This is a genomic window from Arthrobacter sp. 01T425 (assembly GCF_056398725.1).
Genome location: NZ_JBFTPY010000001.1, coordinates 169,719 through 224,679, shown reverse-complemented (window position 1 = coordinate 224,679; position 54,961 = coordinate 169,719). Strand labels below are relative to the sequence as shown.

At 66.2% G+C, this 54,961-nt stretch carries 56 protein-coding genes and 1 riboswitch (2 of these 57 only partly in view); of the genes, 30 read left to right on the top strand and 26 right to left on the bottom strand.

Annotated elements, in window-relative coordinates; translation table 11 throughout:
• Positions 1-419, bottom strand: partial view of a lipoate--protein ligase family protein gene (locus AC1DNG_RS01105; protein ID WP_476886435.1) — the 5' portion only. It extends 328 nt beyond the left edge of the window; only the first 419 of its 747 coding nucleotides appear in the window; it begins with the start codon at positions 417-419; its stop codon lies off the left edge, out of view.
• Between the two features lie 16 nt (positions 420-435).
• On the opposite strand from AC1DNG_RS01105, the gene AC1DNG_RS01100 reads away from it, so the two are divergent.
• Entirely contained in the window at positions 436-825 is a 390-nt protein-coding gene (locus tag AC1DNG_RS01100) for a DUF2177 family protein (protein WP_223916770.1), read from the top strand.
• Here the strand turns inward: AC1DNG_RS01100 and AC1DNG_RS01095 are convergent.
• Entirely contained in the window at positions 822-1,625 is an 804-nt protein-coding gene (locus tag AC1DNG_RS01095; RefSeq protein WP_230010034.1) for a thioesterase family protein, read from the bottom strand. The genes AC1DNG_RS01100 and AC1DNG_RS01095 overlap by 4 nt on opposite strands.
• A gap of 195 nt (positions 1,626-1,820) precedes the next feature.
• On the opposite strand from AC1DNG_RS01095, the gene AC1DNG_RS01090 reads away from it, so the two are divergent.
• Positions 1,821-2,531, top strand: a complete 711-nt coding sequence (locus AC1DNG_RS01090; RefSeq protein WP_476850153.1) for an endonuclease/exonuclease/phosphatase family protein — start codon at positions 1,821-1,823, stop codon at positions 2,529-2,531.
• 61 nt (positions 2,532-2,592) lie between these two features.
• Here the strand turns inward: AC1DNG_RS01090 and AC1DNG_RS01085 are convergent, their stop codons facing one another.
• On the bottom strand, positions 2,593-3,708 hold the full coding sequence (locus AC1DNG_RS01085) for an alkaline phosphatase family protein (protein WP_476886434.1): 1,116 nt from the start codon (positions 3,706-3,708) through the stop codon (positions 2,593-2,595).
• A gap of 151 nt (positions 3,709-3,859) precedes the next feature.
• On the opposite strand from AC1DNG_RS01085, the gene AC1DNG_RS01080 reads away from it, so the two are divergent.
• Positions 3,860-4,900: an isopenicillin N synthase family dioxygenase gene (locus AC1DNG_RS01080; protein ID WP_476886433.1), complete on the top strand. Its 1,041-nt coding sequence runs from the start codon at positions 3,860-3,862 to the stop codon at positions 4,898-4,900.
• Between the two features lie 69 nt (positions 4,901-4,969).
• Here AC1DNG_RS01080 and AC1DNG_RS01075 read toward each other — a convergent pair whose 3' ends face one another.
• From AC1DNG_RS01075 to AC1DNG_RS01060, 4 genes are all read right to left on the bottom strand, one after another.
• Positions 4,970-5,437, bottom strand: a complete 468-nt coding sequence (locus AC1DNG_RS01075; protein WP_476886432.1) for an SRPBCC family protein — start codon at positions 5,435-5,437, stop codon at positions 4,970-4,972.
• A gap of 50 nt (positions 5,438-5,487) precedes the next feature.
• The gene (locus AC1DNG_RS01070; RefSeq protein WP_223916785.1) at positions 5,488-5,685 is read right to left on the bottom strand and encodes a YegP family protein; all 198 of its coding nucleotides are present in this window, start codon (positions 5,683-5,685) and stop codon (positions 5,488-5,490) included.
• Positions 5,686-5,812: 127 nt separating this feature from the next.
• Positions 5,813-7,480, bottom strand: coding sequence for a DUF5671 domain-containing protein (locus AC1DNG_RS01065; protein WP_476886431.1), 1,668 nt, complete (start codon positions 7,478-7,480; stop codon positions 5,813-5,815).
• Entirely contained in the window at positions 7,477-8,028 is a 552-nt protein-coding gene (locus tag AC1DNG_RS01060; protein WP_476858382.1) for an LpqB family beta-propeller domain-containing protein, read from the bottom strand. The genes AC1DNG_RS01065 and AC1DNG_RS01060 overlap by 4 nt, the downstream gene beginning before the upstream one ends.
• Before the next feature lie 103 nt (positions 8,029-8,131).
• On the opposite strand from AC1DNG_RS01060, the gene AC1DNG_RS01055 reads away from it, so the two are divergent.
• Complete coding sequence (locus AC1DNG_RS01055) at positions 8,132-9,586, top strand: DUF5129 domain-containing protein (protein WP_476886430.1); 1,455 nt, start codon at positions 8,132-8,134, stop codon at positions 9,584-9,586.
• Between the two features lie 15 nt (positions 9,587-9,601).
• On the opposite strand, the gene AC1DNG_RS01050 is transcribed toward AC1DNG_RS01055, so the two are convergent.
• Positions 9,602-9,796, bottom strand: coding sequence for a DUF1918 domain-containing protein (locus tag AC1DNG_RS01050; protein ID WP_476850038.1), 195 nt, complete (start codon positions 9,794-9,796; stop codon positions 9,602-9,604).
• Positions 9,797-10,092: 296 nt separating this feature from the next.
• Between AC1DNG_RS01050 and AC1DNG_RS01045 the strand changes: the two genes are divergently transcribed.
• Genes AC1DNG_RS01045 through AC1DNG_RS01035 form a run of 3 tightly spaced genes read left to right on the top strand, consistent with a single transcriptional unit; the run spans position 10,093 to position 16,899 of the window.
• A complete protein-coding gene (locus AC1DNG_RS01045; protein WP_476886429.1) occupies positions 10,093-13,293 on the top strand; it encodes an efflux RND transporter permease subunit in 3,201 nt (1,066 codons plus the stop codon).
• Positions 13,290-13,757 (top strand): hypothetical protein, encoded by a 468-nt coding sequence (locus AC1DNG_RS01040; protein WP_476871642.1) that lies wholly within the window; start codon positions 13,290-13,292, stop codon positions 13,755-13,757. The genes AC1DNG_RS01045 and AC1DNG_RS01040 overlap by 4 nt, the downstream gene beginning before the upstream one ends.
• A gap of 1 nt (position 13,758) precedes the next feature.
• Entirely contained in the window at positions 13,759-16,899 is a 3,141-nt protein-coding gene (locus AC1DNG_RS01035; protein ID WP_476886428.1) for an efflux RND transporter permease subunit, read from the top strand.
• Between the two features lie 27 nt (positions 16,900-16,926).
• On the opposite strand, the gene AC1DNG_RS01030 is transcribed toward AC1DNG_RS01035, so the two are convergent.
• A complete protein-coding gene (locus tag AC1DNG_RS01030) occupies positions 16,927-18,033 on the bottom strand; it encodes a serine hydrolase (protein ID WP_476886427.1) in 1,107 nt (368 codons plus the stop codon).
• Between the two features lie 147 nt (positions 18,034-18,180).
• Between AC1DNG_RS01030 and AC1DNG_RS01025 the strand changes: the two genes are divergently transcribed.
• The 5 genes from AC1DNG_RS01025 to AC1DNG_RS01005 all read left to right on the top strand — a co-directional run bounded on the left by AC1DNG_RS01025 (position 18,181) and on the right by AC1DNG_RS01005 (position 22,139).
• Positions 18,181-18,738 carry a dihydrofolate reductase family protein gene (locus AC1DNG_RS01025; protein ID WP_476886426.1) on the top strand — a complete coding sequence of 186 codons (558 nt, stop codon included), beginning with the start codon at positions 18,181-18,183 and terminating at the stop codon, positions 18,736-18,738.
• A 162-nt stretch (positions 18,739-18,900) separates the two neighbouring features.
• Complete coding sequence (locus tag AC1DNG_RS01020) at positions 18,901-19,710, top strand: phosphatase PAP2 family protein (protein ID WP_476858377.1); 810 nt, start codon at positions 18,901-18,903, stop codon at positions 19,708-19,710.
• A gap of 2 nt (positions 19,711-19,712) precedes the next feature.
• The gene (locus AC1DNG_RS01015; RefSeq protein ID WP_476886665.1) at positions 19,713-20,456 is read left to right on the top strand and encodes a DedA family protein; all 744 of its coding nucleotides are present in this window, start codon (positions 19,713-19,715) and stop codon (positions 20,454-20,456) included.
• A gap of 5 nt (positions 20,457-20,461) precedes the next feature.
• Entirely contained in the window at positions 20,462-21,139 is a 678-nt protein-coding gene (locus AC1DNG_RS01010; RefSeq protein ID WP_476886425.1) for a response regulator transcription factor, read from the top strand.
• A complete protein-coding gene (locus AC1DNG_RS01005; RefSeq protein ID WP_476886664.1) occupies positions 21,132-22,139 on the top strand; it encodes a sensor histidine kinase in 1,008 nt (335 codons plus the stop codon). The genes AC1DNG_RS01010 and AC1DNG_RS01005 overlap by 8 nt, the downstream gene beginning before the upstream one ends.
• Before the next feature lie 145 nt (positions 22,140-22,284).
• Here the strand turns inward: AC1DNG_RS01005 and AC1DNG_RS01000 are convergent, their stop codons facing one another.
• Positions 22,285-22,971 carry a hypothetical protein gene (locus AC1DNG_RS01000; protein WP_476850047.1) on the bottom strand — a complete coding sequence of 229 codons (687 nt, stop codon included), beginning with the start codon at positions 22,969-22,971 and terminating at the stop codon, positions 22,285-22,287.
• Positions 22,972-22,978: 7 nt separating this feature from the next.
• Positions 22,979-23,181: riboswitch (cyclic di-AMP (ydaO/yuaA leader) on the bottom strand.
• Between the two features lie 201 nt (positions 23,182-23,382).
• Between AC1DNG_RS01000 and AC1DNG_RS00995 the strand changes: the two genes are divergently transcribed.
• Entirely contained in the window at positions 23,383-23,631 is a 249-nt protein-coding gene (locus tag AC1DNG_RS00995; protein ID WP_223916806.1) for a hypothetical protein, read from the top strand.
• Positions 23,628-24,833 carry a cation:proton antiporter gene (locus AC1DNG_RS00990; RefSeq protein ID WP_476850048.1) on the top strand — a complete coding sequence of 402 codons (1,206 nt, stop codon included), beginning with the start codon at positions 23,628-23,630 and terminating at the stop codon, positions 24,831-24,833. Before AC1DNG_RS00995 ends, AC1DNG_RS00990 begins: the two co-directional genes overlap by 4 nt.
• 58 nt (positions 24,834-24,891) lie before the next feature.
• Here AC1DNG_RS00990 and AC1DNG_RS00985 read toward each other — a convergent pair whose 3' ends face one another.
• A complete protein-coding gene (locus AC1DNG_RS00985) occupies positions 24,892-25,596 on the bottom strand; it encodes a DNA alkylation repair protein (protein WP_230009211.1) in 705 nt (234 codons plus the stop codon).
• A 125-nt stretch (positions 25,597-25,721) separates the two neighbouring features.
• On the opposite strand from AC1DNG_RS00985, the gene AC1DNG_RS00980 reads away from it, so the two are divergent.
• From AC1DNG_RS00980 to AC1DNG_RS00970, 3 genes are all read left to right on the top strand, one after another.
• On the top strand, positions 25,722-26,327 hold the full coding sequence (locus AC1DNG_RS00980; protein WP_476886424.1) for a hypothetical protein: 606 nt from the start codon (positions 25,722-25,724) through the stop codon (positions 26,325-26,327).
• A gap of 361 nt (positions 26,328-26,688) precedes the next feature.
• Positions 26,689-27,486, top strand: a complete 798-nt coding sequence (locus AC1DNG_RS00975; RefSeq protein ID WP_476886663.1) for an esterase/lipase family protein — start codon at positions 26,689-26,691, stop codon at positions 27,484-27,486.
• 268 nt (positions 27,487-27,754) lie between these two features.
• Complete coding sequence (locus tag AC1DNG_RS00970; protein ID WP_476886423.1) at positions 27,755-28,873, top strand: glycoside hydrolase family 16 protein; 1,119 nt, start codon at positions 27,755-27,757, stop codon at positions 28,871-28,873.
• Between the two features lie 91 nt (positions 28,874-28,964).
• On the opposite strand, the gene AC1DNG_RS00965 is transcribed toward AC1DNG_RS00970, so the two are convergent.
• The gene (locus AC1DNG_RS00965; protein WP_476886422.1) at positions 28,965-29,618 is read right to left on the bottom strand and encodes an aspartate/glutamate racemase family protein; all 654 of its coding nucleotides are present in this window, start codon (positions 29,616-29,618) and stop codon (positions 28,965-28,967) included.
• Positions 29,619-29,922: 304 nt separating this feature from the next.
• On the opposite strand from AC1DNG_RS00965, the gene AC1DNG_RS00960 reads away from it, so the two are divergent.
• Positions 29,923-30,261: a hypothetical protein gene (locus AC1DNG_RS00960; RefSeq protein ID WP_476858371.1), complete on the top strand. Its 339-nt coding sequence runs from the start codon at positions 29,923-29,925 to the stop codon at positions 30,259-30,261.
• A gap of 9 nt (positions 30,262-30,270) precedes the next feature.
• Here AC1DNG_RS00960 and AC1DNG_RS00955 read toward each other — a convergent pair whose 3' ends face one another.
• The 4 genes from AC1DNG_RS00955 to AC1DNG_RS00940 form a co-directional block, all read right to left on the bottom strand.
• Positions 30,271-31,068 carry a glycoside hydrolase family 16 protein gene (locus AC1DNG_RS00955; protein ID WP_476886421.1) on the bottom strand — a complete coding sequence of 266 codons (798 nt, stop codon included), beginning with the start codon at positions 31,066-31,068 and terminating at the stop codon, positions 30,271-30,273.
• Between the two features lie 54 nt (positions 31,069-31,122).
• A complete protein-coding gene (locus AC1DNG_RS00950) occupies positions 31,123-32,094 on the bottom strand; it encodes a dienelactone hydrolase family protein (protein WP_476886420.1) in 972 nt (323 codons plus the stop codon).
• A 186-nt stretch (positions 32,095-32,280) separates the two neighbouring features.
• Positions 32,281-32,709: a nuclear transport factor 2 family protein gene (locus AC1DNG_RS00945; RefSeq protein ID WP_476886419.1), complete on the bottom strand. Its 429-nt coding sequence runs from the start codon at positions 32,707-32,709 to the stop codon at positions 32,281-32,283.
• A 231-nt stretch (positions 32,710-32,940) separates the two neighbouring features.
• Positions 32,941-34,122 (bottom strand): Ig-like domain-containing protein, encoded by a 1,182-nt coding sequence (locus AC1DNG_RS00940; protein WP_476886418.1) that lies wholly within the window; start codon positions 34,120-34,122, stop codon positions 32,941-32,943.
• 47 nt (positions 34,123-34,169) lie between these two features.
• Between AC1DNG_RS00940 and AC1DNG_RS00935 the strand changes: the two genes are divergently transcribed.
• Positions 34,170-34,865, top strand: coding sequence for a maleylpyruvate isomerase family mycothiol-dependent enzyme (locus tag AC1DNG_RS00935; RefSeq protein ID WP_476886417.1), 696 nt, complete (start codon positions 34,170-34,172; stop codon positions 34,863-34,865).
• A 105-nt stretch (positions 34,866-34,970) separates the two neighbouring features.
• Positions 34,971-36,011 carry a Gfo/Idh/MocA family protein gene (locus tag AC1DNG_RS00930; protein ID WP_476886416.1) on the top strand — a complete coding sequence of 347 codons (1,041 nt, stop codon included), beginning with the start codon at positions 34,971-34,973 and terminating at the stop codon, positions 36,009-36,011.
• A gap of 50 nt (positions 36,012-36,061) precedes the next feature.
• Here the strand turns inward: AC1DNG_RS00930 and AC1DNG_RS00925 are convergent, their stop codons facing one another.
• Positions 36,062-37,180, bottom strand: a complete 1,119-nt coding sequence (locus AC1DNG_RS00925) for an aminotransferase class V-fold PLP-dependent enzyme (RefSeq protein ID WP_476886415.1) — start codon at positions 37,178-37,180, stop codon at positions 36,062-36,064.
• A gap of 12 nt (positions 37,181-37,192) precedes the next feature.
• Positions 37,193-37,708, bottom strand: a complete 516-nt coding sequence (locus AC1DNG_RS00920; protein ID WP_476886414.1) for a mycothiol transferase — start codon at positions 37,706-37,708, stop codon at positions 37,193-37,195.
• Between the two features lie 204 nt (positions 37,709-37,912).
• Here AC1DNG_RS00920 and nicT point away from each other — a divergent pair, with 204 nt between their 5' ends.
• Positions 37,913-39,022: a Nickel transporter NicT gene (nicT, locus tag AC1DNG_RS00915; protein ID WP_476886413.1), complete on the top strand. Its 1,110-nt coding sequence runs from the start codon at positions 37,913-37,915 to the stop codon at positions 39,020-39,022.
• A gap of 22 nt (positions 39,023-39,044) precedes the next feature.
• On the opposite strand, the gene AC1DNG_RS00910 is transcribed toward nicT, so the two are convergent.
• Positions 39,045-40,367: a right-handed parallel beta-helix repeat-containing protein gene (locus AC1DNG_RS00910; RefSeq protein ID WP_476886412.1), complete on the bottom strand. Its 1,323-nt coding sequence runs from the start codon at positions 40,365-40,367 to the stop codon at positions 39,045-39,047.
• 343 nt (positions 40,368-40,710) lie between these two features.
• On the opposite strand from AC1DNG_RS00910, the gene AC1DNG_RS00905 reads away from it, so the two are divergent.
• Positions 40,711-41,655, top strand: a complete 945-nt coding sequence (locus tag AC1DNG_RS00905) for an alpha/beta fold hydrolase (RefSeq protein WP_476886411.1) — start codon at positions 40,711-40,713, stop codon at positions 41,653-41,655.
• A 2-nt stretch (positions 41,656-41,657) separates the two neighbouring features.
• On the opposite strand, the gene AC1DNG_RS00900 is transcribed toward AC1DNG_RS00905, so the two are convergent.
• Positions 41,658-42,167: a TetR/AcrR family transcriptional regulator gene (locus AC1DNG_RS00900; RefSeq protein ID WP_476886410.1), complete on the bottom strand. Its 510-nt coding sequence runs from the start codon at positions 42,165-42,167 to the stop codon at positions 41,658-41,660.
• A gap of 234 nt (positions 42,168-42,401) precedes the next feature.
• Here AC1DNG_RS00900 and AC1DNG_RS00895 point away from each other — a divergent pair, with 234 nt between their 5' ends.
• From AC1DNG_RS00895 to AC1DNG_RS00870, 6 genes are all read left to right on the top strand, one after another.
• Complete coding sequence (locus AC1DNG_RS00895) at positions 42,402-42,908, top strand: LURP-one-related/scramblase family protein (protein WP_476871662.1); 507 nt, start codon at positions 42,402-42,404, stop codon at positions 42,906-42,908.
• A gap of 14 nt (positions 42,909-42,922) precedes the next feature.
• Positions 42,923-45,142 (top strand): transglycosylase domain-containing protein, encoded by a 2,220-nt coding sequence (locus tag AC1DNG_RS00890; RefSeq protein ID WP_476858359.1) that lies wholly within the window; start codon positions 42,923-42,925, stop codon positions 45,140-45,142.
• Between the two features lie 131 nt (positions 45,143-45,273).
• On the top strand, positions 45,274-45,831 hold the full coding sequence (locus AC1DNG_RS00885) for a hypothetical protein (protein ID WP_223916843.1): 558 nt from the start codon (positions 45,274-45,276) through the stop codon (positions 45,829-45,831).
• Positions 45,832-45,833: 2 nt separating this feature from the next.
• Entirely contained in the window at positions 45,834-46,382 is a 549-nt protein-coding gene (locus AC1DNG_RS00880; protein ID WP_223916845.1) for a hypothetical protein, read from the top strand.
• Positions 46,383-46,644: 262 nt separating this feature from the next.
• Positions 46,645-47,946, top strand: a complete 1,302-nt coding sequence (locus tag AC1DNG_RS00875) for a wax ester/triacylglycerol synthase domain-containing protein (RefSeq protein WP_476886409.1) — start codon at positions 46,645-46,647, stop codon at positions 47,944-47,946.
• A gap of 522 nt (positions 47,947-48,468) precedes the next feature.
• Positions 48,469-49,155, top strand: a complete 687-nt coding sequence (locus AC1DNG_RS00870) for a TM2 domain-containing protein (RefSeq protein WP_476886408.1) — start codon at positions 48,469-48,471, stop codon at positions 49,153-49,155.
• Between the two features lie 82 nt (positions 49,156-49,237).
• Here the strand turns inward: AC1DNG_RS00870 and cls are convergent, their stop codons facing one another.
• The 3 genes from cls to AC1DNG_RS00855 all read right to left on the bottom strand — a co-directional run bounded on the left by cls (position 49,238) and on the right by AC1DNG_RS00855 (position 51,917).
• Positions 49,238-50,704: a cardiolipin synthase gene (gene cls, locus AC1DNG_RS00865; protein WP_476850071.1), complete on the bottom strand. Its 1,467-nt coding sequence runs from the start codon at positions 50,702-50,704 to the stop codon at positions 49,238-49,240.
• 478 nt (positions 50,705-51,182) lie between these two features.
• A complete protein-coding gene (locus AC1DNG_RS00860) occupies positions 51,183-51,371 on the bottom strand; it encodes a hypothetical protein (protein ID WP_230011149.1) in 189 nt (62 codons plus the stop codon).
• Between the two features lie 75 nt (positions 51,372-51,446).
• Positions 51,447-51,917: a MarR family winged helix-turn-helix transcriptional regulator gene (locus AC1DNG_RS00855; protein WP_476871666.1), complete on the bottom strand. Its 471-nt coding sequence runs from the start codon at positions 51,915-51,917 to the stop codon at positions 51,447-51,449.
• An 81-nt stretch (positions 51,918-51,998) separates the two neighbouring features.
• On the opposite strand from AC1DNG_RS00855, the gene AC1DNG_RS00850 reads away from it, so the two are divergent.
• A complete protein-coding gene (locus AC1DNG_RS00850; protein ID WP_476871667.1) occupies positions 51,999-52,709 on the top strand; it encodes a hypothetical protein in 711 nt (236 codons plus the stop codon).
• 23 nt (positions 52,710-52,732) lie between these two features.
• Here the strand turns inward: AC1DNG_RS00850 and AC1DNG_RS00845 are convergent, their stop codons facing one another.
• Both AC1DNG_RS00845 and AC1DNG_RS00840 read right to left on the bottom strand, forming a co-directional pair.
• A complete protein-coding gene (locus AC1DNG_RS00845; RefSeq protein ID WP_476886407.1) occupies positions 52,733-53,197 on the bottom strand; it encodes a hypothetical protein in 465 nt (154 codons plus the stop codon).
• 179 nt (positions 53,198-53,376) lie between these two features.
• Positions 53,377-53,757: a DUF7793 family protein gene (locus AC1DNG_RS00840; protein ID WP_476850075.1), complete on the bottom strand. Its 381-nt coding sequence runs from the start codon at positions 53,755-53,757 to the stop codon at positions 53,377-53,379.
• 163 nt (positions 53,758-53,920) lie between these two features.
• On the opposite strand from AC1DNG_RS00840, the gene AC1DNG_RS00835 reads away from it, so the two are divergent.
• Complete coding sequence (locus AC1DNG_RS00835; RefSeq protein ID WP_476850076.1) at positions 53,921-54,223, top strand: DUF4193 domain-containing protein; 303 nt, start codon at positions 53,921-53,923, stop codon at positions 54,221-54,223.
• A gap of 33 nt (positions 54,224-54,256) precedes the next feature.
• Here the strand turns inward: AC1DNG_RS00835 and AC1DNG_RS00830 are convergent, their stop codons facing one another.
• Positions 54,257-54,961, bottom strand: partial view of an FtsX-like permease family protein gene (locus AC1DNG_RS00830; protein WP_476886406.1) — the final stretch only. The gene runs 1,521 nt beyond the window's last position; the window shows 705 of its 2,226 coding nt (coding positions 1,522-2,226); its start codon lies off the right edge, out of view; its stop codon occupies positions 54,257-54,259.

Below are 54,961 nucleotides of genomic sequence, written 5' to 3'. Positions count from 1 at the left end.
GGGATCTCACCGACGCCGGCATCCACCCCGGCGTCGCGCAGTGCCCCGGCGAGCAGTTCGCCGAAACGCGAAAACCTCCCCTTGGCCCCGGCAATCGCGTCCGCATCGGGTTCCAGGTGGTCGATGACGAGGGTTCGCTCGTGGTACGCCGCCGCGCGGCCTCCGGCCTTGCGGACCAGCGGCTCGAAGCCCAGCTGCCGGCAGGCGTTGGCAGCGGCCTCGAAGCCTGGCAGGTGCGTGTCGCGCTGGCCGAAGGCGACCGTGGGAACCGGCCGGTACAGCCGCAAGGTGGGACCCAGCGAGCCGGTTTTGACCTTCTGGAGGAGCCCGAGCGCGAAGTCGAGGTCGGCCGCGGCGCCAAGTGATTCCTGCTGCCGCACCACCGTCAGTGTCCGGGACCCGGCTGGCGCCTGCGGCATGTTGTTATGCTCCCTTATGGTCATTCTGCAATTCCTCGTCGTAGCCGCCGCATTCGCCATCATCGACGCCATCTGGCTCAAGACGATGAACCCGTTCTACCGCCGCCAGATCGGTGACCTGATGGCCGACAAGCCCAATCTAGGTTACGCGGTGGTGTTCTACGTGATCTACATTGCCGGGATCGTGTTCTTTGCCCTGACGCCAGCGCTCGACGGCGGCAGCTGGCTCAGCGCTGTGGGCTACGGTGCCGCGCTGGGCGTGTTTGGCTACGCCACCTACGATCTGACAAATGCCGCCACGCTCAAGACGTGGCCGTGGCAGCTGATCGTCGTGGACATCCTTTGGGGTGCCGTGTTGACGGCGCTGGCCACGTTGGCCGGCTGGCTCGTCTTCCACTCGAACTAGGACCTGCGCAGCGTCAGGATCTGTTCCGCGCGTCCGAACGGGCCTGTGAGGTCATGCAGCACCGTGGAGGTGAGCCCGATCCCGTCCGTACCGAACGTGACTTCGTTGTCCAGCCCCAGCCACTCCCCCTCCGGCTGCCGGTACATGTGGATCTGCAGGTCCAGGTTGGGGAAGGCGTAGCTGCCCTTGCCCGGCGGGACCCGGGCGGCAATGCCGTTCGCCGTGTCCACGAGGCCGACCAGCCGGGCGAGGTCGCCGCTGTCCGCCCGGTCTGTCAGCGGGTAGTCGGTGCGGAGCCAGACGGTTCCCGAGCCCGCCCGGTGGCCCTCGGCGATCCGCATGTGCAGTGAGGCGATGTAGCCGCCGGGCCAGACGGCCGCGGCGTCGTACGGCTCGCAGTCCTCCGGCGCCGGAATCCTGGGATCCTCGAAGGCCGCGATGGCGGACGTGTCAGAGGTGATCATCCGCCAGGCCGTGGCGCGAATGGCCGTGCGCCCGCCGGAAACGAGCTCGGCCTGCACCAGTTCGATGGTCCGTCCCGGGCGCAGGGTGGAGGTCACGATCTCGAACTCACCGCCGGGGATCAGCCCGAGGATTTCGTAGCTGAGCCGCGCCATGCGCATGTCTTCGCGGGGCTCATGCCGGGCCAGGCGGTCGGCCATGATGCCGGACGCGGGGGCCATGTGCTGCTCGTGTTCGTTCCAGGCGCCTTGGGCGTGGATGGTGGAGCGGAACCGCCCGTCCCCCAGGACCTCGTAGTAGAAATCGCCCTCGGCAAGTTCCGGTAGTGCAGCTGTCAACGTCCGCCCTTTCGCATGGCTGGTGATTCCAGAACACACTATCCTGCTGCGCTTTCAGTGTTCCCGGCCGCTGTGTTTCCGGCTCCGATCCGGCGCGGACCCCGGACGCGCGTTGCGCTTGTTCCCAACCGATCCGCTCGGACTGGGTAGACTCGGGTGAGGTTTTAACGACTATTCACCGAAGAGGTGCTCCCCCTGCTTAGAGTCATCAGCTACAACCTCCGCAAGCACGCGGCCAGCGGCGAGCTGGTCGATCTGGCACGTGATTTCGAGATTGATGCTTTGTGCCTCCAGGAGTGCGATACGGACGATCTGCCGGAGACCATCGGGGATCTGCACTTGGCCGATTCCACCAAGGGCAACCGGCTGGGCCTGGCGATCTATTACCGCATGAGCCGTTTCACGGCCTACGAGACCAAGACCTTCGCCCTTAAGAAGTCCATGCACGACCGTGTCCTCTCCCCCGCGCACGAGCGGCTCATCGGTACGCGTGTGACCGACAACGAGACCGACCACGAACTCGTCATCGCGTCCTTCCACGCGGCACCGCTGACGGCATCGAACTCACTGCGCCGGAACCAGATCCATGCCGCCCACGCCGAGCTGCTCAGCATGGGCGGTGGGCTGATGTCCCTGATGGTGGGCGACTTCAACTATCCGTTCTTCACCAAGTCCCTGACAGCGCAGATGAAGGACGCCGGCTACGACCTCACGATGAGTGACCGACGGACCTACACCCGGTACAAGGTCTTCAAGGGCCATTTCGATTTTGCCACTTCCCAGGGGCTGGAGATCGAAAGCGTGGAAACCCTGGCCCGAGGCGCGTCGGACCACCTTCCCATCCTGATCACGGCCGAATACGGCCAGGAGGCGCCCCCCAACGGTTCAGGACCCGCGGAGCCTTAGCGGCCGGTCCTGCCGGATCGGTGCTGACCGCCGGCGCTGCCGCTAGGAGCGGTGACGCGCGCTAGGACCCGGCGTTAAATACGTCTCCGCCGAAACTGTCCAGTCCCGGCGCCCCGGCGTACCCGAGGCGCGGGAGCGAGAAGGCGTCTTCGATGCTGGCCAGGAGGCTGAAGTGGTTGTAGGGCCGGTCCGACGTCGTGCCGCCCTTGGTGAGCGGCGAGAGGACCAGCGCACCAATCCTGCCGCCGGCCGTCCCTCCGGGCAGCAGCCCTGAGGGCCCAACTGTCTTGCCCTCGGACTCGTCGAAGGTGATCACCAGCATCCCGTCCTGCCGGAAGGCCGGGGAATCCAGGATGGCCGGAACCTGCTGGCTCAGCCAAGTGTCGGCGGCGGCCAGTCCGCCTGCGCTGCCGTCGACGCAGGGGTTGTCGTGGCCGTCATTGCAAAGATTGGGCGAAATGTAGGACAGGTTGGGGGTGGTGGCTACGGACCGGAGGTCGCCGCGGAGTTCGCTGAAGTCCACCACGTTGCTCTGGCAGTCCGGTGACGAGGTGATGGCCTGGAAATACACGAACGGGTTGTGCCGCGTTGCGTACTGGTCACCCACCTTGGCGCCCTGGCTGGTGTCCTGCCCGCCGAGTTCGGGATGACGGCACGGCGTGCCCATGTCTTCCATGTAACCCTTCCAGGTCTTGCCTGCGGCACTGAGCTGCCCGGCGACCGTGGGGACCGAGGCCGGATAGACGCAGCCGGCGCCCTCCGCCAGGCCGAGCGCGCCCGTCCCCGTCAGCTCAAACGCGGCGTAGGTGGGGCAGTCCTCCCTCGTCATGGCATTGGACGGCTGGCCGGAGATCTGGGCCAGGTAGTTCGGGTTCGAATTGTGGGCGATCCCGTAGTACTTGGAAAGCAGGACGCCCTGGCTGCGGAGCGTCTGCGACAGGTAGGGGGCCTCCGAGCCTGCGCCCCACACCTTGTTGTAGCCCTTGTTCTCGAGATTGATGACGAACACGTGCCCGGGCTTCGACGCTGCCCCCGGGGTGGGGGTGCCCCCGGCAGTGGGACCCGGGCTGGCGCCCGGCGGCCCCGGCTCGCACGCCGCTGCCGACGCCACCAGGACTGCTGCAACAAGCAGCCGCGCGGCGATTCGTCGATGATTTTTCGTGGCAGTCCGGCTCATGGATTCCGGCTTTCTGATTGACCTGTCAGCGTGGATTTGGCGGCTTCAGTGTCTGCACTCTTTCACACCGCGGTCAAGAAAACCCGCGAGGACCCTGCACAGTTGCTGGGAATGAGTTCAGTAGTGAATGCTGTGGTGGTACTTTGCACTCATGGGCGCACCATCGGATTCCATTCCGCTCCTGGACCTGAGTACCGCCAGGGGGCGCGACGGCAGGTTTGACCCGGCGTTTATTGATGCACTGCGCGACGCCACGCACCGGGTGGGCTTCTTCCAGCTGACCGGTTACGGGGCCTCGGCCGCCGAGGTGGATGAGCTCTTCGACGTCACGCGGCGCTTCTTCGAGCTTCCGCTTGCATCACGGCTGGAACTGGACAACCGGCTCTCGCCGCATTTCCGCGGTTACACGCGGCTGGGCCACGAAATCACCCAGGGGCGGCCGGACGCGCGGGAGCAGCTGGATATTGGACCGGAGCGTCCCGCCGTGGAGGACTACCCGCCGGATCAGCCGTACTGGCTGGTCCAAGGGCCGAACCTGCTGCCGGACCGGGCGCTGCCCGAGCTGCGCACCGTGTGCATGGCCTGGGCGGAACGGATGTCCGGCGTCGGGGCCGAATTGCTCAGCGCCATCGCCGTGTCGCTGGAACTGCCCGAAGGATACTTCGATGAACCCTTCCGGGACTCACCGGCCTGGATGGCCAAGTTGGTCCACTACGTCGGCGGCGTCGTCGCTGATGCCGGTCCGCAGGGTGTCGGCGCGCACGCGGACTACGGCTTTGTCACCTTGTTGCTCCAAGACCAGGTCGGCGGCCTGCAGGTACTCCCGCCGGGCACGAACAGCTGGATTCCGGTCGAACCAATTCCGGGGGCCCTGGTCATCAACCTGGGCGAAATGCTCGAAGTCGCGACCCAGGGTTACCTGGCCGCCACCATCCACCGCGTCGAGGCGCCCCCGGCCGGCGTCGACCGCTACACAGTCCCCTTCTTCTTCTCGCCCCGGCTCGATGCCGTCATTGAGCCAGTGCCCCTGCCTCCCGCACTCGCGGCCCGGTCCAGGGGGGTCACCGATGATCCGGACAATCCGATGCTCGCGTCCTACGGCGCAAACGTGCTCAAAGGCTGGCTGCGGGCCCACCCCGAGGTCGCCCGGATTCATCACCCGGAACTGGTCCGGAGCGCCGGGCAGGCCTGAACGGCAGCATTCCACCGGCCAACGTGCCGGGAATGCCGGGCCGCCGGGGCGGCCCGGCGGCATCCCGACTCAGGCCTGTCGCTGTTTCACGGCGCCGGCCAGCGAGGCCAAGCCCTTTTCGAAGTCGGCGCCGACCATCTTGTCCATGTTCATGAACAGGGCGAACACTTTGCCGATGCCTTTGTTCTCCCCGGTCATCGTCCAGGTGACCTGTGTGCCGTCACCGGAGGGCGTGAACGTGAAGGAGGTGGGGTTGACCGCTTTGAAGGGCTTGGTGAATTCCAGACGGATCTTGATGTTGCGCGGCTCGGCCGTGTCCACGATTTCCATGGTGCCGGAGCCGGCCTTGCGGTTTCCGCTCCAGGTGTACTTGGCACCGACGCCGGATTCGCTGCCGGAGTAGCTCCGTTCCATGGCCGGATCAACGGCCTCCCAAGGAGACCATTTGGTCCATTCGTGGAAGCTGTTGACCAGCGGAAAGATGTCCTGCGCCGGGGCTGGAATGACTGCGCTGCGGGTAACTTCATAAGTAGACATGCGGCAATCCTAGGCGGTGACCGGCCCAACCGGGCGCGTGCCCTGCGGGTTCACCCCTTCTCAGCGGCTGCCTCCGTCAGATCGACCACCGGCGAGGCCGCGTTCTTCTTGACGGACTCGACCCCGCCCATGGCACTCGCCTTGGTCTTGTAGCTCTCCGAGGAGGCGATCACCTCGCCGTTGGAGGCCTTAAGCCGGAACCGGAATCCGCCGGACTTGTCTTTGTAGACCTCATACTTGCCAGCCATGCTGCATCCCTGATTTCTCCGTTGTTGTGGCCGGCCGGGGAGCCGGCACGGATCAGATTAGCGCCGCCGCAACCGTCTGACCAGAGTCCTTCGGTTGCCCGGCGCGACCAGGCTCAGGACAGGCCGGTCAGCCCTGCAGCGGGATGACGTCAATTCCCCCGTGCTGATCTGCAACGACCAGAACCCGGGGCGCCGCCACACCCTCCAGTGCGGCCGCCAACCGCTTCTCCTGGGCCCCGACATCGCCCGCGACGTCCCCACCGGCAACGCGGCCAGCATCGGCAGTGCCGGAAGCGCCGGCACCGCCGTCGGCCCGTTTCCAGACCGTGACGCCGGCCCCGGTGACCTCACCGATGACGCGCCGCAGCGGTGCGGGGTCGGATCCCGCCACGAGGAACACGTGGCCGATGGTTCGCGGACGGACCGGACCGGCCGCGGCGAGCACGGCACGGTCCTGCCGCCACACGGCAAAGTGGTACCCGAACACGAGTCCCGTGGCGACCAGGAGCCCCAGGGGTGCGCGGATCCGGTCCACGAGGCTTCCCCCGCTGACCTCGCCCAGGACGAACTCGAACATCCGGAACCCGATCACCAGCAGCGTGACCACCGCCACCACGGCGCTCAGGCCGAACACGGCCACCAGGTAGATCCGGCGCGCGTTCAGGCCGGCGCCGGCCTCCGCCGCCTGCTCCACGCGCCGCCACGCAAGCCACCAGACCGGGCCGCCAACCAGGAGCGAGCTGATTCCCGCAAGCAGCAGCGTCCGCGCCCCGGCGCCGGCCAGCGGCGTCGCCGTCATGGCGAGGACCGAGTTGACGATCACGCCGATCCCGGACGCTGCGGCGACCAGGGCGACGCCGGAGGTCACCAGCCTGCCGCCCTGAAGCGTGGCCTCTGAGCGCCCGCGCGCGACATTGCGGTGGTAGACCCAGACGAGGCAGCCGATGGCGGCCGCGGACACAGCCGGCGCGAGGGGCTCCAGCAGGAGCTCCAGCGGTTCGGAACGGTCAAACAACAGGCGAAGCACCACGAAGAGCGCCACGCCGGCTCCGCCCAAGGTCAGAACGCCCGCGCCAAGCACCCCGACCGTGATGAGCGCGACGTCGGCCAGCCCGGTCCGCAGCCTCCGGCCGCCGTCGTGATTCCAATGCCACCACCAGATAATGGTTCCGCCGACGGCCCAGACCAGGGATTGCAGCGCCGACACCCACCACGGTTTGCCCACCGACACCTCCGTCGCGGCTCCCCGCAGGGCGGCATCCAGCAAGGTGGATATGGCTGCGACGGCGCCGCCCACGCCCAGCACGAGCCCCAGCACCGAGCCGAGCACCGTAGGGACACCGGAGAGGACTGTCGGATTCTTCCGGGGGTCACGCCACATCCACCGGTGCCAGGCCCAGACCGCAGCCCACACCAGACCGGTGGCCAGGGACAGCCGCCACTGAAGGCCCTGCCCGCCGATCAGCGAGGACAGAGTGTTCAGCACGTTAGTGGCCGCGATGAGCAGGGCGAGCAGGTAGGCGCCTGCCAGGTAGAGACCCCAGCCGATGGCGGACCGCTCCTCCGGGTCCTCGAGCCGCCGCCAAACCGCCCACCACAAGAGGGCCGCGAGCGGGCCGCCAATCAGGGCGAACGCCAGCGAGCGCGCGAGCCCGGCGACGTCGTCCGGGGCCAGCTCTGTCCCCGCCACCAGCAGGCGGCCCAGCAGTCCGCTGAGCCCGACGGCGGTGGTCACCACCAGTGCGAACAGCAGCGCGTAGGTGATGAGCCGGCGCACTGTCCCTTGGGCGCTCATTGCTTCGCCTCGCCGGTGCACACTGCCAGGGGCCAGGGCACGGTGTCGATCAGCCAGCCGTTGCCCGCCCGAACGAGGTCAAACGCGTCCTCCACCTGGTATTCGGCGCTGCCGAAGGGACCGCCCGGCTCGGACACAGTGATGAGCACCCTCACGTCCGCGGATTCCGGCCGCTCGGTGGTGGACACGAGCGTGACTCGCAGGTTCCGGGCCGAGGGGCGTGACCCGGTTGTGCACTTGCTCCGGGCGGCCGGCGTCAGGTAGGCGGAGGCGGCCGCCTCATCCCCGGCAATGACGGCGGCGGCGTAGCGCTGCGCGACGCCGGCGGGCGTTGACTCGGCCAGGGGCGCGGGCTCCCCGCGGGTGAAGACCACTGCCAGCGCGATGATCACGATCACCGCGATCGCGGCCATGATGGCCAGCAGGGTCCGGTCAGCCCTGGTGCGGCGCGGCTCCCCCGCCTCCCCCGGCTTTTCCGGGCCGGGATCCTCCGGGCCGGGATCCTCCGGGCGGGGTTCCTCCGGCAGTCCTTCAGGCGGCGGCCTCATGGCGCAAGTATGGACGCCGTCCAGCGCACGGTCACGATGTCTTTCGTCCCCTTTCCGCGGCGTCCGCGTCGACGCAGCCAAAGCCAGCCACTACGCTCGGAAAATGGGAATCATGCGCAAAGCCCTCGCCGCTGCTGTTGTGCTGATGGCCGGCCTTCTCGTCGGGGCCCCGGCCGCGCTCGCCACGACGCCGACCGCCGTCGTCATTGAAGACCGCGCCGGGGTGTTGGACCAGCGGACGCTGTTGCCGGCGGTTCAGGCCACCGACTTTTATGAGCCCACCAAAGTTGCGGTCTACACCTATAACGGCACTGCCGCCGACAATCTGAACGAAGAAGTCCTGCGGTTCGCCCGCACCGAACATCCCGAATGGATCAGTGCCGACGGGCAGAAGTGGGCAGACGGACTGTTCATCTTCGCCCTGGATCCGGTGGGCCGGCATGTGGGGACGTACATGGGTGAGGACCGGAAGGTCTCGCCCGAACAGCGCGAGGACATCCAGAACGCCGCCAAAGAGCTGCTTCGCGATGCGCAGTGGACCGAGGGCACCATTGCCGGGATCCGCCGCGGCGCCGAACTCATCAATCAGCCGTGGTACCGTTCCACAGCCTTCCTCGTCACAGCCTGGGCGGCGGTGGTCGCCGCGGTCTGCGGAGCCGCGGCCTGGCTGATCGTGCGGTGGCGGACCCGGGTGTCCAGCCGGAAGGAACTGGCCCGGGGCGACACCAGCTACGCCAATGTCAGCATGGACCTGCAGGTGACCGAGCTCAACGCCAGCACCATTCCCGAGTCCTCCCGGTACGGGAGCACGGTGCTGGAAAAACACCGCACGTTCGTGAACCGCTACGGTACGGCCACCGAACTTTCCACCCAGGTACACGCCCTCAGCAGCAGGGACCTGAGCCGCCGGCCCAACCTCAAACTGGTCCGGAGTTACGCCGACGCCGCGGCCGAACTCGACGCCCTGGACGACGTGATCGCCGATACCAATGCCCTGCTCAACCGGGGCTCGTCCTGGCCTGCCGCCTGGGACCGCCAGCTCGCGCCGTTCCGCAACGATCTGGACGGCGTGGAAGACCTGCTCAGCCAGCGCCGGGCCGAGGGAACCTCGGGGACGGCGCTGGCACTGCGGTCCTTCCGCGATGAAAGCCGGCGCGACATGGAGCGCTGGTCGACGGAACTGGCGGACGGCTCCATCACACCGGAAACGGCGCTGGACAGGTTGCGTGACGCCCGGACCCACCTCTCGGAGCTGTTGAAAAATCACGCCGACACCCTGATCCAGGCCTTTGCCCGCAATGAGAAGGAAGCCGGGCTCATGCGCGAGGAAATGGACAGCGCGCAGGCGGGAACGAAGGCAAAATACGGCCGCACGTACGAGCCAAGCATCCTCGGAACGGTGTACCCGTCCTACTACTTCTTCTCGGTCCCGAGCTTCAACACCGGCTTCAGCAGCGGCATCAGCAGCGTCAGCAGCGCGCGCGGCGGCGGCACCACCACCGGGTACGGGTCCAGCGGCGGAAGCTTTTCCGGGTCCGGGAGCTCGTCGAGTTTCTAGGGCGCGCTAACGGACCTAGGGCCCGCCCGCGGCCTTTTCGACGGCGAAATCCCCACCGGGAAACATGATCGTTTCGTGGCCGTCGTCGAACCGGACCAGGTACGGCGGCGCACCGTCGGCACCCTTCACTTCAAGGATCAGACCGTGCCGGTCCGTGGACTCGACCGTCGTCCCCCGGATGATGATGCGGTCCCCTGCGGTTGCCTTCATGGCGGTCACCTGTATCCCTATTGACGCCTGTGTGCCCGAAGATCATTATGGCTCTTATCGGCTGGGGGGCGCTATGGCCTGAGGTTGAGGAGCCGCGCCGTGAATGGTAAATGTGCAGTTGGCCAAGCAGGAAAAGCAGTCAGCACCCTTTTCCCGGTGATCGGTTTCGCGGCAGGACCGCGCCACGACCCGCCCCCTCCCTCCGCCCACCCCGACGGCCCGGGACACCGGCGACGCCGACGCGGACGTAATCCCGCCAGCCCGTGCACCACGGTGGAGCCAGCGGGGTACCGGCCATGATGAGTGCAATCGTGCGCTGGACGCTGCAGTTCCGGCTCTTGGTCCTGGCCGCCGCGGCGGGAATCCTGGCCCTCGGGCTCACCAACCTGCCGGGCATGTCCGTGGACGCCTTTCCGGAATTCGCCCCGCCGCAGGTAGAGATCCAGACTGAAGCCCTGGGACTCTCGGCCGCCGAGGTTGAGCAACTCGTCACCTCGCCCATGGAGGCCGACCTGCTGAACGGGGTGGCCTGGGTTGAAGCCATCCGGTCAAAATCCGTGCCCGGCCTTTCGTCGATCCAGATGGTTTTCAAGCCGGGGACCGACATTTTGCGGGCACGCCAGCTCGTCTCGGAACGGCTGACCCAGGCGCGTGCACTGCCGAATGTTTCGGCGGCTCCAGTGCTCATGCAGCCGCTGTCCTCGACCAGCCGGGTCATGATGGTCCGGCTAACGTCCAAAAACATGTCCGCCATCGACATGTCCGTGCTGGCCCGCTGGACCATGAAGCCCGGACTCCTTGCCGTTCCCGGCGTCGCGAACGTGGCGATCTGGGGCCAGCGCGACCAGCAGCTTCAAGTCCTGGTGGACCCGGCACAGCTCGAAGCCAAGGGCGTCACGCTGGACGAAATCATCAAGACGACCGGCAACTCCGTGTGGGTTTCGCCACTTAGCTACCTGGAAGCATCCACACCGGGCACCGGCGGTTTCTTCGAGACGGGCCACCAGCGGATCGGCGTCCAGCATGTCCTGCCGATCACCACGCCGGAAGACCTGGGCCAGGTTCCTGTCCAAGGTCCGGCCGGCAATCTCCTGCTCAAAGACGTGGCAACGGTGGCAACCGACCACCAGCCTCTGATCGGCGACGCCCTGCTCAGCAATGAAGCCGAGTTGCTGCTGGTCATCGAAAAGTTCCCGGAGACCAACACGATGGACGTGACCCGGGGCGTTGACGAGGTCCTCCGGGAGCTCCAGCCCGGCTTGCCCGGAGTCGTGATCGATACCAGCGTCTACCGGCAGGCCTCCTTTATCGACGAAGAGGTCGGGACGCTCGGCGTCGCTGCGCTGATCGCGCTGCTGCTGATCGTTGCCCTGTTTGGCGCTTTCTTCCGTTCCTGGCGCACGGCCCTGATCACCCTGATCACGATTCCCGTATCGCTGACCGCGTCAGCGCTGGTGCTCGATCTGCGTGGCACCGGGATGAACACCATGGTCCTGGCCGGCATGGTGCTTGCCCTGGCCGTCATCGTAGGCGACGTCGCGGAAGACCTGAACGGCATCGCGCGGGCACGCAGCGCCGCGGCCAGGTCCGGCCACGAAACTGCCGACGGCGGGACGGAGGCCGGCCAGGACCAGTCACAGGACGAGCGCCGACGCGACTCCGTGATCCCGGGCGCCCTGCGGGCAGCCCGCACGCCAATGCTCTACTCGCTGCTGATTATGGCGCTGGCCGTCATGCCCGCGCTCTTTATTTCCGGTGAGAACGGCGCCCTGTTCGGACCCCTGGTCCAGAGCTATCTGCTGGCCCTGGTTGTCTCGATGATCGTGGCGCTCACGGTCACGGCGGCACTGGCGTTCGTCCTTCCGGTCGGTTCCAAGGCGCCGGAACGGCGTTCCCTGGCGCGGCTGCAAGGCGCCTACGGCCGGACCGTGACGCGGCTGACGCAAAAGACGCGGTGGGTATTCGCAGCCGCGGCGGTGCTGGCGGTGGCCGGACTGGCGCTCGCACCCCAGCTGGCCGGGACCCGTCCTGTGGTGCCGGTGCTGGCGGACAAGACGCTGGTGGTGCACTGGAGCGCGATAGCAGGCACCTCGGACCAGGAAATGAGCCGGATCACCGAGGCTGCTGCCGTAGAACTGCGCACCGTCCCGGGCGTGGCCAATGTCGGAGGACACGTCGGGCGCGCGATCACTTCGGATCAGGTCGGTGACGTCAGCTCCGGCGAGCTGTGGGTGACCGTGGCCCCGGACGCGTCCTACCCGGACACGGCCGCCGCCGTCGACCGCGTGATCGCAGGCTACGCGGGCCTGACCAGCAAAATTTCCACCTACCCGCAACAACGCATCGACCGGATCCGCGAAGAAGCCGATAGCGGCTTTGCCGTCCGGGTCTTTGGCCTGGACCCGACAGTCCTGCGGCAGAAGGCGGCGGAGGTCCAAACAATCCTGGAGCACACAGCCGGCGTCGTTAATCCCCACGTCGACCTGCCCCCCGAACAGCCGATCGCCGAGGTCAGAGTGGACCTCGCCGCGGCCCAAAAAGCCGGCGTCGTCCCCGGTGATGTACGGCGCGCGGCTGCCGCCCTGCTGCAAGGCATCGAAGTCGGCAACCTGTACGAACAGCAGAAGGTCTTCTCTGTCATCGTGAAGGGGAATGCGGCCACCCGCAGCAGCCTGGACAGCGTCCGCAACCTGATCATTGACACCCCCAACGGCGGGCACGCCCGCCTCGGCGACGTCGCGCAGGTGACCATGGTCGGGAACGAGTCCGTGATCCTGCACGACGACACCTCGCGGCGCATCGATGTGAAGGCCGACATCCAGGGCCGTCCGCTGGGCGACATCGAAGGAGACATCAACACGGCCCTGCAGCAGATGCAGTTCCCGATTTCCTATCACGCCGAGATCCTCACCCAATACGCCCAGCAGCAGAACAATTACCAGTGGCTCTGGCTGCTCGCGGCGGTTGCCGCGGCCGGCATCCTGGTTCTGCTGCAGACGGCGACGGGGAGCTGGCGGCTCGCCGGCCCGCTCTTCCTGGGCCTGATCCTGGCACTGTCCGGCGGTGTGCTGGCCGCCCAGGCCACGGGCGGGGTCAACTCGCTGGTGGCCCTGGTCGCCTTCGCCGCTGTGCTGGGGATCGCCGTGCGCGGCACACTCCTGCTGACGGGCCAGGTCCGGGATTTACGGGCAACAGATGCTTCGGCGCCCTGGCCTGCGCTGGTGGTCCGCGGAACCAAGGAGAGACTGGGACCCGTCCTGCTGTCCACCGTGATCACGGCCCTGGCGCTTTTGCCCCTGGTCCTTCTGGGCGGCGTCGTCGGAACGGAAATTATCCTGCCGCTAGCCGTGATCGTCTGGGGCGGCCTGCTGACAACAACTTTCTTCACCCTGTTTGTTGTGCCCGCTGTGCTGCTTCGGTTCGAGCCGAAGCAAGCACCCGGCGCGCGGACCGGTCAGGGCACCGCAGCACCAACTGAAAGCCAGGATGCGTCGTGAACTCCACACTTTCGCCGCGGGGCCACAAGGTCGCGGTTTTCATCCTTGCGCTGTTCGTGACGGCGTTCACCGCTCTCTCCGCCACAGGTTGCGCCCAGGCGCCGGAGGCCGCACCGTCCGAAGGCGAACCGGCGGCTATCGCTGAAGTCCCCGGCACGGACCTTCACCGGCTCACCCTCACCGAGCACGCCATTGAACGGGTCGGGATCGCGACAGCTGTGATTGCCGTAGATCCCAAGACCGGGAAGCTCACCGTCCCCTACGGGGCCATACTCTACGACAGCTCGGGCAACGCATGGGTCTACACCAACCCCGAGCCCCAGGTCTACGTCCGCCAGTCCATCACCGTCCAGCGCATCAACGGCGACGTCGCCGTCCTGACGGACGGGCCGCCGGCAGGGACCGTGGTTGTCACGACAGGGGCCGAGGAACTTCTCGGCACCGAATTCGATACGGCCGAGTGACATGCGCTGGCTCATCGGGATCAGCCTCCGTTTCAAGACGGTTGTTGTCGCCCTCGCGTGTGCCGTGATGCTGCTCGGTTCCCTGCAGTTGGGTTCCGCGTCCGTGGACGTCTTCCCGGAGTTTGCCCCGCCACGCGTGGAAATCCAGACCGCGTGCCTCGGGTTGACCGCCCAGGAAGTCGAAGAACTCGTCAGCGTGCCGATCGAGGCCGCCGTGAGCGGCATGCCGGGCCTGGACGAGATTCGGTCCAAGTCCGTACCCCAGCTGTCCTCGATCGTGCTGCTCTTCCATCAGGGCACTGACCTGCTCAACGCCCGTCAGCTCGTCTCGGAACGGATGGCTTCGGTGACTGCGGCGCTGCCGACGTGGGCCGCCCCGCCGGTGATGCTGCAGCCGCTGTCCGCGACCAGCCGCGTGATGAAGATCGGGATGACGTCGTCGGAACATTCGCTCATCGAAATGTCTATGCTGTCCTACTGGACCATCCGGGCCCGGCTGCTGCGGGTCCCCGGGGTGGCCAACGTGGCCATCTGGGGCGAGCGGCTCCAGATGCTGCAGGTCCAGGTGGAACCTGACAAGCTCAAGGCCCAGAACGTCTCCCTCAACCAGGTCATGGAAGTCACCGCCGGCGCCCTCGACGCCGGGCTGCTGAAATACTCGCCCGGACGCTTCATCGGCACCGGCGGCTTCATTGACAGTCCCACCCAAAGGATGGGGGTCCGTCACGTCCAGCCGATCCAGACCCCCGCCGATCTGGCCCAGGTGACCATTCGGGAAAAGGACGGCGTGGCGCTGCACCTGGGCGACGTTGCCCAGGTTGTCGAGGACCATCAGCCGCTCATTGGTGACGCCGTGATCAACAACGGGCACGGGCTCATGCTGATCGTCGAGAAGCTGCCCTGGGGCAACACACTCGACGTGACCAAAGGCGTGGAGGAGGCCCTCCACGAGCTGCAGCCGGGCCTGAGCGGTATCAACTTCGACACCACGATCTTCCGCCCGGCCAGCTTCGTTGAGGAGGCGATCTCCAACCTCAGCATCGCGCTGCTGCTGGGCTGCCTGCTGGTGGTCATGATCCTCGTGGCGTTCCTCTTCCAGTGGCGCACGGCCCTGATCAGCATCGTCGCAATTCCGTTGTCCCTGCTCACCGCCGCACTGGTGCTCTATTTCACCTCCAGTGCGATCAACACGATGGTCCTCGCGGGGCTGGTCATAGCCGTGGGCGTCGTGGTCGATGATGCGATCATCGACGTCGAGAACATCATGCGCCGGCTTCGGCAGCGACGCGCCCAGGGCAGTGACGAATCTGCGGCATCGGTGGTTTTGAAAGCCTCCCTGGAGATGCGGAGCCCGATCGTCTACGCGACCCTGATCATTGTGGTCGCCGCCGTACCGATCTTTTTCCTGGACGGGCTGACCGGCGTCTTCTTCCGGCCGTTGGCCGTCTCCTACACCCTGGCTGTCCTGGCCTCCATGTTCGTGGCGCTGACAGTGACGCCGGCCCTTGCCCTGATTCTGCTGGGCAACGCCAAACTGAAAGAACGCGATGCGCCGCTGGTCCGTGTGCTCAAACGCGGCTACCACGCCGCCCTGTCCAAGGCCATGAACCGGCCCCGGTTCGGCTACGCAGGCTTTGGCGTGCTTGCCGTCGTGGGCTTGCTCCTCGCTCCCCTGATGGGCTCGTCCCTGTTCCCCACGTTCAAGGAACGGGACTTCCTGATGCACTGGATCTCGGAACCGGGAACCTCTGCCGCGGAAGAGTTCAGGATCTCCCAGCGCGGCTGTGAGGAATTCCTCAAGGTCCCCGGCGTCCTGAACTGCGGCACGCACATCGGGCAGGCATTCGCCGCGGACGAAATCGTCGGTGTCAATGCCGGCGAACACTGGATCAGCATCGACCGCCACGCCGACTACGACGAGACGGTGGCCGCCGTGGAGGAAGTGGTCAAGGGTTACCCGGGGCTGCACCGTGACGTCCAGACCTATCTGAAGGAGCGGATTGAAGAGGTCATCACCGGCGCCAGCGAACCCATCCTGGTCCGGGTCTACGGAGACGACCTCAACGTGCTCCGGGAACAGGCGCAACGGGTCAAGACCATCATGGACTCGATCGAGGGCACCGAGAACCCGCATGTTTCCCTCGAGGTGGAAGTCCCCCAGATCGCCGTGACGGTTGACCTGGCCGCGGCGCAGAAGTACGGCCTCAAACCGGGAGATGTCCGGCGTGCGGCCGCGACACTCGTGGCAGGCGAGGAGGTCGGCGACGTCTTCCGGGACGGCCGGGCCTACGACGTCCAGGTCTGGAGCACCCCGGCCACCCGCTCGTCCGTCACCGCCATCGAGGATCTGCCCATCGATACGCCCAGCGGAGCGCGGGTTCGCCTCGCCGACGTCGCCGACGTGAGCCTGCAGGCGACGCCGAACCAGATTGACCGCACCAACGGATCCCGCCGCGTCGAGGTGGGATCCTTCCTGGCCCAGGGAGCGGACTTGGGAACCGTAGCCGGCGAGCTGAAGTCGCGGCTGGAGAACTTGGACCTGCCAGCAGGATACAGCGTGCAGCTTCTCGGCGAATACACCGAGCGCGAGGCGGCAACGAACCGCCTGATGATCTACTCCGCGGCGGCCCTTGTCCTGATCCTCCTGCTGCTGCAGGCGTCCTTCCGCAGCTGGCGGCTGGCCGTCCTGTCGCTGCTGACGCTGCCAGTCGCCCTGGTGGGCGGGGTCATAGCCGCCTACATGACCGGCGGCGTCCTGTCCCTCGGGTCCCTCGTTGGCTTCCTCACGGTGATGGGGATCGCCGCGCGCAACGGCATCCTGCTGATCAACCACTGCCAGCATCTGGAAACCTATGAAGGCCAAACCTTCGGCCGCGACCTGGTGATGCGCGGGGCGGCGGAGCGGCTCTCGCCCATCCTCATGACCACCCTGGCCACCGGGCTTGCCCTGGTACCCCTGGTTGTCATGGGCAACATCCCGGGCCATGAAATTGAACACCCCATGGCCGTGGTTATCCTGGGCGGCCTGGTCACCTCCACCCTGCTCAATCTGTTCATCGTGCCCTCGCTCTATCTCCGGTTCGCCAAGTCCAGGAAGACCAGGGAGAGGGAGCGCGCTGCCGACGGGCCGGTGTCCGTCTAACAGCGGCAGGCGTCAGAACCTCAACCATCAGAACAGGGCGGCGGTCACGGTCCGGGTGAGCTGCTGAATGATCTGGGTGCGGGGGCCCATATCGGAGTAATTCCTGCCGCGGGTGTACACGACGAACACGAAGGCCCGGCCGTCCTTGTCCAGGACGGACGCGTCATGCAGGTTTCCGAACAGCAGCCCGTACTTGTGGTGAACCCCTACCCCGGGCGGAACCGCCGGCGGGATCAGTGTCTCAAAGTTGGTGTTCTGCATATAGGACAGGAGCTGGGCGGTGTTGCGGGCATTGAGCAGCCGTCCCGTGTAGAGCAGCTGGAGGGTCCTGGCCATTTCTGCGGGCGTCAGCAGGTTGACCGTGCGGTCGTAGGTGATCCCGATCGAGGCGGCGTAATCCGTGATGCCCCGCGCACCGACCGCCCGCAGGATCAGCGCCCACGAATCGTTGTTGCTCTGCTGGACCATCCGGCGGATCTGGGTGCCGGCAGTCGAGTTGCCCATGGGGGCGGTCAGCGAGGCGCGGCCGGTCTCAACGAGGTGGTAATACGCCGACGCGGCCAGAATTTTTGCCGTGCTGGCGGCCACAAACTTGTCCTGGATCCCGTAGCCGTGGACCACGCCGTCGGAGACATCGATCAAGGACACCCCCAGGGCATAGGCACTGTTGGCCGCGATGATCCCGTTGATCTGGCTGTCCAGTTCCGGGTCAATGGCCGGGACCGCGACGGCAGGCACGGCGGGGATCTCAGCGGGCTTCCCGGCGGCCGCCGGGACGGCGCCGGCCGCGGGCGAAGCAGTTGTTGGCGAAGCAGTTGCGGGCAGGTCAGATGCCGGCGGAACGGTCCGGCCGGCATCCGTGACCGGCGCCGTCGGCGTCGCTGCGGCGGCCGGCGGGTCAACGGGTAGCGCCGCCTGGACGCCTGCATAGACGCCGGCAGCCACGAGGGCCAGTGCGACGGCGGCCGCCGTCAGATACTGTCGCCGGGTCCTCCCCTCACGCCGGGCGCGGGACCGCAGACCGGGCCGGGAACCGTCGTTGGCCCGGCGCCCGCCGGAGCGGTAGTGCCGCGGGGCCGCCTCAGGCTTCGGGACCGGCCCCGTGCTGTTGTTCGAATCGTTCGCAGGCATCATTCTTCCCCGAAGGTGACTGACCGCGGTGGGGCCATGGACCAGCATTCTTCCCGCTGGCGGCTTCCCGCGCAAGGGCACGGCTCCGGGAAAATGTGGGTCTGCCATCCGAAGCAGCGGCGTACGCTGGTCAAAACGTAAGGAGCGGCGATGCGCAAAATCATCCTGGCCATGCAGGTGTCCCTCGACGGATTCTTCGAGGGCCCGGACCGCGACATCAGCTGGCACATGGTCGACGACGAGCTGCACCGCCATTTCAACCAACAGCTCAGCACCATGGGTGCCTTCCTTGACGGCCGCGTCACTTACGAGCTGATGGAAGGGTTCTGGCCCACCGCGGACCAGGACCCGGCCGCCGGCGCAGTGATGGCCGAGTTCGCCCGGATCTGGCGGGACATGCCCAAGATCGTGTACTCGCGGACGCTGACAACTGCCGCCTGGAACACCACCGTGGTCCGGGATGTGGTGCCGGAAGAAGTGCTGGCCCTGAAAGAGCGGCCGGGCGGGGACCTGGCCCTCGGCGGGGCAGACCTGGCCGACACCTTCCGGCGGCTCGGGCTGATCGACGAATACTGGCTGTACGTCCATCCGGTCCTGATCGGACAGGGCCGGCCCCTGTTCAAGGCTGCGGACAGCAAAGCCCAGCTCCGGCTGCTGGAGACGCGCGCCTTCGGCAACGGGGTGGCGCTGTTGCGCTACGCCGCGTAGCCGGCACGGAGCAGCCGGGCCTGCGGCACCCCGCTGCGGCCGGCGCTGCGGCCGGCGCTGCGGCCGGCGCCGCGTCACTTTCTTAAGCGTTTCTTAACGGGCTGGCGGAAGAGTGGGAGTCGTCGCCTGTCCGGGCGCCCTTGTCCCGAGCCGGAGGATCCCATGACTGGACCTGCCCCTGTTAAGAGCGATGCGCCGCTGGGCGGTGCCGGAGCACTCAGCCGAAGTGGAGCACCAAGCCGTCCCGACGCCGTGCGCCCCGCCGCGGGTCCCCGGCTGTGGGCGCTCCCCCAGGTCCGCCACTGGTTAGTGCTGGGCGTCCTGCTGTCGGCCGCCGTCGTGGCATTGGGCCTGGCGGCGCAGCTGACACCCGGCTTCAGTGCCGCCGAACTCGGGGTCGATCAGGACCTGAGCCAGCACCACGCCGCCGCCCTGACCGCCGTCGCGATGGCGCTGAATGTTGTGTTTGGCCCGGTGGCGGGCCTCGCGCTGATCGGCGCCGCGGCGCTGTACATCTGGCTGTTCCGCGGCGGCCTGGCCAAGGCGATTGCCTTCGGCCTCGTGGCATCATCCGGCTGGGTGGCAAGTGAATTCTTCAAGCTCCTCGTGGCCCGCCAGCGGCCCAGCCCTGCCCTGCTGTTCGATCCCCTGGCTCCGGAAACGGGTTCCAACAGCTTCCCGAGCGGCCACGTGTCCTTTGCGGTGGCACTGGGATTCGCAGTGTACTTCCTGGCCCGTGGAACCCGCTGGGCCAAGGTCACGGCCCTCGCGGCGGCCGTGATGGCCCTCGTCGTAGCCTGGTCACGGCTGTACATCGGCGTTCACTACCCCACTGATGTCGCGGCGTCGTTCCTGGCCTCGAGCGCGGCCGTGGTCCTGCTCGCGGGACTGTGGAACCTTCTCGCGCCGCGGATAGCGGAGCGGATTCGGGCCCGTTCGGGCAGCCGGCCGCTGGGCAGTGAGGAGAAATGAGAATGCCCGCCATGGACGTTTTTGCCGCCCTTCCGGCCGTCCACGCCGCCGCAACACTGTCCCTGCTGGACCCGGCAAGCCTGCTCGCCGGGTTGGGCCCGGCCGCCCTGGGTGTGATCGCGGTGATGGTCTTCATCGAGTCGGGCGTGCTCTTTCCCTTCCTGCCCGGCGACTCCCTGTTGTTCACAGCAGGACTTCTGCACCAGCAGCTGCAACTGACGTTGCCTGTGCTGATCGGCGTCGTCACCGCGGCCGCGGTCGCCGGGGACCAGGTCGGTTACATGCTCGGACGGAAATTTGGCCGGCGATGGTTCAAGGACGACGCCCGGATCCTGAAGACAGCGCACCTGACCACCACGGAGGACTTCTTCCGCCGCCACGGCGGGGCCGCCGTCGTGCTGGCCCGCTTCGTCCCCATGGTCCGGACGTTTGCTCCGCTGACCGCCGGGACCGCGCGCTATGACTACAAATCCTTTACCCTGTGGAATATCATCGGCGCCGTCGCGTGGGCAGCCTCCGTGACGATGCTTGGCACCTGGCTGGGGCACTTTGACATCATCGCCAGGAACATCGACGCCATCGTCGTGGCCATGGTGCTCGTCTCCGTCGTGCCGGGGGTGGTGCAGCTCCTCAAACGCCGCCGGAACTCCCGCGGCGCAGCCGCAGCCGCAGACAAAGCCGCCGGCGACACGGCAGAAGAACCCGGGGCCGGACTGCGGACTGAGGAAATGGCCGCGGAAGAATAGCTGACATGACCTCCGCTGACCTTCCGTCCCTGCTGCTCGTCGAGGACGACGCCGTCCTGGGACCGCTCATCGCCGAGCTCCTGGACCCGGACTACCGGGTCCAGTTGGTCACCAACGGCCGCGACGGCCTCCACCAGGGACTGACCGGGAGCTGGGACGTCATGGTGGTGGACCGCGGGCTGCCCGGCATGGACGGCATCGCCCTCATTACGGCTTTGCGGTCGAAAGGCATTGCCACGCCCATCCTGATCCTGACCGCGCTGGGCGATGCCGACGAAAAAGTCAGGGGCCTGGACGCCGGAGCCAACGATTACGTGACCAAGCCGTTCGACGCCGGCGAACTGGCAGCACGCCTGCGCGCACTGACGCGGACTTTCACTCCCCCGGCCCCGGCACCGGTGGCGATCGGGGACTGGGAACTGGATCCAACGCAGCGCTCCGTCCGTTCCGTCTACGGGCAAACGGTGTCACTGACCGCAAAGGAAGGCCAGCTGCTGGCTGCCCTGGCCGCGGAACCGGACCGCGTCTTCACCCGGGATGAGCTCCTCGCGGCGTGCTTCCACGCCTCGGAGCAGCCCGGCGTGATCGATACCTATGTTCATCACCTGCGCCGGAAGATCTCCAAAGCTGTGATCCGCACGGTGCACGGCCTCGGATACCAGATCGGTGAAGCCCATGAGTGACGGCCGGCCGGCCGGCGGAAATCCGGACCACTCCATCCTGCGCAAGGCTTCCCTCAAGGTCGCGGTGCGGATCAGTGCTGCGTGCGCGGTCATGGTTCTCGGGCTGCTCGCCGCCACGGCGCTGTACCTCACGAACCAACTGGCCCATCCTGAAGTGCCGGGCTCGGCGGCGGCCGGGACGGCCTACACCTACCTGGATTCCAAAGACGTCCTCGAAGCCATGATCATCGCCGGGGTGGCGGGAATCCTGCTGGCCGGAATCGTCGGGTGGCTCAGTGCGCGCAGCGCGATTCGTCCCCTCAGTGATGCCCTGGCAAGGGAGCGGCGTTTTGTCCAGGATGCCAGCCACGAATTGCGCACGCCATTGACCATCCTGGACACCAGGATCCAGCTGGCCCAGCGCAACACTGTGCCCGGCTCCAGGCAAAGCCACGACCTGGCCCGGATCCGGGAGGACGCCGCGACGCTGACAGGGATTGTCAACGAACTGCTCCTCGCGGCAACCGCGGAGGCCCCGGACCGTTCCGCGCCCCCTGCCGACCTCGCCGACGCTGCCGCCAGCGTCGCCGGCAGCCTCCAGCAGGTGGCAGAGCAGCGCCAGGTGCGTCTGGAATTCTCTGCCGATGCCCGGCCGCTGGCCCGGATCGAGAAGAATGCGCTGCGGCGTGCCGTGCTGGCCCTGGCGGACAACGCGCTGGCCCACACGCCTCCGGGCGGCCGCGTGTCCATCACGACCTCAATCGAGCAGAAGCGCGCCGTGATCACGGTGGCGGACTCCGGGACCGGAATCACCGGCGTCGATCAGGCCCGGATCTTTGACCGGTTCGTGCGGACGGCCGGCACCGGCACCTCACAGGGACAGCGGAGCTTTGGCATCGGCCTGGCCCTGGTCCGGGAGATTGCTGTCGCGGCCGGGGGCACCGTCGAGGTGGCCGCGACGGGCGACGAGGGAACCGTCATGAAGTTGATGCTTCCGCTCATGGGCAGCGGGAATCCCTGAGGTCCATCCGCCGGGGAAAGATCAGCCATCGGGATCCCGGACTCCCGAATGCGGAGACAGGAAAGACCGGCGGTCGAGTTGCCCCCAAGGGAACTCGAGCGCCGGTCTTTCCGGACTGTCTGGCCCCGGGTCGGGGCCGTGCGGCTTAGGCGCGGACGAACGTCACGCCGCCGGTCGCGGTGAGCCAGGACAGCGGGTGGACCATGGTCTGGTTCTTGCCGTTCATGCCGCCACTGACCACCTGGCCGTTGCCGGCGTAGATGCCGACGTGGCCGGACTGGACCACCATGTCACCGGGCTGCGGCGTCGCCACAACGGTTCCAAGGCCAAGGAACGCGCGGGGACCGATGTCGCCAACGGGCTTACCCGCGGCGCCAAGGGCCTTTTCCACCATGGCGGTGCAGTCCTGGGTGATGCCCACCTGGCTGTAGGCGGCCGAGAGCATGATGGCGTTGCGTCCGCCCGCGGGCGCCGCGGCCGGCGCTGCTGCCGGAGCTGCTGCCGGAGCGGCCTGCACCTGGATGACCGGCTTGGCCGGAGCCTTGGGCGCTGCCGCCGGGGCTGCAGCGGGAGCCGGAGCCGGTGCGACGGGCTGTTCGATGACCGGCGCGGCAACAGAATCCACTGCGGGGCGCTCGAAGCTGATCTTGACGCTTGAATCGGCGCTGACGGGGGCACTGACCTGTCCGGTGACGTCGACGTTCGACGCCGGAGCAGAGTCACGCTGCACGGGGGCGGTGGCGGCGTTGGCGGCCATTCCGCTGGTCAGGACCAGGCCGGATGCGGCGGCGAGGACGGCGGCATGGCGCGCAAAAGTATTGACTGAAGTCATGAAAAATGTAGCCTCTCCCAATGCCTGCGAGGTGAGCTGTCGGATTCGGATGGGAGGCACCCGGCCGCACTCCCGGGCCCGTCGTTGCGGGCACTGTGCGGCTTCACCCCAAGACCTGCATATCAGCAGATCAAAAGTGGTTTCCCCGTCTCTGCCGGACGTTGATGCGAGTTACCCCCGGGCCGCGGCAGAGTTAGGCAATCGGCTGGGGAGCGCCCGTATCGGAGACAACAGGCACTCATCAACCGTAGCGCGAACCGCACCCGAAAGTCACATTCAGGTAACGGAGCCGTGATGCCGGGCCGCAATTTGCCCATAGGGCGGCGCCGTTTCCGAACATAGGATGATGCCATCAGCACCACCGGAAGCGGAGGCCCGAAAATGAACAGCCATTGTGTCGCCATCTGCCAGTTGAGCACTCAGCCCCAAGAGGATTTCGACGTCAACACCGAGCTGCTGATCCTCGACGGCGGGGACGTCCACGTGAGCACATGGGACGCGGAACCGCGCGACGGGGGTTTCGACGAGCACATCCTTAATGACCGGGTGGACGCGCTCGGGTACATGGTTGTCAACGACTGGGCTTTCCTGGACGGCAAGGCCTATGCGGTGGTGGAACGGCGGTCAGGCCCGGCGCCGGCCGGCCGCCGCGAACCGTGACCTTCCTGTCGCTGGCGCTGATCGCCGTCATCGCCTTGGCTGGCCCCCTGCTGGCCCTGCCGGCGCGCTGGCACTTGCCTGTCATGCTGGGTGAGCTGCTGGCCGGCATCGCGATCGGGCGCTCAGGCCTGGCCCTGGTGGACCCCGCGGACCCCACGTTCACCCTGCTGGCCAATATCGGGTTTGCGCTGATGATGTTCGTGGCAGGCACCCACGTTCCCGTGCGGGATCCGCACATCCGTGGCGCCCTCGGCAAAGGCTCCCGCCGGGCGATGGTGGCCGCAGCGGCAGCGGTGGTGATCGGAACCGGCATCGGACTGCTGTTCGGGACTGGACATGCTCCCCTCTACGTCGTGCTGCTGGCCTCCTCGTCGGCCGCCCTGGTGCTTCCAATCGTCGATTCCCTGCGCCTCGGCGGGCCAGATGTCGTCGCTATGACAGCGCAGGTGGCAATAGCCGACACAGCCTGCATTGTGGCGTTGCCGCTCCTGGTGGATCCGCCCCACGCAGTCCAGGCGGCGCTGGGTGTCCTCGCGGTGACCGGGTGCGCGGTAGTGCTCTTTGTCGGCTTGCGCTGGCTGGAGCGCCAGGGAATCCGCCGGCGCGTGCACCGGCTCTCGGAAAGCCGCAAGTTTGCCCTGGAGCTACGGATCCAGCTGGCCGTGCTCTTCACCCTGGCCGGTGTCGCGACGTGGAGCAATGTGTCTGTGATGATGGCGGGCTTTTCTTTCGGCCTGGTGATGGCTGCGGTCGGCGAACCGCGGCGGCTGGCCCGGCAACTGTTCGCGCTCAGCGACGGCTTCCTGGGTCCGCTCTTCTTCGTGTGGCTGGGTGCATCGCTGACGCTAAGGGACCTGGCCGGGCACCCGGACATGATGGCCCTCGGCCTGTTGCTGGGGGCCGGGGCCCTGCTGGCCCACGCCGACCTGGCTTTCCTGGGACTCCCGCTGTCGCTCGGGGTGTTGTCGGCGGCCCAGCTTGGCGTACCGGTGGCTGCGGCGAGCATCGGCACGCAGCTTCAGGTCCTGCTCCCGGGCGAGGCCGCGGCCCTGCTGGTGGGAGCGCTGGTCACCATAGCCGCGGGCGCCGTCGCCGGGTCACGGGCGGCGAGGACTTTCGCGGTCCCGGCAAATGCCGGCGGCAAGTCCGGAAATTCCGGCAGCGCCGTTGGGCAGGGCGATCCGGGGGGGCCGAAGGCCTGACAGTCCGAATGTCTAAATGCCTGGGCCAAAGCCGAGCCGGCGGCGAAATTTCGGAGGGTCATTCTCCAATTGACGTGAATTGCAGCTCCGGCCTCCACTTTGCCATCTCTGCCTGGACCCGGGAGACGGCATCCCGGACTGCTGTGCCGTCGGCGTCGAACGTCCCGCCCGGCTCGCCGAGCACCTCGTTGGCGTGCCGGAGGAACCTGTCCCAGTCCCCCGCGCCCGCGCGCAGCGCCAGCAACGGCGAGAGAAGCGCGGCCCGGCGCAGCCAGGCATCGGGCTCGCGCACCCACCGGTCCAGCACGCTGTCGGCCCGCACCCTGGCCAGAACATCGAGTCCGTCCACCAGGGGCCCGACGACGTCGACGGCGAGCGGATCCACAAGGTCCCGCACCCGCGCCTGCCGGATGAAGCCCTCCAGCCGGGTGAGGTCCGAGTTGGTCAGCAGCTTCACGTTGGCCTGCAGCAGGACCACGGCGGCCAGCCGGCGCTCGAAAACCGGCGCGGCCCCCGGGCCGGAGCCTCCGAGCGCGGAGCCCCACAGTTCGGAACTCAGCGCAGTGACCTCATCGCGGGACAGCCCGGGATAGCGGCGGCCGGCATCCCGGACCGTGCCGCGCACGGCGCCCACGGACGTGCCGTAGAACCGGAGGCCGCTGCCCGCCGGCTCCGTTTCCAGCCGCGCCTGAAGCTGCTCAGCGCGGCGCCAGGAAGCTTCGCGCTGCAGCGAGAGGTCGATGAATTCGCCGGCATCACTCACCTGTCCATTCTTTCCCCTCGCGGCTCGCGGCGGAAACGCGGTGCCAAGCCGTCCTGGGCGGTGGGCCCGGACCATCTGCCTAGACTGAACTGGCAAGCCTCCGATCGAAAGCGGTTTACGCAACCATGCACACCAAGCTGACACTCGCCATCGCACTTTCCGCCATGACGCTGGGGGTGGCAGGGTGCGCTGCCCCTGCGCCATCTACCGCACCGTCGCCCGAGTCACCTGCGGCATCCGCGGCGCCGGCCCCTGATTTCGCATTAGACATCACGGGGGCGCCCGGCCGGATCGCCCAGGCCGGCCTCACGGTGCTGACGGCGGAGGGCAACGTGGACCACTATCACGCACATCTGGACGTACTGAAGGACGGCAAGCCCATCGCGGTGCCGGCCAATATCGGCATCACCACCGGAGCTGACCAAAGGGCCAACGGCATCTCAGCCCTGCACACCCACGACACCACGGGCGTGGTCCACATCGAGTCCCCTACCGCCGGCCAGGTCTTCACCCTCGGGCAGCTCCTGACGGAGTGGGGCGTCCTCGGTGGCAACGGCGCCCCCGGCACCGGTGGGGGTTCGCTGGATGGCTGGACCGTTTACGTGAACGGCCGGAAGTTCGACGCCGGGATCCGGGACCTCCCGTTCAAGGCGCACGACGAGATCGTCCTGTCCTACGGCACCGCGCCGGCGACGATCCAGGCCTCCTATGATTTTCCGCCCGGAGAGTGAGGTGACCGGAGAAGTGAGGTGACCGGAGAGTGAGGTGACCGGGGGCGACGGCGGGCGGCATGCCCCTACCTGCACAACTGTGCAGCAGTCTCTCCACGCAACCCCACCTGGCACCAGCGGCGTCGAAAAATGCATGCACAAACGTGCATGTTGGAGCGATCCGCGGAGCACCTTCCCTAGCGTGAATTGAGAGACGTGAGTCGGATCACAGCGGGGGCTGATCCCCTACCTCACTTCCATTTCCACAGACCGTCACAGATGACGCGTCCAACCGAAGAGGTAATCCGTGCCACACCCGAAAACGCCCGCAGCACTCGCAACCCTGGCCGCTGCGACCTTGGCGCTGCTCGGCGCATCCCTGATGGGTGTGCCGGCGGCCCAGGCCGACACCGTTGACGTTTCGCCGCCCGGCGCGAATGACTGGTCCTGCAAGCCCTCGGCAGCCCACCCCTACCCGGTGGTCCTGGTGCCGGGAACCTTCGAAAACATGGCGAAGAACTGGGCGACGATGTCGCCGGCGCTAAAGAGCCAGGGCTACTGCGTCTTCGCGCTGAACTACGGTGCGACCAACGGCGTCGACGCCACGGGCCCGGTGGCAGACTCAGCCCGTCAGCTCGCCCCGTTTGTCGACAAGGTACTGGCCTCGACCGGTGCCAGGAAAATTGATCTCGTGGGCCACAGCCAGGGCGGCATGATGCCGCGCTACTACCTCGGTTTCCTTGGAGGCGCGGACAAGGTGAACCACCTTGTGGGCATCGCCCCGTCCAACCACGGAACCCGCGGGCTCATCACGCCGACACCGGACGCCGTTCCGCCGGCCACCTCAGTGGGAGGGTCGAATTGCCAGGCCTGCGCCGACCAGCAGGCAGGTTCACCATTCCTCACCGAGCTCAACTCCATTGGCGACACGGTTCCTGGTCCGGCCTACACGGTGATCTCCACGACGCACGACGAGGTGGTGACGCCCTACCCCAGCCAGTTCCTCGCCGGCCCGGCCCAGCAGGTCACCAATATCACCATCCAGGACAAGTGCCCGGCAGATGTGATTGACCATGACCAGGCGCCCAACGACCCCGTCACCCAGCGTCTCGTGTCCGACGCTCTTGGTCAGCCGGCCGGCCGCCCGGGCAACCCGGCGTATCAGCCCAGCTGCGTGTAGCGCGGCACCCCGGGCGGAGGCGGCATGCGGAACGTCCCGGATCCGGGAGGTTTGCGGGCTGAGGTAACGGTCCGGTAACGTTGGCGGCTGGCCGTGAGGCCCGGCCCGAATGCAGGGCCCCGGACCGCCCCTTTGCAGGGCCCCGTTGCGCCGTTCGGCGTCTGCTCGCCCATGCCTTGCGGCAGGGGCCGGATGAAACTTCCCGCATTATCCGCCGCCCAGGCAGCGTCGGTTGTGCGTGCCAGCCACGAAAGCCCGGAGGGGTCCGTTGTTCAAGAAAACACCGCTGTTCAATAAATCAACGTTCAAAGATGCACGGCCGAAGGCACGCTCCACTGCACCACAGCTCAACAAAGTAGCGATTGTGCTGAGCCTGGGCGCACTGTCCCTGACCGGCTGCAGCGCCGGTCCCACGACGGGCGCCGCAGCCGTTTCACCGGCCACCGGGGCCGCGCATTCTGCTGCGGGCTCCACGTCCCCGGCGGCAACCCAGGCCGCGCATCCTGCCGCGAAGGCCCCAGCCTCGGTGGCCGCAGCGCCGAACCCGGCGGTCCCCTCGGCCCCCAAGCCTGCCACCGGCACCACCGGTGCACCTGCGGCTCCCGGAACCGATGCGGCACCTGCACGGGCCGCCGCGCCGGTCGCGCCTGCGGCTGGCGCCCAAGCGGCAGCCGCTCCGGCGCCGACGGCGGTAACGGCGCCCGTCGCTGCCCAGGCTGCCGTCGCCGCGACCGGCGACGGTTCCCAGGCCGCCACGGCACGGGGCTGGGGTTCGGTTGTCGCGGGTGACGAGTTCTCCAAGGCCGGCGCCCCCGACTCCACCAAGTGGAGCGTCTTCAAGGGATCCGGACATGCCGGCAAGGGTGTCAGGAGCCCGCAGGCCTGGTCGGTTGCCAATGGCGTGGCCACAGTCAGCGGCGACTCGGCCGGCACCACGGGCGGCATGTCGGCTAAATTTGCCCAGCAGAAATACGGCAAGTGGGAGACGCGCATGCGGACCAGCGCCCGGGACCCGGAGTACCACCCCGTGCTGATCCTGTGGCCCAACAACAACACCTCCCCCAACTGCGCCGAGATCGACTACGCCGAGGGCAGCACCAACACCGCACAGATCAAGTTCTTCCTGCACTATGCCTGCGGCGGCTCGAACTTCCAGACCACGGCGGCCAAGACGATCGACACCACCCAGTGGCACAACTACGCAGTGGAGTGGACCCCGGCCGGCATCACCGGTTACATCGACGGCGTCAAGACCTTCTCCGACACGAACCCCGCGCACCTGCCCTCCGTGGGCATGCACCAGACACTTCAGCTGGACTGGTTCCCCGACGGGTCGGCCACCAAGCCTTCACAGATGCAGGTCGACTGGGTCCGCGTCTACAAGTAGGACCGGCAAATCGCCAGGCAGCCCCGCGCCGTACTGCGGCGCGGGGCTGCCTTGGTGTTGGCCAAGGACGCGCCGCTACAGGCGGCAGGACTCAAACCCCTTGAAGTTCCCGGGCGGCTACCGCTGAGACCAGCATCGAACCGGCTGCCGTCACGGCGTCGATCACCGGAACCCCTAGCCGGCGGCGGAGCACGTCCGCCATGCCGATGCTGCTCAGGCCCGTGCTGGCCTGGACGATCATGTCGGCGCCGGCGTCAACCAGCATGTGGGCCGCGGCGAGGGCGTCGAAAATCCCGGCAGGCATGAGGAAGGCGTCGGGTGTTTCGATCCTTCCCTGCCCGTCAATGAGCAGCATGCGTTCGCCCAGTGCATCCGAGATCGGGCCCGGTACGTGTGCGCCGAGACCCAAAACTCCAATCCGGCCGCCGAAGGTCAGAGCCGCGGCCGCGGCTGCGGAGCCCGCTCCGATGACCGGGATATGCACGGCTGCCCGGGTGGCGGCCAGCCCGGGGTCGGAGGCGCAGCTGATAATCAGGGCGTCAGCGTCCCCCGCCATGTCCCTCGCCAGGCGGACGACCTTGGGGGCCGCAGATTCGAGCGACGCCTGGTCGTAGACGCCGGACGGCTGGTCCGGAATACAGCGGGATGTGACGGTAAATCCGAATGCTTCCTGGAGGAGTTTCCCGTGGGCGTGGAGCAGGCGTCGGTCCGACGTCGTCATCACCCGGATCAGTCCAACACGCATGGCGTACTACCTTTCGAACGGGTTCGTTGGTGCGAGGCTACCCGGCGAGTATTTCCGCGTCTTTTCGGGCAGATGACCAACACAAGCGCTGCAGCGGATACGCCCCGTGGCGCCGGCGGCCGTTAGCATTCCGCGGGCAGCGTCACCGTGCCTTGTGCATGAAACTTGGCGAAAACTTCGCTCCCGTGTGGGGTTGGCGGCCCGGCGTCGTTGTAGGTTTGTCAGGGTGGCCCGTCTTAGGACCCGGGTACAGTACCCGGGATTGGGGGAAGGCGGCAGGCCGGTTCCGGACTCAGCCGGAACGATGACCAAAGGAACAGCCATGTCGGTGGAGCCGTCGTCCACTCCAGGACGCCTCGAAGAACAGGATCCCGAGAACCTGGTATCCGGTGCGGAACATGCCGCATCTGCCGCCGGAATCCGACATCAGGCCGCCAGAATCATTGACGCCGTCCTCGACGACAGTGCCCCGGAACAAGCCCGCGCACGGGAGCTGCTGCGCCAGCAGCTGGCTGCGCATCCCGGACATCCGGAACGGGCCCTGCTGGAGCACCTTGCGGCGTTGAAGGCTTTGGGCGGGCACCGCGAAGGGACGTCGGAGGCTGCCGGCCCGTTCCGGCCGGAATTTGCCTCGGGCGAGTAAGCGCAACGCTTACTTGTAAACGCGGATCCAGTCGACCTGCATCTGGCTGGGTTTGGTGGGCGTCCCGTTGGGAAACCAGTCCAGTTGCACCGTCTGGTGCATGCCTACCGTGGGCTGATGCGCCGGGTTCGTGTCCACAAACCACAATGACCCGTCGACGTATCCCTCGATCCCGGCGGGGGTCCACTCGAGCGCATAGTTGTGCCACTGTGTGGTGTCGATCGTCTTGGCCGCGGTGGTCTGGAAGTTCGGGCCACCGCAGGCGTAGTGCAGGAAGAACTTGATTTGGGCGGTGTCAGCGCTCCCTTCGGCGTAGTCAATCTCGGCGCACGTGGACGAGATGTTGTTGTTCGGCCACAGGATAAGGACGGGGTGATATTGCAGATCCCGCCGGCCAATTTTCATCCTGGCCTCCCAGCGGCCGTACCGCTGTTGGGCAAACCTGGCGGACATGCCGCCGGTGGTGCCCGCGGCGTCGCCTCTGACAGTCAAGACCCCGCCGCCTACAACCAGCGCATCCGGACTCCGGATCCCCTTGCCCGCGTGCCCCGGCCCCTTGAAGACCTTCCATTTCGCGGGGTCAGGCGGCCCGGCGTAACTGAATTCGTCCCCCGCCACCACTGGGCCCCAGCCGCGGACGATGGCGGCCTGCGTCCCGTCGGAGACGGCGGCCTGCGTCCCGGCCGTCACGGCGGCCGCACGGTCTATCGCCGGCGCCCGTTCCCTGGACACTGGTTCGGCACCACACCCGGCAAGGGCCAAGGCGCCTGCAGCGCTCAACGCCGCGGTCCTGCGGTTTGCGAACATCGAGTCTCCATCCGGTCGGGACATGTCCGGGCCATGCTTCAGACAAACTTGCCTTCACACATACTTGCCAAACCAGGCGAGCGTGTCGTTCCATGCGGCCGTGGCCTGCTCCTGGTTGTAGCGCGGCCCGGTGTCATTGTGGAAGGCGTGGTCCACACCGGGATAGATCTTGAGCTCGTTCCGGACACCGGTTTTGGCCAGAGCATCCCGGAGCGCCGGCATGGCGCCGGTGATCCGCTGGTCCAGTTCGGCGTAGACGCCGAAGACGGCCGCCTTGATGGCCGGGACCTTGTCCAGGTCAGGCGCGGGTCCGTAGAACGCCGAGGTCGCCAACAGGCCCGGGATCGCCGTCGCCGACTGCCACGTGATGCCGCCACCGAAGCAGAAGCCGTTCATGGCGATCCGCCCGTGATCAACGAAGTCCTGGGCGTTCAGGTAGTCAAAGCCGGCCGTGAAGTCGGAAACGTGACGCTGCGCCCCGGCCTGGGTCAGTGCTCCCGGGACAGCATCCGGGTCCATGCCCGCGGTACCGCCTTCCCTGCTCAGCAGGTCCAGGGCCAGAGCCGCGTATCCGGCTTTGGCGAAGCGGCGCGCCACATCCTGGATATGCGGTGTCAGCCCGCGGTTCTCGTGGCAGACCAGCACGGCCGGTCCGGCGGCCCCGTGGTCGGGCCGTGCGAGATAGCCACTGATGTCGGTGCCGCCCGATGCGAATTGCACGGTCGCCGTCGTCAGTCCGGCCGCGCCCTCCGGGACCGATAACGGGCTTTTGGCCCCCGGCACCGCGCCCGCGGACGCTGTGCCGGACCCCGGCGCGGACGACGTCGGCGTCGGCATGGGATCGGTACTGCGGGGAACCTCCTCGGGCGTGCAGCCCACCAGGAGCATCGCTGCCGAGGCCGCCGCCATGCTGCCGGTGATGAACGCCACCCGGCGCGTGAACGTATGCTGGCTCATGGCGCCCGAGCGGTAGTCGTCGAAGAATTCCTCAATCAGGTACTTCTCAAACTTGCCAAGCTGGGTCATGGCGGGCCTCCTCAGTGTGCCGATCATCCTCCTCCGAAGTCAGATGTCCGGCAAGGGTCCTGCACAGGCCGGCCCGACGGCGCCACTTCCCAACAACGACGACGACGCCTCGACGCAGCCCCGGCACCAGGCCACAACGGTCAAACGCGCGCGCAGCCTTCTCCCAGCCGCCTGAGGCCAGCCATTTCAGTCCTCGGGTTCCGAGGGCCTGGCAGGCCGGCGCCCCGACAGCGTCTGGACTGCCTCTGCGATGCCCTCATCTCCTCGTTCAATCTCTTGCATGTAGAGTCTTCCGCTCGTAATGAGGCCGTCCTCGATCTCGAAAATCGTCACCCCGCGCATGTCGAAGGGCCGCCCATCAGTCCGGGTGCCGGCCCAGGTCCATTCGCTCCACGTGGTATTATCGTCGTCCACGGAGCGGAGCACTTCTGCGTGAAAATCGGGAACGCCAGCGAACATCGCTGCCCAGTTCGCGTGCATCTGCGCCCGTCCCACAAATGCCCTGCCCGGGTGGACCGGCTGCACGCTTTTGTACGACTCATGGAACAACGCGGCCGCTGCCTCAAGGTCGTGGTCATTGAACGCAGCAAGCAGGCGTTGGATAAATTGGCTCATGTGATCACTCCTCGGTGTGGCGGAGCTCGTGCTCTGTTTCATGCACAGGCCCATTAACGGGCCCCCACTAGGGCCGGGATCCGGCCAGCCCGCATCGTCAATCTACGCCTCCGCCGTCGCCCGGTTCCAGACCGATTAGGTCTGGCCGCACAGGTCCGGACCGATCGGGCCCAGACCGGTGAGGTCCAGGCGCCAATCGGTCCGGGAATTCCTGAACTGACGCGGGCACCGCTAGCCGGTGACCTTGTAGGTGCTCGAATTCCATGTCAGGCGGCCGCGTTGAAAGTCCGAGGCCCGGCCGACAGAAACTGCATACTCGTCCCGGGTCGGATAGCCCAGCCGGCTCCTCTCCCAGCCGAGGGAGGCCCACCTCGCCCGGATCGCACCCAGCATATAGTGCGCCCCTGTCGTCGGGATCCAGTAAATCGAGGACCCGCCCGACCCGGTGAAGTGGTTGTATCTTCCCACTCCGTCCGTCGAGCCCTTCTCGTCGGTCGTGGGAAAGCCGAGCACACCCGCGGCAGCGCACGCAGCCTTGTAGCGTTTGTAAACCTCACCACCTACCGAATGTGCACCGGTCGCCGGGGACCAGCAGACCACACCTTTCACGTAGACCTGGCACTTCCCTCCAGCAACGGGATACTCCAAAGTCAGCGACCGGCCAAGGGACGACCGCGGGTCGCCCGCGCCGATTTTCCACGCGTAGGCAGCGATGGGGTCGTCGGTGCCCTTCCCGGTGAGCATCACCTTCAACGCGCCCTGGCCGTCGTCCGCCGTGATCAGGTAGTAGGTTTCCGAAGTTCCCGCCTGCCCGAAGGCTGTCGGCGTGAAAGTCACGCTCTGGAAGGCGGATTCGCCCGCAGGAATCTTCAATCCCTCGGCAATGGTGGTGGTAGTTGAAAAGACCCCCAACGGCGCCTTCGCCTTGGTGATCGTCATGGGTACGTTGCCGGTGTTGGTGATCTGGAATGCCCTGGTGGCGGAGGTCCCCACGGGGACGTCACCAAAGTCCAGGGTGCGTGGCATCTGCAGGTGCGCCGCGCCCGAGCCGGGGGTCGCGGTCACCTTCACGGTTACCGACCCGCGCTCACTGGTGACGACGAGCGTATAGGTCACGGGATTCGTTGACGTGGGACTGAACGTCATGGACACTGCCACAGACGCGAGGGGCTGGATGGTCTGCCCCACGCCCGGCACCGTGGCCGGGTCGACCTTGAGCTGTGCGCTGACCGGCAACGCGACGCCGGTGATCTTGGCGACTGTGGTGCCGGTGTTGACGATGTTGACCGTCTGCCGGCTGACCGTCTTTGTCGGGACGTCGGTGAACTGCACCGTGGCCGGAGTCGCGCCCAGGCCCTCCTTCGTGCCGATGCCGAGGAGGTCGGTTTCGCCGTCGGCAGTTTTGACCGTCAAGGTGCCGTCCGCCTGGCCTGGAACGGTCGGCGCGTTAGGCTCCTCCCATGTCGCCCGATCAATTCCTGGCCGAACTGGCCAACTCCCTGGACCACCTCGGCACGCTCGCCCGGCAGCCGCGGGACACTCTTGCCGGCGCCGTTCCGGCGTGCCCCGCCTGGACGCTCGAGCAGCTCTTCGGGCATCTCGGCTCGATCGAGAGGTGGGCAGCCGGGGTGGTCCGGACGGGCACCTTTGTCCAGGAACCTGCACCGACGGCCGAGGGCGCCGCGGCCTGGTTTCTGGCGGGCACCGCACCCTTCCTCGAGACGATGACGGGCCTTGATCCGGAGAGCGAATGCTGGACCTTTGGCCCGCCTCCGCGCACCGCGCGGTTCTGGCTTCGGCGGCAGGCCCACGAACATGCCATCCACCTGGTCGACGCCTGCCAGGCGCTTGGCCTGGAGATCCCCGTGCTGGCGGACAATTTCATGCTCGACGGTGTCGACGAGGTCCTGGCGATGTTCGCGCCGCGGCAGCTGCGACTGGACCGGATGCCGCCTCCGGACAAAGCTGTGACCTTCCAGGTGCCAGGGCCCGCCAGCTGGACACTGGGACCTGGTGCCGCCGTGGCCTTGATTTCCGCCCCGTTGCCGGTGATGTATCTGGGTCTTTGGGGTCGATCCAACCTGGCAGAGAACGCCGTCATTGAAGGTGACGCCGCCGCGGCCCTGCGTGTGCTTCGGGGTCCGCTCACACCATGAGTTCCGGCATCGGGATTAGGATACGAACACGTCCCGCGAAGCCGTGGACGCTCCACGAGCCGCCCGATGCTTTCGTGACCGCATGTTCGAAGGGAACCCAAACGCATGTCAGAGCACGCCACACCCGGCACCGCAGGTCCCTCCACGCCGCGGGCCAGATGGGGAATTCTCGGCACCGGGTTCATCGCCGGGCTGCAAACGCCGGACCTGATCGACAACGGCTCAGTGGTCCAGGCCGTCGGCTCCAGGACCAGGACATCCGCGACCGATTTCGCGGCCCGGTTTCAGATCCCCACGTCCCATGGAAGCTACGCGGACCTCGTGGCCGACCCGGACGTCGACGTTGTCTACGTTTCTACGCCGCACTCGTTCCACCACGAGAATGCGCTGTTGGCCCTGGACGCCGGTAAACACGTGCTGATCGAAAAGCCCTTCGCCATGAACGCCTGGCAGGCCCGGGAGATCGTGGAGCTCGCCGAGACGAAGGGGCTGATCGCCCTTGAGGCCATGTGGACACGCTACCTTCCGCACATGGTCCGCATACGTGAGCTGATTCGGTCCGGCGCCCTGGGCGAGGTCCGCACAGTGATCGCTGACCACAACCAGAATCTGCCCAAGGATCCGGCGCACCGCCTCAACGACCCGGCGCTGGGCGGCGGAGCGCTCTTGGACCTGGGCATCTACCCCGTCTCCTTCGCCTTCGACGTCTTCGGGGCGCCGACCGGGATCCGGGCAGCGGCCAGCATGACTGAAACCGGAGTTGACCGGCAGACCGCGATGATCTTCGAATACGGTGACGGGCAGCAGGCCGTGCTGCACTGCGCGCTGGACACGGCAGGACCAAACCAGGCCTCGATCATCGGAACCGAAGGCCGGATCGAGATCCCGTCAGTCTGGTACACGCCGTCGGCCTTCACCAGGTATGACGCCGACGGAAACATCGTCGAGCGATTCGATGAACCCGTCACCGGCCGCGGCATGCAATACCAGGCGCGGGAAATGGAGCGGCTCATTGCGGCCGGCTCCGTTGCCAACGACATCCTGCCGCCCCGGCAGAGCGTTCAGGTCATGGAGGCCATGGACGAAGTTCGGCGCCAGATCGGCCTCGCCTACGCCAGCGACGACAAGGACCACGGGCGCGCCTAGTACCGGTCCTGCGGCGGCCCCAGTTTTCCATGAGGAGGCACGGCCGCCGCTCACCCTCGCCCGATCAGCCCGGCCACGCGATCGAGTTCTTCATCCAGATTGTAGAAATGTACCGCCAGCCGGATTCTGCCCTCCCGGACCGATGCCACCACGTTGGCCTGGCGGAACCGCGCCAGGACCGCCTCAGTGTCTGTCACCGGCACGGAGAAGATCGTGGAGCGGTGCTGCTCGGCGAACGGCCGGAACGAGGAGCCCTGCGCCGCCAGGGCCTCCTGAAGGTGAAGGGCGAGCCGGGCGTTGCGATCGAGCAAGGCCCCGATGCCAAACCTGCGGAAGATGCCGAGCGCCGCCTGCTCGGCCAGGGCGGGAAACCAGGCCAAGGAGGCGTCGAGCTTCGAGGCCGTGGGTGAGAGGTCCATGGCCGGTCCGTAGAAGCTCCCGGCCGGGTTGCGCGCGGCCTTCCAGCCGGGACCGACGGGCTGGATCCGGTCAAGCAGTCCGCTGCGGACATAGAGGTAGCCCATGCCCCTGGAGCCGAGCAGGAACTTGTGGCTCGCGGCGGCCAGGAAATCCACGCCGTCGCGCACCACATCCAGGGGCACCGCGCCCGCGGCCTGGCAGGCGTCGACGAAGAACCAGGCGCCGGAGCGGGCCGCGACCCGGCTGAGCGCGGCCAGGTCCGCCCGGTAGCCGTTGGCCGAATGGACGGCACTCACGGCGATCAGGCGGGTGCCGCCGTCGGCCGCCTGGCCAAATTCCTCGGCCGTCACGCCGTCCCCGCCCGGTGCCACAGCGCGGACCTCGTAACCGCGGTTCCGGAGCAGGAGCCAGGGGTAGTAGTTCGAGGCGAATTCGTTCCCGGCAACCACGACGTTCTCGCCGCGCTTCGCCGGCGGCAGGTTGGCGGCCACTATCCCGGCGGCGGAGCTCACGGCCGGGACGATCGCGATCTCCCCCGCCGTCGCCCCGACGATCTCCGCGAACATGGTGCGGGCCTCCTCCCCTGCCCGCTCGGCATCCATCCAGTCGAACCTGCCGGCGGACCATCGCTTGACGGCCAGCTCGTACGCCTCGCGGGCGGGTGCACAGCCGACGTTCATCGAGGCGGTGTTGAGATAGATGGTTTCCTGTAGCCCCGGGAAGAGTCCGCGAATTTCGGCCGCCTGCATGGCACGGACCGCCTAGCCGTGCCCGCGCGCTAAGTCCAGGCCCTTTGCGTAGGCCGCCTGCCCCACGTGCTGGAGGCAGTCGGCAATCGTGCTGACCAGCCGCACCCCGAGGGTGACGGGCGGGTCCCAGCGGGTATCGACGATGCGGTCGAAGTCGTCGTCGCCGAGGTGCTCCAGGAAATTCACGGTCTGCCGGTGGACGGCTTCGTAGTATTCGAGCAACAGTTCCGGCGGTGCCTGCACCGCGTCCACCTGGCCGCTCGTATGGCCGTAGCCGGTGTCCCGCTTGGAGAGCGGCAGGCCGAAGCGGGCGGCAAACCCCTCCGAGGTCCACACCTGGTCCAGGCCCGCGGCGGAGGCGACTTGCGCGTCCTCGACCCTGCTGAGGTGCCAGATGAGCCAGGCCATTGAATTCCCGTTGACTCCGGGCCGTCGGAGCAGGGTGGCATCATCAACCCCGGCCAGGGCCGCGGCCACCGTCTCACGGATCCGGCCGAAGGCATCCAGCAGCAGTTCATTGGATTTCATCGAGTCCCCTCCCTGTGCATGATCGAAGTACTTGCATGATCGGTGATCCCCATGCTTGCATGGAGGCCGCACCGGCGGATAGGGCCGGGCGTCGCCGTGTCAACGGCGCACGCGGAGACGATGACGGGGGCAACACGGCCACGCGCAGTTCCGCAGTCCGCGAGGTCTTGGCAGCGGCGACCCCCGCGCCTACCCTTACGGATTATGAGCAACTTGTTGCCTGTAGCGCAGCCGGTTCGGGCGACGTCCAGTCGCTGGGAACGCCGGGACAAGTTCCATCTCGCCGGCATCACCGGCTTCGTCCTCCTGCTCAACGTGGTCGGCTGGAGTGTGCTGACCCTGGCCGTGGCTCCGCAGAACTTCGCGCTGGGCCGCTCCGGCGTGTACGGGGTGGGGCTGGGCGTTACCGCCTTTCTGCTGGGGGTGCGGCACGCGTTCGACGCCGACCACATCGCCGTCATCGACAACACCACCCGCAAGCTGGTCGGCGAGGGAAAGGCCGCGCTGGGGGTGGGCTTCTGGTTCTCGCTGGGCCATTCCACCGTGGTGTTCGGCGCGGCGCTGCTCCTGGCCCTCGGCGCGAGGGCCATGGCCGGCACCGTGCAGGACGGGGACTCGGCGCTGGTGCAGACGCTGGGACTGGTGGGAAGCGTCGTGGCTGGAACGTTCCTGATCCTGGTCGGTCTGATGAACCTCGTCTCGGTGGTCGGCATCGCCCGGGTGTTCCGCGGGATGCGGACCGGGGAACTGGACGAGGCTGAGCTTGAGCACCAGCTCAACAACCGGGGCTTCCTGGCAAGGCTCCTCGGCGGAACCATCCGGCGGATCACCACGCCATGGCACATCTATCCCGTCGGCCTGCTGATGGGCCTGGGATTCGACACCGCCTCCCAGGTAGCCCTGCTCGTGCTCGCCGCCGGTTCCGCGGCCTTCTCCCTGCCCTGGTACGCCATCCTGGTCCTGCCGGTGCTGTTCGCCGCCGGAATGAGCATTTTCGACACCGCCGACGGCGTGTTCATGTCCCGGGCTTATGGGTGGGCGTTCCTGAAGCCGGTCCGCAAGGTCTTCTACAACCTCACAGTCACGGTGCTCTCGGTGATTGTGGCGCTGGTGGTCGGTGTCACCGTGCTGCTTGGGCTCGTGGCGGACAAACTGGGACTCGAATCGGGGCCGGCGGCCGCCATCGGTTCGCTGGACCTCGAAAACGTCGGGTACATCGTCGTCGGACTCTTCGTCATCATCTGGCTGATCGCGCTCGCCGTCTGGAAATTGGGCCGGATCGAGCAGCGCTGGAGCCACGCCGGCACCAGCTGAGCCGATGCGGGCGGAACGTAGGTCAGCAGCTGGGCGAGTCGAACTCGTAGGCCCCCGAATCGGCAGCGGCCGTCCCGTTGCAGTCCCCGTCCTGGGGCACCGGACTTCCGGCGAGGTCGACGGCGGACAGGCTCGTTCCGGCGCGGTCGATGGCCGGGCTGGTGCCGGTCAGGCGGAGATCGGCCGGTGCGTTCACGAAGCGCGCAGACGCAGTGGTGGACGTGCTGTTCGGTACGAAGTTGACCGGGCCATTGAGGACGTTCTGGTTCTCGGTCCAACCCGAGCCGTTGATCCACAAGGAGTTCCTGACGCCCGCCAGGATGTTGCCGCGGATCACGGTCGATGCAGGGCAGCCCGCATGGCAGACAACGGCCTGGGACTGCGGCCCGTTCAGATACACGGTGTTGAATTCGAAGACTGTGCCGTTCGTCGGCCCGAAGGACGTCCCTGCACCGCGGGCGATCAAGCCCTTGGCCTGGGCACAGTTGGCACCACAGGTCGACCGGACCAGGTTGTAGCGGTAGGTGTTGCCGTCGGCCGTCCCGGAGGACCTTCCGATCTCGGAGAAGTTGTTGTTGTCCAAGGACACATTGTGATGGATGTAGTTCCGGCTGCCGTTGTAGATTTCGAAAGAACCGCCGTCGCGGGTGTAATCGTAGGAAAACGCAGTAGAGCCGCTGACCGTGTTGCCGGAAAGTTCGTTGTCGTTGCCGTTGATCAGCACGCCGGAAGCGCCCGAGTCGTCATTGCAGTTCACGGCCCGGGGTGTCCCGCAGTTCGTGCCCTGCGTCAGGACGTTCATGACGTTGTTGCTGGTCAGGACGTTGCCGGTGTATTTCCCGAAGTCAGACCCGGTCCCCGCCTTGATGCCGACAGCGTTGTTGGAGGCACTGGAATTCCGGACCGTATTGCGGTCGCCGGTGACGCTGATGCCCGCGTAGCCGCAGGAGACGCCCCGAAGTCCGTCAACGGTGGTGAAGTTGCCGTTGATCCTGATGCAGTTTCCAGACTTGCCGCCGGTAATCGTCGGGGCATTGCCGGTCCCGTAGCCGATCAAGGTGATGGGTGCGGCCTCGGTTCCGCTCTGGGTGGTCACAATGCCTCCGGCCCAGGTGTCGCCCCTGCGGAAACTGACCGTGTCGCCGGGCTTGAGGACGATCGAGTTGACCTTCGACAGTGACTTCCACGGCGCAGCGCTGGAGGTTCCCGGATTGGTGTCACTCCCCGAGGCACTGACGAAGTACGTAGTGCCCGCGGCCTGGGCCGGCGCCGGGAGGCCCACCGCCAACCAGCCGGCCGTCAGGATCAGGGTGGTTACGGCTGCGCGAACGGAGTTGATTCTCATGGCGATCCTCGCGGTTTGATGGTCAGAGGAGGAGAGCTCCGCGACCTTGAGTATGTCCGCTCCGGCTGCGGCCATGAGTCGAGACGCGGGCTTAGGTCATCCGCCGACCCTAGTGGGCGGGGGTTGTAAAAAGCTTGGGCATGATCAACCAGAGCTTTATCTCGAACAGCGCTGTATGATTTATTTGGTCAACAAAAGTGCCTGACCGGACCGGTCCCAGCGCGGAGACGTCGCACCGCCTACCTCAGTTCCTTCGTCCTGGAGTCTTGCCATGATGCCGCGCCCTACCCTCCCAGTCCTGGACAATCCGCCCCGCAAGCGTCGGTGGAGGCGGGGCCATCGCATGGCGAGGGTGGTGGCGCTGAGCATTGCCGGCTTGCTCGCCGCCTCGACGTCGGCCAATCTCATCCTGGAACAGATCGAAAAGTCCCACACGGTCGCATACGGCGAAATGGTTCACCTCAATGAGGGAACCATCAATGTCACCCGCACCGGCGAGACCGGGCCGACGGTCGTGCTGCTCAGTGGACTCGGGACCCCTGCCCCGGGGCTCGATTTTGCCCCCCTGGTCCGGGAAATGCGCGGCTTCCGAACAGTGGTTGTTGAGGGATTCGGCTACGGCTTAAGCGACATGACTGCCCGGCCAAGGACCGTTGAAAACATCGCCGAAGAACTTCATAAAGTGCTGTCACAGCTCGGCATCAGGGCGCCATACACTCTCATGGGCCACTCGATCGCCGGCTTTTCCACGCTGTACTACGCGAACAAGTATCCAGCGGAGGTGTCCGCCGTTATCGGCATCGACCCCACCGTTCCGGCCAGCAGGATGTCCGTAGGCGAAACCACCGACCCCGCCGAGGCTCCTGCAGCGGACTACTGGTGGGCGCACGCACCGTCGACCACAGGCCTGGTCCGCTGGGCCACGGCGCTGGGTTTTGGAGAACCCGGCGGCGGCAGCTTCACGGCAGCAGAACGCCAACAAATGCGTCAGATAACGAGCTGGAACTTCGGCAACCCGGCAGTCACTGATGAAACTCTCCGGATGGGCGAGAATGCCGCCAAGCTCCAGGATCTCCGCTACCCCGACGCACTTCCGGTGCTCTACTTCCTTTCACAGGACACGATGAACCAGCAGCCTGACTGGTACGGCGCGCACGAACGGCAGCTGGCCAACGTACGGCGCCACGAGCTGGTGGTCCTTGGGGGCGAGCACTACCTGCACTGGACGCAGTCCAAGGCCATGGCAACGAAGATCACCGAGTTCCTGCGCCACGGCGGCACCCGGTAGATCTAGTGGAGAGACTTATCGGTCGGCAGGTCCGGCAGGTCCGGCGGGACCAGGAGGGCCCGGATCGTCGACGGAAGGATCTTTGCCGCCGCGACCTCATCCAGTCGTTCCGCCCGGATTTCGGCCGCCGCGCTGTGGAGGATGGCGTAGAAGCAGGCGGCCTGCCACGTGAGTGAATGATCGGTACGGAAGATCCCCTCACTCCTGCCCTTTTCCAGCACCGACATCACCCTGGCCAGCGGCTTGTCGTGGTGAGCCCTGATTTGGTCGGCTGAGAGGTATGGTTCGGCCGCCGCCAAAAGCGCGTTGAATTGATGGAGGACCCGCCAGGATGACTGGACGATCTCCTGCAGGGAGTTCCAGGTGTCTTGCTCGATGTCTACAGCGGCGAGTTCGGCCTCGGCGCGGTCCATGGCCCTCTCGAACACCGCGCCAACCAGGTCCTTCCGATCTGCGAAGTGGCCGTAGAGGGTCACCCTGCCCACCCCCGCAACCCGAGCAATTTCAGCCATGCTTGCACCGGGATTGTCACTGAGGCGTGTCAACGCGGCGTCAATGATGGCATCTTTGTTCCGGACGGCGTCCGCCCGCTTGGTGCGTTCTTTCTGCACTCCCGGCACCGGCCCTCCCAGCCCATTCAACTACTCAAACAATGATGTTCAGGTTACCAGCGGGGACAGGTCAGCCGCCCGGACCATCCGGTTCGGGTGAGGTGCCGGCCGGCGGAGCGGTCCTATGGTCAGGGCATGGGACTATTGCGGCACCGGCATGACGAACCCATGGGCGAGCGGTTTCAGATGCGCGAGAAACTGCTGTCGATCGGGGACGACTTCTGGATCGAAGACAGCCACGGCCAACGCGCCTACAAGGTCAACGGCAAGGCGGTCCGAATCCGGGACACGTTCGTTTTGGAGGACGCCTCGGGAAACGAGGTGGCCCGCATCCAGGAGCGCAAGCTCTCGATCCGGGACAAGGTCGAAATCGAGCGCGGGGGCGACACCGCCGCGACGGTCCACAAGGCCTTGGTAGGGCTCCGCGACCGCTTCTCGATCGACGTGAAGGACGGCCCTGACATGAAGGCGCACGGCAACATCGTCGATCACGAGTACGAGATCGAGCGCGACGGTCATACGGTCGCCACGATCTCCAAGAAGTGGTTCCGCGTGCGCGAGTCCTACGGCGTCGAAGTCGCGGGCGGCGAGGACGTCCCGCTCCTCCTGGCGATCACCGTCGCCATCGACTCATTGACCTAGCCTGTCCAGGCAGCATGTCGCCCAGGAAAAGCACCGGATCCCTAGTAGCCACGACCCTGTGGAGGCTATTCGGGTTCCTGACGGCGAGCGCGGTGTGCGGCGTCCTGGCCGCCAGCCTTCTGGTGCCCACCGTGGCCGCGACCGGCGTCGCCGTCAGCGACTCGATCAAATTGTTCAACAGCCTCCCCTCGGAACTGACTGTTGATCCGCCGTCGGAATCGACCAGGGTGCTCACCGCCGACGGGAAACCGATCGCCACCTTCTATGCTGAAAACCGCGTGAAGGTCCGGCTCGACCAAATGTCCCCGTACATCAAGGACGCGATCGTCGCGATCGAGGACCGGCGATTCTACGAACATGCCGGCATTGACCCCCAGGGGATTCTCCGGGCGCTGGTGTCCAACCTGACCAACGGCGGAAGGCAGGGTGCCTCCACCCTGACCCAGCAGTACGTCACCAACGTGCTCAATGAATCCCTCGTGTCGGCGGACAAGGGCGACCAGATTGTCCTCAACGGGCAAAAGAGCATGGCCGACAAGATCCGCGAGATGAGGCTCGCCGTCGAACTGGAGAAGAAATACACCAAGGACCAGATCCTGGAGGGGTACCTGAACATCGTGTTTTTCGCCCGGGACGCCTACGGCATCGAAGCTGCGTCCCGCTACTTCTTCAACACCACTGCCAAGGACCTCACCCTGCCACAGGCTGCCCTGCTGGCCGGCCTCGTGAACAGCCCCAGCTTCTATAATCCTGACGTCCATCCGGAAAACGCCGTCCAGCGGCGCAACCAGGTTCTCGCCAAGATGCTCAGCTATGGCGCCATCACCCAAGCGCAGCACGAAGCGGCCGTGGCCGCCCCGGTGGATCTCAAGATCACCCCCGGGAGGCAGGGATGCGCCGGCGCGGAAATGGCACCGTACTTCTGCGACTACGTCTCCCACCTCATTCTCAACAATCCGGCCTACGGCGCGGATATTGCCGAACGCGAGCGGAAGCTGTTCCGCGGCGGCCTGACCATCACCACCACCCTGGACAGCCGGCTCCAAGTGGCCGCGCAGGCGCAGGTCGATGCCACGGCCGGGGCCAACCCGGACAAGTGGGGCGCCGCGATGGTCTCCATCGCACCCGGCACCGGCAAGATCCTGGCGATGGCGCAAAACACCGTGTTTCTCCCGGCACCTGGCAAATTCGACACGCAACTGAACTTCAACGTCGATTCCAAGGACGCCAACGGCAACGACCTCAACGGCGCCGGCGGGTTCCAGCCCGGCTCCACCATGAAACCGTTCACGTTTGCCGAATGGCTCAACGAGGGCAAATCCCTTTCCGCCATGGTGGACGCGTCCCGGCGCTCCTATCCGCTCGGGTTCCGCTGGAGATCAAGCTGCGGCAGGGTGCTCGGGGCCTACAGCACCAGCCAGAAGAGCCTCGGCGCGGCGGACGACCTCCAGAACAACGACGCCGGGTACTACCGCCGCATGCGCGTGGACTACGGGCTGTATAACTCCATCAACACCGCCACCTTCGCCGAGGCCGCGCAACTCGACTTCTGCGGCATCCAGAAGATGGTCGATGCCGCCGGGCTCCACAGCGGCGTGGACAACGCCCAAATCAACATGCACCAGCTGGGCAATCTGCTGGGCGCCATTGGCGTGGCGCCTCTCCATCTGGCCAACGCGTTTGCCACCTTTGCCAACGACGGAACCTACTGCACGCCGATTGCCATTTCGGCAGTGAACGACGCGGCGGGACAGAAACTGCCGGCCGAGACCAGCTCCTGTCACAAGGCGATCAAGCCCGAGGTCGCCCGCGGAGTGAACGCCGTGCTGCAGGACGTGCTGAAACGCGGGTCCGGCGTTTACATCAAGCCCAAGGTCCAGGAGCGGTTCCCGGTCGCGGCCAAGACAGGCACGTCCAATACCAATGGCGCCACCTGGGTGGTGGGCTACACAAGCGGCCTCGCTACGGCTTCCTTCTTCGGCGACGCCCTGGAGGGCCAGAAGAGGCCCGGGCAGAACATCACCATCAACGGCAAGTTCTACAAGGCCATTGACGGCTACATGCTCGCCGGCCCGCAGTGGGCGAACTACATGCGACAGGTCGCCCGTTACTACCCCACCGCCCCCTTCCCGGCGCCGCCGGAGTCCATGACCCGGACGCCCTCCGCGAGCCGCACGCCCCCGACGACCCGCACGCCGTGCTTCCCCGGTGTTAGTGGTGCGTTGTGTCGCTGACACTGGCCCGAAATGCTCCGGATCCAAAACCGCACTCTATGCCAACGGGGCCCCGAGCCTCTATCCTCTTGCCATGGGAGACGGGGCCAATTTCCGGCGAGGGGAATCGCGCCACCGCGCGCGGGTGGCTCATGAATCCCGATAGCGCCCAGCCCCACGACAACTACGACGCGTTCCTGTCGAGGCTGGACGCCGCCACCAGCAGCCTGAGCACCCGGGCCGCGTCGCTGGACAAAGCACTGGCAGCCGTTTCCCTCCTCTTGGGACCATCTGAGTCCGCCGTCCGGAAATGGGAACGACGGCGCCATTACGTCGGTGAGCAGCTCGCCGTTCACTCCGGGTCCCCGCAGTCGTACACCGCGCTGTGCGAGCTCCACGTCGTGGCAGGAAAGATGGAATCAATGCTCCGCGGCCGTGTCCAGCGTGTCACCGAGAAGCTGGCGGTCATGCAAGGGCGTCGTGAGGCCATCGACAAGTCACTGCTGGAGCTTGAGCTGAGCAGAATTAAGCTGACGTCGTCCCGGATGCTGTCACAGGACCGCGAAAAGTTGAGCAGCATCTTTTCCGAAATCGCCGGCTCCACCGCGGCCAAAGGAGCCATTCCCGACATGGGGTTGCTGGGCGATCTCAAGGAGGCACGCGAGGCAATCATCCTGGCCGAAGCGCTCATGGAAGTGAAGGGGTACTAATCATGGAAATTTCACGGCGCGATCAGCCCAGGAAGGACATCGTCGCCCTCGTTCGCTGGTCAAAGAAACCGGGCGAAAACCCCGTCTTCAAGTTCATCATGTCGAGTATTTTGGGGCTGATCCTGTGCCTGTTCCTGATGATCTTTCTGCCCTTCCTGAGAAGTTTCGGTGCCCTGGTTTTGTTCACCCTCTTCTTCGCCGCGCTCCTGACAGTGCGCACGGTCATGGCCCAGCAGCGCTTCATGCGGGGGCTGACCAAGAGGATCAATGACACCCTCGCAGAGGTCACGAGCAGCCCGGGTGACCAATTGTCGGTCAGGCAATTCCGGCACATGACCAAGACCGGCGAGCAGCTTCCGCTCCTTGTCAGCGGCGTACCCGGGCTGAACCTGCATGTGGCCCGGGCGTCAACGCTGGAGAAACATGCCCCCGAGAAATGGGTTGCGGTGTTCACGGTTGTGCCTCCGGAGAACGGAACCGCCAGCTTCGACCGCCTGGTGGCGGCAGCAGTCAACGCCGGCCCCGGTACCACCAGCGCGAAAGCGTCCTAGCGGCGGGAGCCTGCCGCCGTCGTTGCTCCAAATCATCCAGCGCCGCTGGTGGCTCTTCGGCTATGGCGGGCAAGCGGGACGTTCTGCCCTAGCGTCTGGGCCCCAAAGACCCAACAGTGAGGACATGACGACCACGTCGGGTCGCAGGCTGTCTCTGCTCAGCAACTTGTGGGTTGCTGTTTTCTTCCCTCCCAGGAGTGCAGAGAATTCAGAGATCTGGTTCCGGGGACCGAAAATGACGCCAAGACAACATGTTGACCGGGTGAGCGCCGAGGACATGATGTCCCTGGACGCGGACATCGGCTCAGCGCCAATGCAAGTCGGGGCCATCCTCATGCTCAGCACGGACGGCAGCGACGATTCGGCACCCCTCCTGGAAGCACTGGCCCGTCGGCTCGGCGCTGTCCCCCGGCTGCGCCAGCGGCTGGTCTCTGTCCCCTTCGGCTGCGGGCGGCCCATTTGGGCGGATGATTCCGGCTTTGATCCGGCACACCATCTGGGCGTGATCGCCTGTCCGGCGCCCGGCGGTGAGGAAGCCGTGCTCAACATCGCAGCCGAAATGCTCGCTGCGCCGCTGTCCCGCGACCGTCCTCTCTGGTCAGCCAAGCTCATCACCGGCGTGAGCCAGGACCGGTCAGCGCTTGTTTTCGTTTTCCATCATGTCCTCACAGATGGAATTGGGGGCCTCGCCGTCCTGGAGGCCCTGGCAGCCGCGGAAGCCGGGTGGGACGGTCGCCGGGAGCCAGAGATTCCATACTCGGCGCTCTACCTGGCCCTTGATGCTGCAAGGAGCCGATTCAACGCACTGGCCCGGCTCCCGGCCGCACTGCGGACCGCAGCCGCCGGAGCCTCCGAACTGCGGCAGACGGGCAAACCCCGGGCTGCCCGCACCTCACTCAACCGCCCGACAGGTCCGCAACGGACGCTTGCCGTCCTCCGCTGCGACATGGAGGCCGTCAGAGACGCCGCGCACATGCAGGGAGCGACCGTCAATGATCTCATCCTCACCGCCGTCGCGACCGCCCTGCACCGCCTGCTCCTGGCACGGGGCGAATATGTCGAAGAGTTCGTCATCTCTGTGCTGTTTTCGGCACGCCGCCACACGACAATCACCTATCTGGGGAACCGGAGCGGCATCATCCCGGTGACCGTTCCCGCGGTCGGTCCGGCCAAGGGACGGGTGGCAACTGTTGCCGCAACGATGAGGAGTGTCAAGCAGCGGCCTCCCGGGGCCTCCACTGCAATCATCGGCCCCATATCCCGGGCCGCAGCGCACCTTGGCGCCTACCGCTTCGTCATAGACCACCAACACCTTGTCCATACATTCGTCACGAACCTGCGGGGGCCCGAACGCGCCCTGGCGATCGCGGGCAGGCCGGTAACCGGGATCATTCCACTCGGAGCGATCAGCGGTAACGTAACGGTTGCCTTTGCAGTCTTCTCCTACGCCGGCACGCTGACCATCACCACAATCGCCGATCCCGGGACTTGCCCGGACCTGACAGGACTGCGTGACGAACTTTCCAGCGCACTTGAAGCTCTGATGGTGACCGGGCCTTCATAAGCTTCGACCCGAGAATATCCGGTCATGAAGAGCCGACGGTTCGGCGCATTCTCCGCGGGTGGGATCCTAAGAGACTGACCGGGCTCTGGCTAACGGCGTATTTCCAGGCGTTTACGGACCTTTGTCCAAAAACCCGGGCTGGCGCCATCGTGTGTCATCCGCCCGGTCCAGGGGCTCTTGGACGTGTCCCTCCGGTAGACATGCGCAACAGGAGCATTCCTGCTCACGAATGTCCGGCGGGCCGTCCAAGCTCAAGGTCATGCCCCGACCCTAATCGATGGACTGGGTGTCCTGCCCGCAACCGGGCCATAACTTCAGGCATTCGGGCCGCGCCCTCTTTGCCAGCTCGACTTCCTCACCAGCTGGAGTGCCACCGGAAAACGTCCGGCGGAACCGGCTGCGGCCACCGCAGCGACCATGCCTCCGGAACGCGAGTCGCAGGACGGACCGTGACGGTGCATGTCGCAAGCGCACACCGCATGACCGTGGACATCCGGACGTGGCTGTTCCAGAATCGGGAATGTGCCCACGACCGAGCAGTACGGGCTTGTCTTCGACGGTGACCCGCCGCCGATGCGTTCCCTGCGCACGGCGTGGCTGCTGTCATTGTTCCTGGGCTTCAGCGGCGCGGACAGGTTCTACCTCCACAAGCCGTTTACCGGCACCCTGAAGCTGTTGACGCTGGGCGGCGCCGGCATCTGGTGGCTCATTGACCTATTCCGGATCACCAATGAGTACGCTGCCGACGGGGCATCCATGCCGTTGGCCGGGACCAACTCCCTGCGACGCGGCCTGCGCCTGGCCTCGACTGTCCTGGTCGTCACCCTCGCCGGTGCGGTGGTCTGCGTCAGCGCCGCCCCCGTCACCAGGACTGTCAGCGCCACAGTTGCCTCGATGAACGCACTGCTGCATCCGGCCGCGCCGCCCCCGGTGAAAGAATGGGTCACCGTCGCGGAGGCCTCCGGCACAAAACCCCCGGGCCCACTCGTAACCCTCACCGGCAGGCTTCACATCGAGTACACCTTCACCGGGGCCGCCATTGCCTATCTCCAACCCGTGAAAGGACCGGCCCTCACCGTGCTGTCCCTGGCCAAGGCCGGCGCCGGGGCGATCGGCATCAGCCTGGCTCCGGGGACATACGCGCTGATAGTCAGCACCACCGGAGCCGTCTGGCACCTTACGGCCCAGGAATACCGGCCCTTCGGGTAGCACCGACTGAGCCTGAGCACGTCCGGGGGTTTCCGGGCCATGGCCTCGGTGTTTGCAGCGCCGTCGGCTCTGAACCTGTTCCCTATTGAAGAGACGCGGTCAGGCGCGCCAGATTGTCGAATACTTTTTGGGCTACGGGCCGCCGGATCCAGTCCTCGAGCTGCAGCTCGCGGCTTTCCACGCGGTACCCGTCTTCGATCCCGCGAATTGCGTCCACAAAATCGCGCCCGTGCACAAGTACGGATACCTCCATGTTGAGGCTGAAGGAACGCACATCCATGTTGCTGGACCCAATCACCGCAACTTCCTCATCGATAGTGAAGTGCTTGGAGTGCAGCACCTTCGGCGCCCGGTAAAGGTAAATCCTGACGCCGGCGCGAAGCAGTGCTTCGTAGTACGAACGCTGCGCGTGATAGACCATGCTCTGGTCGCCGACCTCGGAAACAAAGAGCTCGACGCTTAGCCCCCGCGCAGCTGCCGTGACAATAGCCATGAGGATGGATTCGTCAGGGACAAAGTATGGACTGGTGATGCTGACGCGACGCTCAGCTTTGTGGATAAGCGTCGCGTAGAGCTTCAAATTGTTGTCGTTGTCGAAGCTGGGGCCACTGGGCAGGACTTGTGCGTCGATGAGTGCAGAATGATGACTGACGCCTATGGCGCTGGAATCCAGTGGTAGGATCACACCCGTTTCGCTGTACCAATCTGTCGCGAAGACCGCATCCAGCTCCCGGACCACTGGTCCTTCAACGCGCATCATCAGTTCGTGCCACTGAAGCCCGCGCTTCAGGTTGCTCTTCGTGTCGTAGCTCGCGTCGATGAGGTTCTGGGACCCCGTGAATCCCACGCGGCCATCGACGACGCAGATCTTCCGGTGATTGCGCAGGTCCGGCCTCTGCCATTCGCCACGCCACGGCCGCACCGGCAGCATGGGGCGATATTCCGCCCCTATCTCCTGGAGGAACTCCAGGGTTTCTTTCCGGCCGGGGAACTTCAGGCCAGCCAGATGATCGGACAGAACCCGCACGTCAACGCCGCGCCGTCGTGCCCGGGCCAGCGACTGAAAATACGGCTCTGTCGTTGCGTCCAGCACGAGGATGTAAAACTCCACGTGCACATAACTTGTGGCCGAATCAATATCAGCGATCATGGCATCGAAAGCTCCGTTGTACTCGCCCAACAGGGTCGCACTGTTGCCCGATACCATAGGGAGGGCCCCAAGGTTGCTGTTCAACACCACCGCCGAATGCAGCCATTCCGGCCAATCAAGGCCGCGGCTAATGAACGGGCTGCCTTCAGTCCGTGACAGGACCAGAGCGTTAACTTCGCGCTGTTTGTCCCTGCGCGCCTTGGGCAGTTTCGAGTAACCAACGAAGAAATATGCGACGGCACCAAGGATCGGTATGAAAATTATGGCGAGCACCCAGGCAATGGCAGAGGATGGACGGCGATTCATCGACACCAGGACAGCTGCGACGGTCACGAGTAATATGTGGGCCGCCAGCAGGAGCAAGGCAAACGTTTCCGCGTCCTGGAAGAATCCGCGCACGGCTGCCTAAACGTACTTCAAGGCGCGAACGCCGTCAGACCAGCACCCGGCTCTTGGTTCCGTCAAAAAATCCCAATAGTTTTCCCGGAAACTCATTTGCTTTTCCTGCTCTCAAAGATGCGTTCTCGTTTCCGGGACGGCCTGTCCCATAGCCCTCCCTTTGGAGGATATGACCATTGTTTGCATTAGGCCCGGCATGGGCCTCACCCGCTGCGGGTGAAATTCCGGAAATGCGTAGCGCGAGTTCCGAGTCGGGTTCGACCAGCTGGGCCCGCAGGCGACTGAAATCCCGGACCCGGTCCGCGGAATAGTCCGCCCGCCTGGCTGTAAGGATCTGCAACCCGTTCCGAGCCGCGGCAGGGCCCGTGGCTGCGCCCGAGGAGGCGTCGCCGTTCGCAGTGGCCGCCAAGTAGACGGGCACGGAAAGGAAAGGCAGGCACCCCACGGGTGCCTGCCTTTACCATCGCCCATGCCGCGCTCAGTGGCTCTTGCGTGCGTCCTGCAGGTGCCGGTCGAGCTTTTCTTCGGCTTCGCGGCGCCGCTGACCGATGATGCGCAGCTGCTGCGTGATCGGATTTCCGTAGCCATCAACGTCGCGGTGATGCGTGCCCTTCAGGCGCTCGGGGCCGGAGGGCAAGGTCACCCGCGGTTCAGTATTTTCGCCCATACCGGGATGATCCCACACTGCCCGCCGGCTGAAAAGGACGGCTATTGTCTCGAAGAACCGGCCGGCACGCCGGGTTCATTCCGGCTTCGTGTCCCGATGCAGGTCCGTGTCGAGGGCATGGGCGCTGGCCAACCTGGTCAGCAGGATGCCCAGCTGCGCAGACTGTTCGCTGGTCAGGGGGGCCAGGAGTTCGGCCTCGTGCCGTTCGGCGATTCCGCGCAGTGCTCCGAGAACCTTCGTACCCTCGGCCGTCAGCCGGAGCTCGTAGTTCCGCCGGTCGGCGCTGCTGCGCACGCGGGCCACCAGCCCTCGCGTTTCCAGCGAGTCGATGAGGGGAACAACGCGGCTCGGCACCGCGCCCAGGCGGTCGGCCAGGGACCGCTGGCTCAGTCCGGGGCTGCGGCCGAGCAGGCGGAGGACACCCGCGTCGCTTGGGGTCAGACCGAGTTCGCGCGTGCGCTCGGCGAAGCGTGCCGATGCCAGCGCCCCGAGCTGGGACAGCAGGAAAGCGGTTCGCTTCGGCCGCGGCGGATCCGGTGAGTCCATGCCCCAATATTACGCCATTGACAGAATCATTCAACAGGTGAATCATTTTAGTTGTGACGTAATTATCGGAAAGAAGCGATCATGACTGACCTGTCCTCCCACCACACTTCTCCGTCGACGCGACCCGGCGGCCCCAACCCGGGCATCCTGGCGGCCGTGAGCCTGGGACTCACGATCGCAGCCCTGCTCAGCAGCGCGATGCTCACCAACGGGCAGGCCTACGTCTCGCCCTTCTCCCCCGCCGGCCAGGTCGCGGCATATTTTCACGGGAACACCGACGCCGTGCGGCTCGCCAGCCTGTTCCAATTCGGCTCAGCGGTCCCGCTCGGCATCTTTGCGGCCACCGTTTACGCCCGGCAGCTCCGGCTTGGCGTGCGCGTCCCCGGGCCTGCAATCGGCTTCTTTGGCGGCATTGCCGCCTCGGTTTTCCTCATGCTCTCGGCCGCCGTGGGGTGGGTCCTGAGCCGCCCGGAAATCACCACGGATGTGCCGCTGACCCATGCATTGTCGTTTCTCGCATTCATCACGGGCGGCGTCGCCTATGTCGTCGGTTTGGGACTCCTCATCGCCGGAATCGCCGTCCCCGCCCTCATCCTGCGCTTCGTGCCGCGCTGGCTGGCCTGGGCCGGCCTGGTCATCGCCGCCCTGTCCGAACTAAGTTTCCTCTCCATGGTGATCGAGCCGCTCCAGTTCCTGCTGCCCGTCGGGCGGTTCGGCGGCCTCCTCTGGCTTGTTGCCGTCGGATTCCTGTTGCCGCGGAGCCGGGCTGCCGCGAACCGACGCGAACCGTGAGCCTGTCGAGCTGGCCGCCCGGTCTAGGCTCCCTCCCCGGAAAAGCCTCCGAGCACGCCCGCATCCGCGCGGCCATAGCGCACGCGCTCGATGGGACGGTGATGCCGCAGGGGTTGGCGGGCGGCTGAACGGCGCCCGGTCGACCGTCCGGCGCCTGATGACGGGGGCTGTGCGGGCGTTTCCGCCGCCCCTTCGTCCTTGACGAGTGTCAGGTTGGTTCGGCGGTCCCGGGCAGTTTCTTCCCGGAGGGCGATCAGGTGTTCCGCCACCGCTGCTTCCGGCCGGCCCGGGTTGGCCTGCAGCAAACGGCACAGCTGCTCCCGTGCACGGGCCTGCCCCGGCGAAGAATCAGACAGCACTTCGGCGATGATCTCGGTGGCCTGCAGGCGTATCCCCCGCGCCCAGCTGTCCTCCGGCCCATTGACCGACGCGTCCGTGGGCGTGTGTCCGTGTGAGGGTTCCGCACGGGACGACAAGTCAATGGACATTGGCGATTCCTTTGTTCCCGTTCCGGCAGAGCCCGGAACCGGCCACGATCCCGAGAGCCCTGCATACATTCCTGGAGCCAGCGGGGCGGAAGACCGTGAAGACACTTTACAACGGGAAAGACCGGTCTGTCTCGGATCGGGAGTGGATTTGATTGCGGTGCCAGGCCCTGTGGCAATTCCTAATCGCGGCTCTGAATGACTTCCTTCAGCCATGCGATTGCGTCGGTCCTGGATGTAAAGAACTCGTGCGGGTACTTGGTCTCCCGGCTCGTGGCGGAAGCGATCACCCTGTCGACTGTGCTGGATCCGAGGACCGCGATGGCCACCACGCCCCTGCTCTGTGCGAATTGGTATCTGGCCGCCGCACTGAACACCACGTCGGTCATCTCGGAGAGCATTGGCATCGGCGTCCCGCCACTGATCCGGTCCACGGCAAGCATGGCGTCCCTGGCATCTTCGGCGTCCACAAAGGAACCCGGGCGCCAGACGCTCTCGAGTATCCCAGCATCGACGCTGAGCGAGTTCTTCCCGTCGGCGGCGTCGATTGGTCCCTGCATCATGCCGTTGATCCTAGGCCCGAACTGCGGCGGCGCCCGGCACCGCGCCCATGGTGTGGCCTGCGAACGCCGCACGGCGTGGATTCTGGCCTCGCCTGCGGAACAACCGCGGGGTGCCGTACGTTGCACTTAGCCTAGTTAAGACTCGAGAAAGCGAACAAGCCACGTGGCAACCGATTACGACGAAGTCCGCTCGGACGTTAAGGAAACCCAGGAAAACTCCCTGGAAGCACTTCAGTCCGCCAACGCGCCGGACGCCCGCAGCGTCGTCCAGGAACTGGACGAGGCCGACGGGCTGGACGGGGCCGGAGTCCCCGGCGGCGAGTTCATCGCCGAAGAGCTGATTGTCCAGGTCATCCCGCAGGCCGACGACGAGTTCACCTGCAGCTCCTGTTTCCTGGTCCGGCACCGTTCCCAGATCGCCCGGCGGTCCGGCACCGATATCTACTGCACGGACTGCGAGGGCTAGAAGCGGGGAAGGCCCAAAGCCAGGTCCGTGTTCTTACTCGAATCGGGTGGCCGGGATAGCGGTGCTGGAACGGACCAGGCCGAAGGCAGCTGCCACTGCGGCCAGTGCGAGCAGGATGCTGAAGGACAGGGCGGCGTAATATCCGGGGCCGGGCCAGGTGATGTTCCGGCCCCCGCCAAATGAGATAACCATCAGCCAGGCCACGAAGAATCCGAGCCCGGCTGACAGCAGAAGCACTGCCACAAGGGGAACCGCCGCCTCTCTTGCGATGACCCCGCGAACAACTTCAACGGGCATGCCCATCAGCCGCATCAGGCCCAGCACGCGTTTTCGGTCCAAAATTGCGGCAGCCGTGGACACGGCCAGCGAAATGCCGGCGATGACGACGGCGACGAAGGCGCCGAGGTAGGCAAGGGCCGCCAGCCCCTGGATGAGCCGGGCGCTGCTCGTCGTTGCGGTGTCCGCTCGGGAGGTGGCAGGCGTGGCACTGACCCCCGACGTATTCAAGGCCGTGCGCGCCCGGTCAATTGCCGCAGGCGTCCCGTCGGTACCGGCTACCATGACCACCGGAGCCAGGCCGGCGAGGCTCTGGACGGGCGCGGCCGTGAGCGGGACCGGCGCGGTGGTCCAGGAATTCAAGAACGACGCATCGAAGGCCGCAACGTGCTCTGCCCGGCTCTCCGGGAACCCGAGTGACGGTGCATCCCCGGCCGCGATGTAGATGTCATCGATGCCCGT

Coding starts and splice junctions, on each gene's coding strand:
- AC1DNG_RS01100 (WP_223916770.1), top strand. CDS start 436: ATGGTCATTCTGCAATTCCTCGTCGTAGCCGCCGCATTCGCCATCATC.
- AC1DNG_RS01085 (WP_476886434.1), bottom strand. CDS start 3,708: ATGAGCCGGACTGCCACGAAAAATCATCGACGAATCGCCGCGCGGCTG.
- AC1DNG_RS01080 (WP_476886433.1), top strand. CDS start 3,860: ATGGGCGCACCATCGGATTCCATTCCGCTCCTGGACCTGAGTACCGCC.
- AC1DNG_RS01075 (WP_476886432.1), bottom strand. CDS start 5,437: ATGTCTACTTATGAAGTTACCCGCAGCGCAGTCATTCCAGCCCCGGCG.
- AC1DNG_RS01070 (WP_223916785.1), bottom strand. CDS start 5,685: ATGGCTGGCAAGTATGAGGTCTACAAAGACAAGTCCGGCGGATTCCGG.
- AC1DNG_RS01065 (WP_476886431.1), bottom strand. CDS start 7,480: ATGAGCGCCCAAGGGACAGTGCGCCGGCTCATCACCTACGCGCTGCTG.
- AC1DNG_RS01060 (WP_476858382.1), bottom strand. CDS start 8,028: ATGAGGCCGCCGCCTGAAGGACTGCCGGAGGAACCCCGCCCGGAGGAT.
- AC1DNG_RS01055 (WP_476886430.1), top strand. CDS start 8,132: ATGGGAATCATGCGCAAAGCCCTCGCCGCTGCTGTTGTGCTGATGGCC.
- AC1DNG_RS01050 (WP_476850038.1), bottom strand. CDS start 9,796: ATGAAGGCAACCGCAGGGGACCGCATCATCATCCGGGGGACGACGGTC.
- AC1DNG_RS01045 (WP_476886429.1), top strand. CDS start 10,093: ATGATGAGTGCAATCGTGCGCTGGACGCTGCAGTTCCGGCTCTTGGTC.
- AC1DNG_RS01035 (WP_476886428.1), top strand. CDS start 13,759: ATGCGCTGGCTCATCGGGATCAGCCTCCGTTTCAAGACGGTTGTTGTC.
- AC1DNG_RS01030 (WP_476886427.1), bottom strand. CDS start 18,033: ATGATGCCTGCGAACGATTCGAACAACAGCACGGGGCCGGTCCCGAAG.
- AC1DNG_RS01025 (WP_476886426.1), top strand. CDS start 18,181: ATGCGCAAAATCATCCTGGCCATGCAGGTGTCCCTCGACGGATTCTTC.
- AC1DNG_RS01020 (WP_476858377.1), top strand. CDS start 18,901: ATGACTGGACCTGCCCCTGTTAAGAGCGATGCGCCGCTGGGCGGTGCC.
- AC1DNG_RS01015 (WP_476886665.1), top strand. CDS start 19,713: ATGCCCGCCATGGACGTTTTTGCCGCCCTTCCGGCCGTCCACGCCGCC.
- AC1DNG_RS01010 (WP_476886425.1), top strand. CDS start 20,462: ATGACCTCCGCTGACCTTCCGTCCCTGCTGCTCGTCGAGGACGACGCC.
- AC1DNG_RS01005 (WP_476886664.1), top strand. CDS start 21,132: ATGAGTGACGGCCGGCCGGCCGGCGGAAATCCGGACCACTCCATCCTG.
- AC1DNG_RS01000 (WP_476850047.1), bottom strand. CDS start 22,971: ATGACTTCAGTCAATACTTTTGCGCGCCATGCCGCCGTCCTCGCCGCC.
- AC1DNG_RS00980 (WP_476886424.1), top strand. CDS start 25,722: ATGCACACCAAGCTGACACTCGCCATCGCACTTTCCGCCATGACGCTG.
- AC1DNG_RS00975 (WP_476886663.1), top strand. CDS start 26,689: ATGGGTGTGCCGGCGGCCCAGGCCGACACCGTTGACGTTTCGCCGCCC.
- AC1DNG_RS00965 (WP_476886422.1), bottom strand. CDS start 29,618: ATGCGTGTTGGACTGATCCGGGTGATGACGACGTCGGACCGACGCCTG.
- AC1DNG_RS00960 (WP_476858371.1), top strand. CDS start 29,923: ATGACCAAAGGAACAGCCATGTCGGTGGAGCCGTCGTCCACTCCAGGA.
- AC1DNG_RS00955 (WP_476886421.1), bottom strand. CDS start 31,068: ATGTTCGCAAACCGCAGGACCGCGGCGTTGAGCGCTGCAGGCGCCTTG.
- AC1DNG_RS00950 (WP_476886420.1), bottom strand. CDS start 32,094: ATGACCCAGCTTGGCAAGTTTGAGAAGTACCTGATTGAGGAATTCTTC.
- AC1DNG_RS00945 (WP_476886419.1), bottom strand. CDS start 32,709: ATGAGCCAATTTATCCAACGCCTGCTTGCTGCGTTCAATGACCACGAC.
- AC1DNG_RS00935 (WP_476886417.1), top strand. CDS start 34,170: ATGTCGCCCGATCAATTCCTGGCCGAACTGGCCAACTCCCTGGACCAC.
- AC1DNG_RS00930 (WP_476886416.1), top strand. CDS start 34,971: ATGTCAGAGCACGCCACACCCGGCACCGCAGGTCCCTCCACGCCGCGG.
- AC1DNG_RS00925 (WP_476886415.1), bottom strand. CDS start 37,180: ATGCAGGCGGCCGAAATTCGCGGACTCTTCCCGGGGCTACAGGAAACC.
- AC1DNG_RS00920 (WP_476886414.1), bottom strand. CDS start 37,708: ATGAAATCCAATGAACTGCTGCTGGATGCCTTCGGCCGGATCCGTGAG.
- nicT (WP_476886413.1), top strand. CDS start 37,913: ATGAGCAACTTGTTGCCTGTAGCGCAGCCGGTTCGGGCGACGTCCAGT.
- AC1DNG_RS00910 (WP_476886412.1), bottom strand. CDS start 40,367: ATGAGAATCAACTCCGTTCGCGCAGCCGTAACCACCCTGATCCTGACG.
- AC1DNG_RS00905 (WP_476886411.1), top strand. CDS start 40,711: ATGGCGAGGGTGGTGGCGCTGAGCATTGCCGGCTTGCTCGCCGCCTCG.
- AC1DNG_RS00900 (WP_476886410.1), bottom strand. CDS start 42,167: ATGGCTGAAATTGCTCGGGTTGCGGGGGTGGGCAGGGTGACCCTCTAC.
- AC1DNG_RS00895 (WP_476871662.1), top strand. CDS start 42,402: ATGGGACTATTGCGGCACCGGCATGACGAACCCATGGGCGAGCGGTTT.
- AC1DNG_RS00890 (WP_476858359.1), top strand. CDS start 42,923: ATGTCGCCCAGGAAAAGCACCGGATCCCTAGTAGCCACGACCCTGTGG.
- AC1DNG_RS00885 (WP_223916843.1), top strand. CDS start 45,274: ATGAATCCCGATAGCGCCCAGCCCCACGACAACTACGACGCGTTCCTG.
- AC1DNG_RS00880 (WP_223916845.1), top strand. CDS start 45,834: ATGGAAATTTCACGGCGCGATCAGCCCAGGAAGGACATCGTCGCCCTC.
- AC1DNG_RS00860 (WP_230011149.1), bottom strand. CDS start 51,371: ATGGGCGAAAATACTGAACCGCGGGTGACCTTGCCCTCCGGCCCCGAG.
- AC1DNG_RS00855 (WP_476871666.1), bottom strand. CDS start 51,917: ATGGACTCACCGGATCCGCCGCGGCCGAAGCGAACCGCTTTCCTGCTG.
- AC1DNG_RS00850 (WP_476871667.1), top strand. CDS start 51,999: ATGACTGACCTGTCCTCCCACCACACTTCTCCGTCGACGCGACCCGGC.
- AC1DNG_RS00845 (WP_476886407.1), bottom strand. CDS start 53,197: ATGTCCATTGACTTGTCGTCCCGTGCGGAACCCTCACACGGACACACG.
- AC1DNG_RS00840 (WP_476850075.1), bottom strand. CDS start 53,757: ATGATGCAGGGACCAATCGACGCCGCCGACGGGAAGAACTCGCTCAGC.